Raw genomic sequence first — 49,977 nt, forward strand, 5'->3', positions numbered from 1 at the left:
TATTGCATTTATACAACCAGATTTGAATATTGGGATTGTTGAGAACAGATTATGAGTATGATTGATTGTTATGAACCTGACTTTGTCCGGTTGTTTTTATCCCACCACCCGGATTCCGCATTACTGGCCAACATACGCTGGAAAACGGAAGTACGTCAGAGTCTGGTATTAACCGATCCGGCCTGCTGCCAGGCGGCATTAGGCAATCCCAACGCCTTTGTGCTGCATACCTCGCAATGTGCAGCCGATGCGAATAGCCCGGCGTTATCCCCACGCGATCAGGTACTTAATCAATCTGCTCTGCATACCATCACGCTCCCCGGTTTGTCGCCGGAGCTGCGCCTGTATGCGCTGGGCATCATGCTCTCTTTTTCCGAGAAATGCCCGGGCGACAGCGATTCTACGCTTGAGAAGCTGGCCTCGCTGCCACAAGTGCTGGCTGACCATGCACAAAGCGGAAAACTGCAGGAGCAGTTCGCGCTGCTGCCCAGCCTGCCCCAGCTGCAGCGGGAACTGATCACCCAAATGGGCAACTGCGAGTTCAATTGGGATCTGTTGCCGGAAAGTACGCGCAAGCTGACCTTACCTCTGCAGGTCAGCCTGCTGATGCTCCAGGATGCAAACAGTGAGGCTATGCTTCAGCAGCAGTTGCAGGCTCAGTGGTTAAATACCTTTGAGCGCTACTTTGCCCAGGACGCATGGATATTCAGTAACTATCTGATTTATCGTCTGTATCATGACACATTCCCACAGCACGAGAGTGAAAGCGTGCTGCAGCGCTTCTTCTGGCTGGTGGCTGACGTCTTTATGCTGCGCACACTGTTTTGCCTGTGGACGATGGATGATTCTCCGCTGAATCATGACGAAATCTACGCTCTTTTCGCGCTGTTTGAAGCATGGCGCAACAGCGAGAATGCCCGCTCGCTGCGCCAGCATATTCTGGACATGTTGCCGGGCGATCCTCTGCTCTCGGCGTTCTCCCTGATAACACGTTAGTGCCTGTTGGCCGGGTGAATGCCCGGTCCTTTTTCGAATCGCGAATACACATCACCATGTCTGAATCCTCCAAAGCACGTTCCGCCCTGACCGGCATCGTTAAAACGCTCGACACTGGCCGCGAAAAACCGTTTGTCAGCGTCATTACACCCACGTGGAACCGCGCCGCTTTTTTACCCTATTTGCTGTATATGTTCCGTTATCAGGACTACCCTGCCGACCGCCGGGAGCTGGTTATCCTGGATGATTCCCCGCAAAGCCATCAGTCGATCATTGACAGATTGACGCAGAATCACCCGGAGAAATTTAATATTCGTTATATCTACCATGCGGAAAAACTGACACTGGGCAAAAAGCGCAATATGCTCAATGCGCTGGCGTTAGGTGAATATATTCTCTGTATGGACGACGATGATTATTATCCGGCGGATAAGATCTCTTACACCATCGATATGATGCAGCGCCATCGGGCGTTGATTTCAGGTTCCGATCAGATCCCTATCTGGTACAGCCATATCAACCGCCTGTTCAAAAGCCGCAGCTTTGGCCCGCAGAACATTCTCAACGGTACCTTTTGCTACCACCGCAATTATTTAAAAAAGCACCGTTACGATGATGACTGCAACTTAGCCGAAGAAGAAGGATTCACCAACCAATTCACCGCGAACCCACTGCAATTGCCGGGTGAGCGCACCATTATTTGTATCTCGCACAGCCAAAATACGTTCGACAAAGACTTTGTACTGGGAAGCAGCGAGCCGCTCAACACCTCGCTGGCCCAGGCGATTACCGACCCGATGCTAAAAAACTGGTATCAGAGTCTGCATAACGCCACCCATCATCAGCCGATCCAGTGGGATTACATCGATCAGGTGGTGATCGTGAATCTGGATTCACGTCCGGATCGTTTAGCGCACGTCCAGCAAGAGCTGGCGTTTCTCAATTTCCCTGCGCAAAAGGTTACCCGCCTTGCGGCGTCAGTTGCCACTAACGGCCAGACGGGTCGCCGCCAGTCTCATATGCAGGCGCTGCAACTGGCACAGCGTAACGGCTGGAAAAACTACCTGCTACTTGAAGACGACAGCGTGATCCTGAAGCAGGAAAAGCATATCCGGGTACTCAATTCACTTCTGAACGCGCTGCCTGGCTTTCCGTGGGAGGTGGTTATCCTCGGCGGGGAAATTAAACAAGGCCGCGAACTCAAAAACCTCAATGGCATGATCCATGCCCGCGACTGCAATAAGGTTTGCGCCTATCTGGTCAACAGCAGCTATTACCCGGCGCTGGCTCAGCAGATGGAACATGACCTCTCCGATACGCTCGAAGGGCAATGGCAGCCGCTGCTACGTGAAGGAAAATGGCTCTCTTGTTATCCAAGCATCTGCTATCAGCGTGCGGGATACAGCGATATCGAGAAAAAAGAAACCGATAACATCGGGTACTACTTCAATAAAATCAATAAGAAACCCGAGACCGTCAATACGTTGGTAAGCCACTCGCCTGCTACGACATCCACGCCGATAGATGCCATTGGCTTCTATATGGAAACCTCGCTGCATTACGCGGTCTATCGCCCCATCATTACCGAACTGCAGGCGATGGGCCATACCTGCTCGCTGCTGGTCAGTGACAAAATATCCAAATCGTTTCTGGATGAGATGACCGCGACGATTAAAACCATTAACGATCCTGCTCTCGGCGGAACGCGTCTTTCTGCGGTCATTGAACAGCGTCAGCGCTTCCGGTGCCTGGTCAGCCCTTACTACACACCGTTGCTGAATGGGCTGGCGGATACCCATGTTCGTACCCTGTATGGGCTGGCGAAAGAAGAGTGGAATCATGCCTGGTGGAACGCCTTTTATCATCGCATCCTGTGCTACAGCCACTATAGCCAGCGTGCGCTTGACATCGGCGGTAGCGCTAAAGTGGTGGGTAATCCCCGTTTCGATGAATGGCATAACCGCACTTACGATACCGCGCTGCCCAACAGCCTGAAGCTGAATGCGAAAAAGCAGACCATCCTGTATGCACCAACCTACGGCGCGCTAAGCTCGCTCCCCCATTGGGCGGAGCAGCTCAGCCGGTTAAGCCATGAATATAATGTCGTTACCAAACTGCATCATGGCACCCAGCACAGGCCGGAAGAAGCCGCCTCGCTGGCACTCGCGCAACGTTACTTAAAAAACAGACTGGACGATCCGCAGCATCTGCTGGCGCTTATTGCGCAGGCGGATTATGTGCTGACGGACAGCAGCGGCTTTATTTTTGACGCCATCCACATGAATAAACGCGTCATTTTACTGAGCTGGCCGGAGATGAGTTCTCTGCTGGATGGCCAGCAAAGTTTCTCGACCCCCGATAGCGCAGATCAGCGTATCCGTAACTTCCTTCCGGTGGCCCAGGATATACAGAGCTTACGCCACGCACTCTCTTGCGAGTTTGACTGGGCTGCGCTGGAAGCGCCATTGGCTGAGATTCGCCACCACTATTGCGATGCGTTTATGGATGGTCAGGCGGGGAAACGGGCGGCGTTGGAGATCGAGAGGCTGGTAAAAGCGCCACTGCCGCTAATAACAAATACGTTGCTACACAGTTTGCAAAAAAAAATGTTTAGTTGAGCATCAATTCAAAGTTATTAAAGAGAATATCAACATGACTATGAATAATTACCCTGTTGTAGATCATCGTCTGTGCCAGGTACTGGCACAGACTTCGCTAAAAAAAACCAAAAATAAAAATAGAATCTTGTTCTTTGATCGTGATGCCTTTGCAGATAATACTAAATATCTATATCTGCATATGGTAAAGAACCCGCACTTAGAATGTATATGGTGTACATGGAATGAAGCCGTTTATGACATGTTGAAAAAACATCAACTTCCTGTGCATCTGTTAGGTAAAAACAATGATGAAACTATAAATTTATTACTGGAAGCCCAGGTAGCTATTTTCTGCGTAAACCCTCATCATAGTTTACATAGAAACTGGTCATACTTTGCATGTCTGGAGGGCGCAAAACATATTCAACTATGGCATGGCATCTCGGTTAAAAATCTATTACTGCAGTTAACATCCTATTTCAGTATGACAGACCTTGGTTTTAGCACATCTTTAGCCTGGGCATCCCGTGCGGATTATGTATTAAGCACCACAGAGATTTTAAACAATTACTGGAGAGAAGTATTTGGCTGCCAAAACCTTATAAATGCTGGGTACCCTCGTAATGAGGTGTTGCTTCGTAATGCGATGCCATTAGAACTATTGGGTGCAAAACTTGACGCCAGAACACTAAGAGGACTGGCCAGCAAAAGGAAGAAGATATTCATTGCCCCTACCTGGCAACGATTTGAAAGTACTGACCTCTTAAGCAGGGAAATGCTCACAAACCTTCTTCACTATACCAGCAAAAATAATATAGATGTATTTATTAAAACACATCCATACCGTGCCGTTAATTTCAACAGCAATACACTAAAAATAAATAATTTTTATTTTATTGATGCCGACACGGACGTTTATCCGTTCCTTAATAAATTTGATATTTTGATAACTGACTATTCATCTATCATGTTTGATTTCCTGTTAACACAAAAACCAATTTTAACGTTAGATATCCAGCAAGGTGAACATAGCAACTTTGAGCCTAACTATGAGCTCTTGCCAATAGAAGGAAATTATCGCTATAAATTTACGCGAGACAATATTACCAATATTTTGCATCAGGCACTATTCAAAGACGAACAAGCAAAAGACAGAGAACAGGCCGTAGCCAGATTATTCCCCAAAGATAATATCAACGCCAGCCAGAAACTGGAGTCAATAATCATCGACATACTTAAAGGCATTGTTAGTTAACATGTCATATAAACAATACAGCCTACATCAACTATGACTAAAAATTAAAAACATGGATATTTTAAAAATATACCTTTCATCCGGTTCCGTCCCCGTCATCCCGCAGATGTTGAATTTTGCGGAGTGCGCATATGATCTTAATATTCTCAAAATTATATGTTGGTACCGCAATGAAGTGACTCCATTTCAGTTAAAAGATACAAATACTTATTACATTAAGCAACCTTATGCTGTCACTCCTGACTTTATAGCTAAACTAATCAATGTCATTCAACGAACTCAACCTAAAATAGTTGAGGTTCACTCTAATATTGTATTTACCAATGTTGAACTATATCCCGTAATCGCCGCCATATCTAAATTGTTGAAAAAAGAACAAATCAAGATACATTTATATGACGATGGCATCCGCAGTATAGGTGAGAGGCTAAAACTTAGTGAAATACGCAGTACTCTTTTTCCAGAAGTAAGTGCTGTTCATATTAAATATTTACAGACTATCCTGCAAAATGAAATCAATCCCTTCTCTGGTTACCTTAGAGAATCCTGGCCATTACTAATGAATTACCTGTGGCATCATTTTTTTGATGTCACTTATCATTTAATGGTTCAGCACGAACAAAAGTGGAAATTATTATCCACTTCATCTTTCCATAAATCTATACAGAAAAACACTACCGCATTAACGACTGCGAATATTAAAACCATTTCACCCAAACAGCTTGCATTTTGCCTCTCGCTGCTGAACTTAACAAACTCATCCATCAATGAAATAAAGAAAGAAATCAAACAGGAAAATAGTTTATTGTACATGGGTTCTGGATATTACAATCGTCAAAAAGATAACGTTATCACAGAAAAACAAGTCCTAAAGATTCATAAAATGAGAACTGCTGGGATCATCAAACCAGATGACAGGATTATATTCAAAGCCCATCCTATTAACCATCCAGAGAACAGAGCAAAAATACTTTCCGCATTTTCCAGAGATAATATATACACTCTACCTAACAACATTCCTTTTGAAATTTTACCGGTGATTGATTTAGCACCAACGGCTATTATATGTAATTTCAGCACCCTGCTATTCACCATGAAACCTGAAACTTTCAGGCACGTCATAGGGGATGCTGACACCACCACCGAATCATTAAAGAACCCGATACTTAATGAACTTATAAAATCCAGAGTTATTAAACAAGGCCTTATTGGCGGATGGCTTGATTAGCAATATCACTTTATTTTTAATACGTCCCTAAAAAAACACCAATAAATCTTTCAGGGACGTCTAAAAAAGCTTTTAGTCGTTGATACTTAGCCAAGTATAGTTTTCTTCAGCCTTTTTACATAATAAATCTAATTTACTATGCCATTGTATTTTGTGTAACGAATCCAGCCGTTCATTGTACTCCTCCTGAGTAGCAACAACAGGAGGAAGTCCATTATCATAAGCAATGGCTTCAATTTTAGGCGTGTTTGAAGAAAAATAGACCATAGGTGTACCAAAACATGCACCAGCAATTGTATAGTGGTATCGTCCAGAAATCAGTGCTGCGCTGTGCTTGATAATAGACAACCAATCCTCAAGCGTTTTCGCATCAAAGACTATTATCTCAGGAAACTTTTCCAGGTAGTGATTTATAACTGTTTGCTCTTTCTTATGGATGCCTTCTTTTTTCGAGCCTGTTAAATAGACAATTCTATGCCTTGGATAATTCTTCTTTATTTTCGCAATAATAAAATCCGTTTTTAATAAATTATAATTAACCGCCCCTGAGATACAAACATACTCACCGATAATTAACTGCCCAGGAATATCATTCTGAATATTTCTGATTGTCAGCGGTAAACTATCAAATGACTCATTACAAGGAACACCTAATACCATTCTAATAATTAAACAAGACAGACTTTCTCTGGCAGCAATAAACTCGCAGGAACGATATGCCTCTTTATAATAGTTGAGAATGGTTTCATCTGTTGAATTAGGATAACAAGAGTGATTAATCAGATAAACTCTTTTATTGAAAAACTTTTTCGCTGCGATGATCAAAAAAAGTAATGCTCTGACACCGGGCTTGAAATCATGAATCGTACCTTCACCATTTACCACAATGAAGTCACTGGCATTCATAGCATTCGCGATGGGCGTAAAATGCTGAATAAAATCTTCCCGAGTACCGATATCACTCACTTTTTCTGGGATGTTGGGTAACCGTGGAATGGTATAAACGGGTAAGGTAAAAATATTTACCACGCCCATACGAGTTAACTGTTCTTTTATTTGCAGCGAGGTTCCGTTACACCCCCAGTGATATACATCTTCGGTATCATTAATAAGAAATACTTTTTGATTCATAACCATCCTCAAACCACAATTTCAAACAATCAGCATTGCTATTTAGTTTTATTCCAATAATCACTGCATTCAATTTCACTGGCATCATGAAGAACATTCAACTTTGTTTTATTGAGATTAGGTCTCTCCCAGGCGATATCTTTTCTTATTACCCTGGCGGGAACACCAACAGCAATACTGTTATTAGTAATTATTCCTGTTACTAATCCTCTAATGCCTATGATACTGCCATCTTCTACCCTGGCTCCACCCAGTACGATAACTTGATCGCCGAGCCAGACGTGATTACCAATAATAATCGATTGTGCAATATTGATTCTGGTTTGCGTAAAAACATCAAAAATAGGATGCGAATCATGGGTTCTGAATATGGTATCAGAAGCAATCATACAATCATCACCAATGATGACATCCGTTTCTTCCGCTGTATTAATGAAACAGTTTTTGGTCACTGTTGTCTTGTTACCAATATTGACCCTACACTTATCACCAACAATTACCTGTCCACGAAAAGAGGACATTGCCCCAAGAGAGAAATGTCCGAAGTCACCATAAAACTTGACACTTCCGCTTAGTTCTTTGGCCTCGTCATGAATCAACAGAGTATTATTATTGCCTACAAACTCTACATTTACACGATGCTTAACCAGGCCACGGTAGTATATGACATTACCATTTTGGTCCCGTTCCTGTACCATCATCTATATCCTCTAAAAATTAATACTTTTCACCACCTCAATAATCGAGGTGGTCGAAATCGATGGCGTTCTGGGAAAATAGACCACTTCGCACAGGTACGACAAACTATCAAAGCGCCCTGCCCAGTCATCGCCCATCACCAACGTATCGGCGTTAAACTGGCGAATATAGTCCGCTTTTTTCTCCAGCGACTCTTCGAGGAACACGCTGTCCACGCATTTAAGTCCGGCCACAATCCCCATACGATCGCTTTGGCTGTAAACCGGCATCCGGCCTTTTTTCTGCATATTTAGCGCATCTGAAGAGATACCGACGATCAGTCGTCCCCCCAACTGCCCGGCGCGTTGCAGAATACGCAGATGCCCGATATGAAAAACATCAAACGTGCCGAAAGTAATGATCGTTTTCATACCAGCCCCAGCGTCTTCTGTCTAAGCCAGCATTGTGCAGCAATCTCATCAACGGCTTTTTGCTCTTTTATCAGCGCCTCATTGCTCAACTCGTAACGCTTATCATCGAGCGTCATGGCGACGATTTTCTCTTCGCAGGCCGCGGCAACCAGATTTTTTTGAATACGCTGCTCTTTGATTTTAGCCAGCGTTTTCTCCTGCTCTTGCCAGGCAATAACCGTGCGCAGCGTGCCCTTGTATCCGGTGACGTTTTTGAGCGATTCAACGGAAGGCGCCTCAACGCCAGTGCCGGTTTTTTGGATCAGGTAGCCCAGCGCTTTAATGTTATTGTCAAAACCAGTGCAAACCTGCTGCTGTTTAGCCAGTTGTACCGTCATGTCTTTGACCGATTTATCCCGCAGGCGCTGTAACTGCGCCAGGGTATCGATAATTTGCCGCATGATTATTTACCTTCCGTTTTCTTCGCCAGCGGAAACAGGGCCTGTAAGCGGCTTTGCACCAGCTCCAGAGAGGCCGGTTCACTGACTTCCTGGCGCAGAAAACGCTCGATGGCGGGGAACACTTTGACAGCCTTATCCACGCTGGGGTCGGCCCCTGCAACATATCCGCCCAGCGGGATCAGCGGCTTAATTTCCATATAGGCGGCATAGTTTTGTTTCAGCAGACGAGCCGACTGTTGGTGAGCGTGGGGCGTAACCTGGGTCATACATCGACTGATCGACTGCCCAATATCAATGGCTGGATAGTGTCCGGCCTCCGCCAGTTTACGCGTCAGCACGATATGCCCGTCCAGCACCGCACGCGCGCAGTCGACGATCGGATCCTGCTGATCGTCCCCTTCAGCCAGCACCGTGTAAATGGCGGTCATCGACCCTTCGCTTTCACTGTTGCCGGCGCTTTCCACAAGCTTTGGGATCATGCCGAACGCTGAAGGTGGGTAGCCTTTCGTCGCCGGAGGTTCCCCCAGTGACAGCGCAATTTCACGCTGCGCCATGGCATAACGGGTTAACGAATCCACCAGCAGTAAAACGTGATGTCCGCGATCGCGAAACCAGGCGGCGATAGAATGGCAAAGCTCGGTGGCTTTCAAGCGCATTAACGGCGACTCATCCGCCGGCGCCGCCACAATAATAGATTTTGCCAACCCTTCCGCGCCCAGCGAGTGATCGATAAACTCCTTCACCTCGCGACCACGCTCGCCAATCAACCCCACCACCACGATGTCGGCCTTGGTCTGACGGGTGATCATCCCCAGCAGCACGCTTTTACCCACACCGCTACCGGCCATCAGACCCACGCGCTGGCCTTTACCGATAGTGAGCAGACCGTTGATTGCTTTTACGCCAACATCCAGCGGTTGATTCACCGACCGGCGCGTGAGGGGGTTAATGGAAGGTGCCTGGGGCGGCAGCACGTCATTGCCCGTGAGACGCCCTTTAGCATCCAGCGGTTCGCCCAGACCATTAACCACCCGCCCCAGCCAGCTTTCGCTTATCAGGATCTCCTGCGCTTTTTCTTCGGGAAAAACGCGCGCGCCCGCCATCAGCCCGACGGGGTGCTTGAAGGGCATCAGATAGGTGATATCGCGGTTAAACCCCACCGCCTGCGCATCGATCAACGTATGGTTGGCGCTTTCGACGCGGCACAGCTGGCCGGTCACCAGCGGACAGCCCACGCTCTCCAGCAAAATGCCGTTCACGCGCACCAGTCGCCCGGCAACCCGGGCTAAAGGGATCGACTCAATGGAGCGCAGCGCGTTGTCAAAGCAGGATAGGTCACTCACCCGTCGGCTCCGGCAGCAGCGACTCTTTGAGCGCCGACATGCATTGGTCGAGACGATACTCGCAGCCAATATCCAGCTCGGATTTATCGGTAATCACCCGACACTCGCCCGCCTGCAGATCGGGAGATGGGGTCAACCCCCATTCAGCGACCTTCTCCGGCGCAGCATCTTTGATACGGTTAAATTCTTCATTACTCAGCAGGACCTGTAACGACTCAGGCATCGCCGGAAAGGCCGAAATCGCCTCTTCAACCAGCGATAGCAACTGCGTCGGTTGCAGCGCCAGCTCGCAACGAATCACCTGACGCGTAACCTTTTCAACCAGTTGCAGCAGGTCTTCCCGCTGTTTACGCTGAATGTGCGCCAGGTAATCGTTCACTTTGCCCGAGATAGCTTCCAGCGGCTGCGCTGCCCGCTCAAACTGTTTACGCCCTTCCTGCTGCCCGGCCAGGCTGCCTTCAGTGTATCCCTGACGACGGCCTTCATCGTGTCCTTTCTGATGGCCTTCCTGAAAGCCCTGCTCCTGGCCTTCGGTCATCCCTTGCTCAAAGCCTTTTTGCAGACCTTCCTGGAAGCCGTCCATCAGTTGGCGCTGATAATCCGCCGGCGTGATCCCCGGCGTGAGCTGTTCAGCCTGCAAATGGCGCTGGCGAGGAGGAAAGCGGTGCAGTCGGTAACGACCACGAATGGTTTCAATCGCCATGCGTTACTCCGCCGTCTGTTCAGCAAACAGCTGAAGCTGAATTTCACCCGCTTCCTCAAGCTCGCGGGCAATCCCCATGATCTCACGGCGGATCTGCTCAATACGACTCACCGGAACCGGACCCAGGCGCGACGTTATCGCCTCCAGCTGTTGTACCTGACGCTTAGGCATCACGGCATAAATCGAGCGGCGCAACAGCGCTTCGGTACCTTTCAACGCGACCGCCCAGTCTTCCATCGGTACTTCGTCGAGCAGGCGACGGCGCACTTCGTCGCTTTGGCGGCTCAGAATGAAGAAGTCGTACATTTCGTCCTGCAACTGTTCGAGGACATCTTCATCGCGTTCGCGCAGCTGATCGAGGATCACCTGCTGATTCCCCTGGAAGCGGTTCACGATATCTGCGGCCTGCTTGATCCCTTTCACTTTCGAACCATGTTCGGACAGCACCGACAGCCCACGTTCGATCAAGCGATCCAGCTCATCCACCACGTCGCGATTCACATCGTTGAGCTTGGCAACCCGATAGAGGATCTCGTTTTGTACCGACTCACTCATGTAAGACAATACCGTGGCTGAGATCTCCGGCGTCAGGAAGGCAAGGAAGACGGCCTGCAATTGCAAATGCTCTTCTGAGATCAGTATCGCCAGCTGGCGCGGTTCGACCCATTGCAAACGCGCCATCCGTGAGCGGATCTCATCACCGTAAATACCGTTGATCACGCTGCTGGCGATTTCAGTGCCCAGCGCTTTATTGAGGATCCCTTGCAGCATGGAACGCGAGGCGCCATTGATGCCGCTCTGCTCACGGAATTCATCAAAAAAGTTATTGATCACTTTTTTCGCCATGCTGGTTTTTACGCCAGACAGACGCGCCATGTTTTCGCTGAGACGAACCACCTCTTCGCGGCTGAGCTTTTGCATCACCGTGGCTGCCGCCTCCTCGCCCAGACACAGCAATAAAATTGCGGCCTGCTCAAGGTAGCTGTTGTTACTGCCGTTATTTATTGTCAATTCGCTCATTGCTGGTAATCCATTGTCTGAGAACTTCAGCTACGCGATCGGTGTCGCTCATCGCCAGTTTTTGCAGGAACTCCAGCTTCACTTCCAGACCGGAGCTCTGCGAAGGCAGGCTGTCGTCACCAGGGAAAGAAGGCAGTTCGATATTTTTGCGTTCATCTTCTGCGGCCGCAAAATGGGGTTTGTCCGCAGGAATTGCGATTGGTACAGCGTCCAGCGCCAGTTCAGGCGAAGAGGTCCTGCGGCGCTCGGCGGTCAATCGTTTCATCACCGGGCGCACGACAAACAGCAGCAGCAGTAAAGCCAGCAGGCCGCAGCCAATTAAGCGAACCCAGGCCAGAATACTGTCATCCTTCCATAAAGGCAGTTTCGGCTCGACGGGGATCGACTGCGGCACAAAGTTGAGCAGCGACAAAGACAGGTTGTCGCCACGTCTGGCATCAATTCCGGCAGCGTTATTCAACAGCGCCGTCAACTGGGTGGTTTGTTCCGGTTTCCAGTTCTTTAATGCAGGCGCGCTCTGATTGAGCACGACGGCCACATTTAAACGTTTGATGTCGAATCCTGGATGCTGGATATGCTCAACGCTACGGTCCCAGGAGTAGTCGCGTTTGTTCTCGCTATGTTTTGACAGCGCGGCTGGCTGGCGAGATTCTTCTGGCGTTGTCCCGGCGGCGCCGTTTCCTACCTGGTTTGCCGCCAACGGAGGACGGTTACTTAGCGAGCCAGGGATCCCCATGGCGATTTGGTTGGTATCGCTATCGAGTACCGTTTCTTCACGATTTACCTTCGGCGTATCGCCGTAATGCTCCTGGGTTTCGTCGATATTGCTCAGATCGAGATCCGGCATCACGCTCACCCGGTAGTTGCCAGTGCCGACCAGCGAGTCGAGGACATTTGCAAGACTGGCACGGGTCTTATCCTGAATATCCTTGAGGATCTGGTCGCGCTTACGCGTCGCCGCAGAAACGGCCTCTCCCGCGCCAATACCGTCGGACAGTAAATTCCCCGCCTGATCGACAACGCTAACCTTCGACGCATTCAGATTGGGCACGCTGCCGGACACCAGATGCACAATGGCATTGACCTGGTCCATATCCAGCTTGCTGCCGTAATGCAGACGCACCACGACCGAGGCGCTGTTTTGCGGCTCATCGCTGACGACAAATGAGCTCTCTTCATTCAGCGCCAGATGCACGCGGGCGCTCTCGACGGCGTCCAGCGTCATAATGCTCTGCGCCAGTTCGCCTTCCAGACTCCGCTTGTAACGGACGTTTTGCACAAACTGACTGGCGCCCAGCACTTCGTCTTTATCCATCAGCTCGTAGCCGCTGGGCAGCATGGCCTGCACGCCTTTCGCCGCCAGCGTCATCCGCGTTTTCGACAGCGCGTCTTCCGGGACCAGAATTTGCCCGCTCTGCGGGTCAATACGGTATTCCAGCTTTTCGCCGTCCAGCACGGTGACTATCTGTGAAACCGGGAGGTTTTCCTGGCTACCGTACAGCGAAACATAGCCATGGTTACCGTTCCACAGCACGCTGACAATTATGGCGGTAGCCGCAAGCGCCGCAGCCGCCACCAGCATCAGGCGTTTATTACCATCCAGTCTGAAAGAGAACGAGGGTAAAAACTGAGTGAGTTTTTTTATTAATTCATTCATAGCGTTAGACTGACATGCTCATCAGGTCATTGAATCCGGAAGCGACTTTATTTCTGACCTGTACCAGCGCAGAAAACGATAACGATGCCTGCTGACTGGCAATCATGGCCCCCGCCAGATCGTCACTTTTTCCCATCTCAATGGCCGTTTGTTTTTGCTCCGCGACCTGCTGGAATTGATCAACATGATTCAACGCGCCCTGCATGACGCGGTCGAACGAAACGGGAGAAGATGCCAGTTGGGTGCCCACGGCGTTAATTTGCATCGGCGAAAGGACGGGCGCCTGCGCGACCGCTTTCATCTGCTGCATGTCCTGCATCATTTGCGTCTGCATCGTACTGGCTGGGGCTATCGTATTTATGCTCATGACCTACTCTTAAAATTAAAAAAGCGTTCTCGGTACCACAGACTGATTCAGGAAAAGATCTCAATTCCCTGTTTTCGCATTGACGCCAGACGATAACGAAGCGCACGTGGGGTAATGCCTAATAAATCAGCAATTTTGGTTTTATTGCCCTGATATTTACGCATCAGGTCAGCGATATATTGATACTGCGCGCTACGGCCATGCTGACCCAGATTATCGCTGGTCGTTATTGGCATACTGGGCTTTGGCTGCCATTGCGGCTCGCTCCAGGAATCAGACTCAATGGATGGCAGACCTAAGGTATCGGGGTAAATGACGCCATCACGATTCAGGATCATTCCCCGTTGTATAGCGTTCTCCAGTTGACGCACGTTACCCGGCCATTCGTAGCTCAGTAATGCCCGGCGCGATGATTCAGAAAGTTTGATATTTTTAACCAGCACCGTGGAGTATTTTTTGATAAAGGACTCCGCCAGCGGAATAATGTCTTCCATGCGCTCGCGCAGCGGCGGCATAGTCAACGGAATAACTGATAACCGATAATAGAGATCTTCTCTGAAGCGTCCTGCGGCCACCTCTTCTTCAAGATTCTTATTGGTACAGGCAATTAAACGGAAGTTCAGTTTGATTAAACGGTTACTACCTAAGCGCTCAACCTGTTGCTCCTGCAATACACGCAATATTTTAGCCTGTAGCGCTAAAGGCATATCGCCAATCTCATCCAGCAGTAATGTGCCGTTATTGGCTAATTCCATTTTCCCCGGCACGGTAGCCACTGCCCCGGTGAATGCACCTTTATCATAGCCAAACAACGTGGCTTCGAGCATATTTTCAGGGATAGCGGCACAGTTCACCCCGATATAAGGTGCCTGAGGCTCCTGCGCAAACGCAATTGAATGGATAAATTTGGCGACACATTCTTTACCAGTACCGGTTTCACCATGGATAAGGACTGGTACATTAAACGCAGCAATACGCCTTGCCATTGAAAACACATTGATACTGGAGGCTGCTTCGGCAATAAGTTCAAACATGATTATTTTACACTTAGAAGTAAAGTTAACATCCGTTACGAGAAATATACAAATCATTCCAAAGCACAATCATCGAATAATAGATATCGCCCGTGCCATGTCTTAATCCCATCCTTGCTCATGTTTTACCGCCCCTTCAAAGGGCAGCCCTATCGAAGACTATTTTCAAATAGGGTTTTTCCTAAAAAAATACTAACACCGGAGCCATTAACAATCTTAAATTAAAAGATAATAAAAATATTATTCATTCAAAAACAATGACTTGCATTGATTGCAGCACAAAAACTAGCCACATAAGACATACCTTAAGTGGGTGAGCGGATTAGCGGTGAGTATCACGTATACGTAATTAATTATTTTTTAATTATAGCTTGACGCCATTAATAACTTGCAGAGGAGAGAGGTAAAATATCTAATATCCAGCCCTACATCAGAGACGAGAGTAGGTACTGCATTTCATATCTAATGGACTTCAACAATATGAGAATAGCGTCAAGGATGAACCATAAATTAAATGGATTTGTTTTTTCTTTGATAACCGCGGGATTTGATATCAACTCATCCGCCCCAGAAATTACAGCTGAGAAAGCGTACCATGCTGAAATATAGTCAAACGCCCGGAATCTTTAAACTTGAAGGAAACCGGCTTGGGCGTCCTTATCATCGTCTGCCGACTATGTTTACGGGTAATTTTGATACAATTGAATCACATCTCGGAAACTATTTTCTGAAAAAACATCGCACAAATATAACACTCAGAAAAATACAATGCGAGATGGATGTTATCAATAAAAGCGCCGAGTTATTAGTCTCGCAGGTTGGGCATTTGGCTTTTGATATCGATCGCGCGCTATTGTTAATGTTGCTGGGCAACTTTTATGGTCTGACATCATCGCTTGCAGACGAAAAGTCAGAAGATGATTTACCGACCAAAACAGAAACCCGACTGCGAAGCAGGCTGGCGCTGGATATTAGCAATATTATTTTTAATAAAAATATATCGGGTATTCCGCTGACGCTAAAACCAGACAGCAGTACCGTACAAACACATTGGGCGTATCAGCTTACATTCGTTTTAGGTGATGAGGAAAATTGCAGTTTCCGCATCTTACTGGACGATTCCCATACTGATTACATTCTGAATTTAATCCGCCGCAGCGAACACGGCGAGAAGAAAAAGCAGGTTGATAAAGCCAGCATTGAGACGCGTAAAAAAACGCTGATCAAAGAAATTATTCATACGCTGCCACTGACCATGAACGTCAAAATTGCAGAAATCCCCCTTAATGTCGCCGACCTGACGACAATTAAGCCAGGGGATATTTTACCTATCGCCATGCCTGATACTTTCCCTGTTTATATCGGGAAATCCGAATTATTTAATGCCCTGATCGTAGAGGACAAAGACAAACTGTTTTTGTCCGAATTAACGAGCAAGACGGAGAAATCCTATGAGTAAGCCAGAAGATATTTTAGAGCAAGGTTTCGAGTTAGCACCCGAAACAACCACTCCGGCCGCACCGTCGGTAACAGAGACGCTGGTAGCGCGTTTAGAAGACCGTTTTTCCGAGTCGATGTCATTGCTGAAACGTATTCCGGTCACGCTAACGCTGGAAGTGTCATCCGTGGAAGTGATGCTGTCCGATCTACTGAACATTGATGACGACACCGTCATTGAGATGGACAAACTCGCCGGTGAACCGCTGGATATTAAGGTCAATAACATCCTGCTAGGCAAGGCTGAAGTGGTGGTGGTCAATGAAAAATATGGCCTGCGCGTTCTTGAATTCAACACGCATGAAATCAACGACCTGGCACCATGAAACGCGCACCAACACTCACGCTCATACTGGGTATCTCGTTACTCATCCTTTCTCCCTTTGCCTGCGCGCAAGGGGGAGATATCCCGTTGCTGAATGTGATTTCGCACGGTAATAGCCAGGAATACAGCGTAAAAATCCAGGTCCTGATCCTGATGACCCTGGTGGGCATCCTGCCTACGCTGGTGTTGATGATGACCTGCTTTACACGATTTATTATTGTGCTTTCCCTGCTGCGCCAGGCATTAGGGCTGCAGCAAACGCCGCCTAACCGCATACTGATAGGCATTGCGCTGTCGTTAACCATGCTGGTGATGCGTCCAGTCTGGATCAACATTTACGACCACGCGGTTGTGCCTTTTGAAAACGATCAGATCACGCTCCCTGACGCCCTGAGCACCGCTGCCTCGCCATTGAAGCGCTTTATGCTGGCGCAGACCAACAAAAAAGCGATTGCGCAGATAATGACTATCGCCAGCGCGAAAGGGAATGCAGCCGATCAGGATCTCTCCATTATCGTACCGGCGTACGTGCTGAGCGAACTGAAAACCGCCTTCCAGATAGGCTTCATGATTTACATCCCATTCCTGGTGATCGACCTGATCGTCGCCAGCGTGCTAATGGCGATGGGGATGATGATGCTGTCGCCGCTGATCGTTTCGCTGCCCTTTAAGCTGATGCTGTTTGTACTTATTGACGGTTGGGCGCTAACCGTCGGCACGCTGACCTCCAGCATTCGCGGTCTGGGACTGGGCTAACGGAGATCGGATATGTTAACCATTGATGTAGCCGCAGATATCGTCGCCAGCGGCATAAAAGTCGTGATCATTTTAGTCTGCGTGTTGGTCGTTCCCAGCCTGCTGGTCGGTATGTTAGTCAGCATTTTTCAGGCTGTGACGCAGATTAACGAACAAACGCTTAGTTTTTTACCCAGGCTGATCGTCACCCTCGCGGTATTAGGTATTTGCGGAAAATGGATGATCGTCCAGTTGAGCGATCTCTGCGTGCATCTGTTCACTCAGGCCGCCATTCTGGTGCACTGACATGCGCGAAACAGACGTTACACAGTTAAGTAACCTGATACTGGGCATGTGGTTTCCATTCGTGCGCATTATGGCGTTTATTCACTACGCGCCGGTGCTGGACAACGCGGCGCTCACGGTGCGGATACGCATTATTTTGTCTCTGGCGCTGGCCTTTATCATTACGCCGCTTATCCCCCATCCGGTTCCTGACAGCCTGCTGTCGATCAACAGCATTATTTTGACCGCAGAGCAGTTTTTGTGGGGCATGCTTTTCGGCCTGATGCTGCAGTTTTTATTTTTGGCGCTGCAGCTGGCGGGCCAGATCCTCTCATTCAATATGGGGATGAGCATGGCGGTGATGAACGACCCCAGCAGCGGCGCGTCAACGACGGTACTGGCGGAGATGATCAACATCTACGCGGTGATACTGTTCTTTGCGATGGATGGACACTTGTTGCTGGTAAGCATTTTATTCAAAGGCTTTACCTACTGGCCGATTGGCAATGCGCTGCATCCACAATCTCTGCGCACCATTTCCCTGGCGCTGGGCTGGGTGTTTGCCGCGGCCACGCTGCTGGCGCTGCCGACAACCTTTATCATGCTGATTGTCCAGGGCTGCTTTGGCTTGCTTAACCGCATTGCGCCTCCGCTCAACCTGTACTCGTTAGGTTTTCCGATCAACATGCTGGCAGGTCTTATCTGCTTTGCGACTCTGCTTTACAACCTGCCCGACCACTATCTGCACCTGGCGAATTTCGTCTTGCAGCAGCTTGACGCGCTCAAGGGGCACTATGGCGGATAGCAGCAGCGAAGAAAAAACAGAAAAACCCTCGGCGCAAAAACTTCGCAAAGCCAGGCAAGAGGGGCAAATTCCGCGCTCAAAAGATATGGGGCTTGCCTCCAGTCTGTTTGCCGCGTTTATGGTGATTTCCAGCAGCTTCCCCTGGTATGAGGATTTTGTCCGCGAAAGCTTCATTAGCGTGCATCAGTATGCGCAGAACATTAATGACCCGGACATCATCGGCCAGTTCCTCGAGCACCATCTGCTGATTTTAGCCAAGTTCATCCTGACGCTGTTACCCATGCCGGTCGCCGCGCTGTTTGCCTCGCTGATTCCCGGAGGCTGGTTATTCCTGCCAAAGAAAATTTTGCCGGACTTTAGCAAATTAAGCCCGCTCAAAGGAATTGGCCGTCTGTTTTCCACCGACCATCTGGTGGACACCGGCAAGATGACGCTCAAAGCGATTGTGCTGCTGGTGATGCTGTGGATTAGCGTGCGCAATAATGTTGCCGCCTTCCTGGGGCTGCAGGAGCTGTATTTCAAGCAGGCCGTCAGCGATGGCCTGGCGCTGTACAGCAGCATCATGCGCAACTTTGTCATCCTGTTTGTCTTTTTCGCGGTGATCGATGTTCCTCTGGCGAAGAAAATGTTCACCAAAGGGTTGAAGATGACCAAACAGGAAGTGAAAGAAGAGTATAAAAATCAGGAAGGTAAACCAGAAGTACGGGCCAGGATCCGTCGTCTGCAACGGCAAATGGCGATGGGGCAAATCCGCAAGGTCGTGCCAAAAGCCGATGTGGTGATCACCAACCCAACCCACTATGCCGTGGCGCTGCAGTATGACCAGTCGCGCGCCGCCGCGCCTTTTGTTGTCGCCAAAGGCACCGATGAAATTGCGCTGTATATCCGTCAGGTAGCGGCAGAAAGCAATATTGAGATTGTTGAATTTCCTAAGCTAGCACGCTCGGTTTATTACACCACCCAGGTCAATCAACAGATCCCATTTCAACTTTATCGGGCGATTGCACACGTCCTGACCTATGTACTGCAAATGAAACACTGGCGTGACGGTTCACAGGCACGCCCTTCGCTGAACAGACATATTTCCATTCCAAAAGAGGTTCTTAAACTGGATGCCGAAAACAACTAAACAACTCCTCGCATTGCTGCGCAACGGTAACATCGGCATTCCGCTGGTAATACTGTGTATTCTGGCGATGGTGATCCTGCCGTTACCACCGGCCCTGCTGGATATTCTGTTCACCTTTAACATCGTGCTGGCGGTGATGGTGCTGTTGGTGGCCGTTTCCGCGAAACGCCCGCTCGAATTCAGCCTGTTCCCGACTATTTTGCTGATCACCACCCTAATGCGCTTGACGCTGAACGTGGCGTCAACGCGCGTGGTGTTACTGCACGGTCATATGGGCGCAGGCGCTGCCGGTAAAGTGATCGAGTCCTTCGGTCAGGTGGTGATCGGCGGTAACTTTGTCGTCGGTTTTGTGGTGTTCATCATCCTGATGATCATCAACTTTATCGTGGTGACCAAGGGCGCCGAGCGTATCTCCGAAGTTTCGGCCCGCTTTACCCTCGACGCCATGCCCGGCAAGCAGATGGCGATCGACGCCGATCTGAACGCAGGGCTGATTAATCAGGCCCAGGCGCAGGCGCGACGTAAAGACGTGGCGGGCGAAGCGGATTTCTATGGCGCAATGGACGGTGCGTCGAAGTTCGTGCGCGGTGATGCCATCGCCGGGATGATGATCCTGGCCATTAACCTGATCGGCGGCGTCTGTATCGGTATTTTCAAATACGATTTAAGCGCCGAAGCTGCATTCCAGCAATACGTACTGATGACCATCGGTGACGGTCTGGTCGCCCAGATCCCGTCTCTGCTGCTGTCAACGGCGGCGGCGATTATCGTTACTCGCGTGAGCGACAGCGGCGATATTGCCACTGACGTGCGAAGCCAGCTGCTGGCCAGCCCCTCCGTGCTCTATACCGCCACCAGCATTATGTTTGTACTGGCGGTGGTGCCGGGAATGCCGCATTTCCCATTCCTGGTGTTCAGCACCCTGCTGGGGTTCACCGCCTGGCGTATGAGCAAGCGCCCGAAGGTGGCTGAGACCGAAGAGAAAAACCTTGAGACGCTGACCAAAACTATCGTTGAAACCACCGAGCAACAGGTCAGTTGGGAAACGATCCCCTTGATTGAGCCAATCAGCCTGAGCCTGGGCTACAAGCTGGTGTCGCTGGTGGACAAATCCAAAGGGAATCCGCTCACCCAACGTATTCGCGGTGTGCGGCAGGTTATCTCAGACACGAACGGCGTGTTGCTACCGGAAATTCGCATTCGCGAAAACTTCCGTCTAAAACCGACCCAGTACGCCATTTTTATCAACGGGATCAAGGCTGATGAGGCTGATATTCCCTCAGATAAGCTGATGGCGCTGCCTTCCAGTGAAACCTACGGTGAGATCGATGGTGTTTTAGGTCACGATCCGGCCTACGGTATGCCGGTCACGTGGATTGTCCCGGCGCAAAAAGCCAAAGCGCTAAATATGGGGTATCAGGTCATTGATAGCGCCAGCGTTATTGCAACGCACGTGAATAAGATCATTCGCAACTATATTCCCGACCTGTTTAACTACGACGATATTACGCAACTGCATAACCGCCTCTCTTCGATGGCACCCCGTCTGGCGGAGGATCTGAGCGCGGCGTTGAATTACAGCCAGCTCCTGAAGGTTTACCGGGCACTGCTGGTCGAAGGTGTGCCGCTGCGCGATATCGTCACTATTGCTACCGTTCTGGTCGCCAGTAGCGCCGTCACCAAAGATCATATTTTGTTAACGGCAGATGTGCGTCTGGCGCTTCGTCGCAGCATTACCCATCCGTTTGTACGCAAAGATGAGCTGGCGGTGTACACCCTGAATAATGAGCTGGAGAATCTGCTGGCAAATGTGGTGAATCAGGCGCAGCAAAGCGGCAAAGTGGTGCTCGATAGCGTACCGGTCGATCCGAATATGCTCAATCAATTCCAGACCAATATGCCGCAGATTAAAGAACAGATGAAAGCCGCGGGTAAAGAGCCGGTCCTGCTGGTCGCACCGCAGCTACGTCCTCTGCTCGCGCGCTATGCGCGCCTGTTCGCTCCGGGTTTGCAGGTGTTGTCTTATAACGAAGTTCCGGACGAGCTAGAATTAAAGATCATGGGGGCGTTGAGTTAACCCCTGACGAGGCGGTGTCATTTGCACCGCCTTGTTGATTACAGAATGGTATTTTCCGTAAGAATACGACGGGCGCCGAGGTAATGATCCTGCCAGAAGTCATCGGATAAATTACTCACCCGAATGGTTTCTCCGGTACGCGGCGATTCAATAAATTGTCCCTGCCCCAAATAGACGCCCATATGATCGGCAATATCCCGACTGTGAATATGAAAGAACAATAAATCCCCACGACGAAGGTCGCGATTGGCGACGATGGTCGCCCGCCGATAGTGATACATTTCATTCGCCGTACGCGGCAATTTTGCCGCCAGGATTTTGTTGTAGGCATAAAAAATCAGCCCGCTGCAGTCAAAGCCCTGATCCGGGCTGGTCCCGCCCCACAAATAAGGTTTACCCAGCTGCTGCTCGAGACGGTGGATTGCCACTTCGGTCATGTTATGCAGATGATCGCTACTGAGAAAATGGTCATTCTCAGCCAGCTCTTTCCAGCGATGATCGCTCGCTTTCAGCGGCCCCGGGAACCACTCCGGGTGCTGTTTAATCAGCGTCCTGTTCTGCTGTCGCAGCGCGCTTTTACTTTGCGCATTTCCTTCCACCACATAACTTGCCTGCTTTTTTACCTGCGCGTGGTACTGCTTAAGCAGCCGGGCGCGGTTACGCATGCGCATTTGCGCCGCATAGCTTAAATGGGCGTCAGATAAGAGGGGCTGAACTTTGGCGACAGACGGTGAGGACAACACAACACACAAAGACAGCAGACCCGGCAAAAAGCGTCGGGGTGCAGAGACAAAAGACATGAAAACAAAAATACCTAATTAAACACGTTCGGCGCAGTCTACCGCTGTTGCCGGGTATTCCATTTTAATATTCGATTATTAAATTATTAATTTTTTAAATTCAATACATTAGGAATTCTGCACTCATAAGACTAAATGAAGTGCGCTCACGCGCAAAATACGCCGCTGTCTGACTGCCTTTAAGTACAATTTTCCGTATAAAGAAAATCTAAAGTGTAAACGCCGCACGAGAGACTTGCGAAAAACTCTCTGGGTGATAATGTGAGCACTCCAGATCCAGATTTATCCGATTTGGGGACTCTTTTTGCCGTCCTGGCGTGTGTAATCGTTTTATCAAGGAATAAGCAGTATGCGTAAAATCGCATTTTTTCTTGCGATGCTTTTATTGCCGTGCGTTTCATTTGCCGGTTTGCTGAGCAGCAGCAGCCCGACTACGCCTGTCAGCAAAGAATATAAGCAGCAATTAATGGGCTCCCCCGTCTATATCCAGATCTTCAAAGAAGAGCGCACGCTGGATCTGTACGTCAAGATGGGCGAACAGTATCAATTGCTCGACAGCTATAAGATCTGCAATTATTCCGGCGGCTTAGGGCCGAAACAGCGTCAGGGTGATTTCAAAAGTCCGGAAGGATTTTACAGCGTACAGCGTGGACAGCTGAAACCGGATAGCCGCTTCTATAAAGCGATTAACATTGGTTTTCCTAACGCCTACGACCGCGCCCACGGTTATGAAGGTAAATACCTGATGATCCACGGCGCCTGTGTTTCCGTCGGCTGCTACGCGATGACCGACAACGGCATTGATGAGATTTTCCAGTTTGTCACCGGCGCGCTGGTGTTCGGACAGTCCAGCGTCCAGGTTAGCATTTACCCGTTCCGCATGACCGACGCCAACATGCAGCGACATAAGTTCTCATATTACAAAGAGTTCTGGTCGCAGCTAAAGCCGGGATACGATTACTTTGAACAGACGCGTAAGCCACCGACCGTTTCCGTCGTCGATGGCCGTTACGTTATCAGCAAGCCGTTGAGTCACGAAGTGGTTCAGCCGCAGCTGGCATCAAACTACACGCTCCCCGAGACAAAATAATGCCCACTCGCCTGGCATAATCTTTTGCCAGGTTTCATTGCCGGTTAGCGGCTGAGTGGCAATCACGGTGACCACATCGTTGGGTGTGGTCTCTGAGCTAAAATCGATTTCCACATCCTGATCCAACAGCGTCGCTACGCCAAACGGCGCACGGCGCGTGATCCAAAACAAATTGGTCGAGCAGAAGGCCATCACATAACGCCCGTCAGACAACAGCATGTTGAAGACGCCCTTCTCCCGCAATTCTCCTGCCAGCATCGCAATATACTTAAACACTGCCGTCATATTGCCAGGCGTGCGCGGATAACGCTCTGTCAGCTTGTGGAGCAGCCAGCAGAAGGCTTTTTCGCTGTCGGTTTCCCCAACCGGGCGGAAATTACCGGTTTCCAGCGATTTATAGCCGCTGAGCTGTCCGTTATGGGCGTACGTCCAGTTACGTCCCCACAGCTCACGCGTGAAGGGATGGGTATTTTCCAGTGCTACTTCACCGCGATTCGCCTGACGAATATGGGCAATCACGGAACAGGATTTGATGGGATAGTCTTGTACCAGTTTGGCGATAGGCGAGTTAAAGCTGGGTTGCGGATCTTTAAACGTACGGCAGCCCTTACCTTCATAAAACGTAATACCCCAGCCGTCTTTGTGCGGCCCGGTGCCTCCGCCGCGCTGGACCAGCCCGGTGAAGCTAAAGCAGATATCGGTTGGCACATTGGCGCTCATCCCGAGCAGTTCGCACATACATCACCTACCTTAAAACGGTTAATTGCCTGCCAAGACCGGCAAAGCACAGCTTGTAGGCCGGATAAGACGCTTGCGTCGCCATCCGGCACAATGCCCGATGGCGCTTCGCTTATCGGGCCTACAAGTTCCTGGCCCGATAAGACCGGTAAAAATTATCGGCTTATTTAACCATCTCTTTTTCGATCAGTTGGATCAGAATATGGATCACTTTGATATGAATTTCCTGAATACGGTCAGCGTAGCCAAAGTGCGGCACGCGAATTTCGATATCTGCGCTGCCCGCCATTTTGCCGCCATCTTTCCCGGTCAGGGTGATCACTTTCATCCCTTTCTCGCGCGCTGCGGCAATCGCTTTAATTACGTTACCGGAGTTACCCGAAGTAGAGATGCCTAACAGGACATCGCCCGCGCGGCCCACGGCTTCAACGTAGCGCGAGAACACATAATCGTAACCGAAATCGTTGCTAACGCAGGAGATATGGCTGACGTCAGAGATAGCGATCGCCGGATAGCCAGGGCGGTTTTCACGATAGCGTCCAGTCAGCTCTTCGGCGAAGTGCATCGCGTCGCAATGGGAACCGCCGTTACCGCAAGAAAGTACCTTACCACCGGCTTTAAAGCTGTCTGCCAACAGGACCGCCGCGCGCTGAATGGCGTGAATATTGGCGTCATCTTTAAGAAAATTAGCCAGCGTTTCCGCCGCTTCGCTCAGTTCGTTACGAATAAGATCCTGGTACATGAGGATATCCTTCAGCATGAATGTAAATGACAAGATGCAGTGTACCGGATAGCGCTACCAGCGAGAAGTACAAGCCACAGGAATGGCTACGGCTTTTGATTTTTTGTGCCGGTTAAAACGGCAACAATGTGAGCTTTGTTGTAATTATTTTGTAAACACATTGCTAAAAGAATTTACATCCACTACAACCATATCATCACAAGTGGTCAGACCTCCTACAAGCAAGGGAGCTTTTCGTTATGATGATTTTGAGTATTATCGCTACGGTTGTTCTGCTCAGCGTTCTGTTTTATCACCGCGTGAGCTTATTCCTCAGCAGCTTAATTTTGCTCGCCTGGACGGCTGCGCTTGGCGTGGCTGGCCTGTGGTCAGTCTGGCTGCTGGTTCCTCTGGCCATTATCCTCGTACCGTTTAACTTTACGCCGATGCGCAAATCCATGATCTCTGCGCCGGTGTTCCGCGGTTTCCGTAAAGTCATGCCGCCGATGTCGCGCACCGAGAAAGAAGCGATTGATGCCGGTACGACCTGGTGGGAAGGCGACCTGTTCCAGGGCAAGCCAGACTGGAAAAAACTGCATAACTACCCTCAGCCGCATCTGACTGCTGAAGAGCAAGCGTTTATTGACGGCCCGGTGGAAGAAGCGTGCCGCATGGCGAACGACTTCCAGATAACCCATGAACTCGCGGATCTGCCCCCGGAACTGTGGGCGTATCTGAAAGAACACCGCTTCTTCGCGATGATCATTAAGAAAGAGTACGGCGGGCTGGAATTCTCCGCCTATGCTCAGGCACGCGTTCTGCAGAAACTCTCCGGCGTATCCGGGATCCTGGCGATCACCGTTGGCGTACCTAACTCGTTAGGCCCAGGCGAACTGCTGCAGCATTACGGCACCGAAGAGCAGAAGAATCATTACCTGCCGCGTCTGGCTCGTGGTCAGGAGATCCCATGCTTTGCTCTGACCAGCCCGGAAGCAGGCTCCGACGCAGGTGCTATCCCTGATACCGGCGTAGTTTGTATGGGCGACTGGCAGGGCCAGCAGGTGCTGGGTATGCGCCTGACCTGGAACAAACGTTATATTACGCTGGCCCCTATCGCTACCGTACTGGGTCTGGCATTTAAACTTTCCGACCCGGAAAAACTGCTGGGTGGTGAAGAAGATCTCGGTATTACCTGTGCGCTGATCCCAACCTCAACGCCGGGCGTACAAATTGGGCGTCGCCACTTCCCGCTGAACGTACCGTTCCAGAACGGTCCGACCCTCGGTAAAGATGTGTTCGTACCGATTGATTACATCATCGGTGGTCCGAAAATGGCCGGTCAGGGCTGGCGCATGCTGGTGGAATGTCTGTCCGTGGGACGCGGTATTACCCTGCCGTCTAACTCGACGGGCGGCGTGAAATCCGTCGCGATGGCAACCGGCGCGTATGCGCACATTCGTCGCCAGTTCAAAATCTCTATCGGCAAGATGGAAGGTATTGAAGAGCCGTTGGCGCGTATTGCGGGTAACGCCTACGTGATGGATGCTGCGGCGTCGCTGATTACCTACGGTATTATGCTGGGTGAAAAACCGGCGGTGCTGTCGGCTATCGTGAAGTATCACTGTACCCACCGTGGGCAGCAGTCAATCATCGATGCCATGGATATCACTGGCGGTAAAGGCATTATGCTTGGCGAAAGCAACTTCCTCGCCCGTGCTTATCAGGGCGCGCCTATCGCCATTACCGTTGAAGGCGCTAACATCCTGACCCGTAGCATGATGATCTTCGGTCAGGGTGCAATTCGCTGCCATCCATATGTACTGGAAGAGATGGCTGCGGCACAGAGTAACGATGTGAATGCGTTCGATAAGCTGCTGTTCAAACACATCGGTCACGTCGGCAGTAACAAAGTACGCAGCTTCTGGCTTGGCCTGACGCGCGGCTTAACCAGCAGCACGCCAACCGGCGATGCGACCAAACGTTACTACCAGCACCTGAACCGTCTGAGCGCCAACCTGGCACTGCTTTCAGATGTATCCATGGCCGTACTGGGCGGTAGCCTGAAGCGCCGTGAACGTATCTCCGCGCGTCTGGGCGATGTGTTAAGTCAGCTGTATCTGGCCTCCGCGGTACTGAAACGTTATGACGATGAAGGCCGTAATGAAGCCGACCTGCCGTTGGTTCACTGGGGCGTTCAGGATGCGTTGTACAAAGCGGAACAGGCGATGGACGACCTGCTGATAAACTTCCCGAACCGTCTGGTCGCTGGCTTGCTGAATGTGGTTATCTTCCCTACCGGTCGCCACTACCATGCACCGTCAGACAAATTGGATCATAAAGTCGCGAAGATTTTGCAGGTTCCAAGCGCCACCCGTTCTCGTCTTGGTCGTGGTCAATACCTGACGCCAAGCGAGCATAACCCGGTTGGTTTGCTGGAAGAGGCTCTGCTGGATGTGATTGCAGCTGACCCTATCCACCAGCGGATCTGCAAAGAGCTGGGTAAGAACCTGCCGTTTACCCGCCTGGATGAACTGGCGCACAATGCGCTGGCTAAAGGACTGATTGATAAAGACGAAGCCGCGATTCTGGTGAAAGCCGAGGCGAGCCGTCTGCGCAGCATCAACGTGGATGACTTTGAACCCGAGGAGCTGGCAACTCAGCCGGTAAAGTTGCCAGAGAAGGTGCGTAAAGTCGAAGCCGCATAACGACATACGCACAATGCCGGGCCCCGCTTAATGCGGGGCTTTTTATTGCCACATTTTCGTTAAAGCTCATGTTACAGTGTCAAAATGTTGTTCAACGAGGAGCCTCGATCGTGCCTGGTTTGAAAATTACTCTGCTGCAACAACCGCTGATCTGGATGGATGGCCCGGCCAACCTGCGCCATTTCGACCGTCAACTGGAAACCGTCACAGGACGTGATGTCATTGTGTTGCCCGAGATGTTTACCAGTGGATTTGCCATGGAAGCGGCAAGTAAATCGCTGGCGCAGGAAGAGGTTGTAAGCTGGATGCGCGCTAAGGCGCAGCAGACCAACGCCCTCATTGCAGGCAGCGCCGCTCTCCAGTCTGAACGCGGCCCGGTCAACCGCTTTTTACTGGTCGAACCCGAAGGTCATGTCCATTTCTATGATAAGCGCCATCTGTTCCGCATGGCGGATGAGCATCAGTATTACCAGGCAGGTGACGCGCGGGTTATTTTTGAATGGCGCGGCTGGCGTATTCTGCCGTTGGTCTGTTATGACCTGCGTTTTCCAGTGTGGTCGCGCAACCGCAACGATTACGACCTGGCATTGTATGTCGCCAACTGGCCGGCGCCGCGTTCGCTGCACTGGCAGGTTCTGCTCACAGCACGGGCGATTGAGAACCAGGCTTATGTAGCAGGATGTAACCGCGTGGGCACTGACGGGAACGGCCATCATTATCGCGGTGACAGCCGGGTGATTAATCCGCAGGGTGAGATTATTGCCACCGCCGAGCCGCATCAGGCCACACGCATTGACGCAGAACTGTCACTCTCGGCGCTGCGCGAGTATCGCGAGAAGTTTCCCGCCTGGCAAGACGCCGACCCGTTCACGCTATAACTCTCGCCTTCACTCCCGCTGCACAACATTTTCCGTGGCGGGATTGTTTCACTCCGTAACCAACCGCAAAACAAATTCGCGTGGCGACATGCGGCGGGCATCGTATTCTGCAAAGGATAATCACTCGTAACCAGCGAGTGGCAGACAATGTCGATAATTCCCTTATCAGGATTTCAATAATGAAGAACTTCATACGCATGACTTTGCTGGCAGTTACCGTGGCTGGCGCTTCTTTTAGCACGCTTGCAGCAACGACATCTAATGTTCCGGCTCCCGCCCAGGATCCGATAGTTCAGCACCTTAAGTTAAGCACCGACCAGGTTGCGCAGATTAAAAAACTGCACCAGCAGCTTGAAACCAACGTTAGCCAGATTTCGGTGAAAGATGTTAAAGACGGCGCGTTGATTGACGTCATCAAGTCCGGGAAATGGGATGAAGCTGCCGTCAAGAAACAGCTTTCTGCGTTCAGCAACATCGAACAACAGGCACGTTATTATCGCGTGAAATACTATTTTGATCTGAACAAAGTGCTGACCCCAGCACAGCGCCAGCAGGTGCAAAAAGATATCGCACAGACGCTGAGCGAGTAATGACCAGGGCCTGAATCAGCAATGGTTCAGGCTTTTCGGTAAGACTTCCTGCTCAAACAGAAATCCCTGCACCGCGTCTGCGCCGCTCATGCGGCAAATGGCATAATCCTGCGGCGTTTCCACTCCCTCGACAACAACCCGGTCTCCCAGCCCGCGAAATTGATTGACCAGTACCCTCAACTGCCACTCCGATGTCCTGAACTGATGAAACATTTCGCTTTCAATTTTGATGGCATCGAAACGGATGCCAGACAGCCGCCAGACAAAAAATAGCTCGGGTGAAACGTCATCCAGCCACACGCGAAAACCATGGCGTATCAGGGTTTTTACGGCCATGCATACGGTCTGCTGTTCTGCCTTTTCCAGGCGCATCATGGTGCCTGGATCCTGAATCTCGATAACAATCCGCCCCTGATGCGCCTGCCGGGCGAGCTGCGCAATCCATGGCAGGCAGGTCAACATCCTGACGGATAAATTCAGCGAAAAGCTTCCTGAGAGTGCCAGCACCCGCCGCATTTGCCACAGGAATAGCTGCTGCTTTGCCGTGATGGAAAGATGCTTGAAAAAAAGATCCAGTGGTAGCGGCGTACGTACCTGGCTTAACACCTCGCAGACATCCAGCGATGGATCATCAAAAAAATGAATGCGTTGCAAACGGATCCCGGTGATCCGCAGCAGTTCGGCGTTGCGGGGAAGCTCTGGTACATAGCGGGCCTGTTCGCTGAGTCTGTTCATATCATTCCATTTTTTGATTAAAAGGACGTCGTGCATCCTGCAGCCACGGGATACGGCGATCGTTCGGATACGTCAGGTAAAAGCGCCTCGCCAGACGATGCGCCTCGACCAGGTCGCGTTGCTGCAACGCCAGTAAGATTTGCGTGAAAGAGACGTTCGGATCGGGGTGAACACGCACATAGTCAGGCGCCCAGCGGCGGACCGCTTCCAGCCAGCGAGCATCCCGGGAGCGCTGATAGCGCTGCAGATATCCCATCTGGACATCAAACCGGTAGCGAGTGGCAAGGAGCCAGCCTCCCACAGGGAGCGGCTCAGCCAGACGCCACTGCGCTGACTGCCGCTCCGCCAGCGTCAATTGCTGTTGCGTGCGCAGCGAGAGAAGCAACAATGGTGTGAAGGCCAAAAACGAGATCAGTGCCAGTCCGCGCAACAACGACGTTGACGTAAGCGTCAGGCGAGCCCCTTTTAACGGGAGGTCTGCGCAACGAAGCAGCAGGATCAGCAGTAACCAGTGTGGCGTTGACTGCCTGACGGGGTATTCCGTCAGCATATGAATCACCACCGGCAGCGCCGCCACCAGACAGGCGCGACGCCAACGATTCCCATGCTTCCAGAGCCAGAAACCACTCGCAATAAAACACAGCGCGCCCGCCAGCCCAACCAGACCGCCCTCCACCAGCCATAACACCAGTTCGTTGTGCGGATGCGAGATACTGCTCAGCCCCAATGGCCCCGCGCGTTCGAGAAACACAGAAGCAAAGCTGCCCACGCCCCACCCCGTCCACGGGCGTTCGGCAAATAATGCCAGCGACGTTTTGAGCACCGTCCAGCGCACCTGGGAAGTGGTGAAGTGATCGACCGTAGCGACGGACAAAAAATGGCGGGCGAGCGACCCCGCCGCCATGCCTGACGCCAGCGGCAACAGGAGTAGCAACAACGGACGGCGCTGCGTCGGGAAAACCATCAGCAGCAGCGCTTCACCGATCGCCACAGAGAGGTAACCGGTTTGCGACTGGGATTCATGCAGCACAAATCCCATCATCACCAGGCCAACCCCGATGACAATTCGATACCCGTCGCGCAGGCGTAAAAAGAGCGTGGCTGACAGCAGTACGCCACAGGCCGTGAAGCTGGCCATCAGATTAACCTGCTGAAAAATACCGTAGGGCCGCGTGCTGCGCCGCCAGGCAAACTCCCAGTAATCAACGCCCGGCCAATGCCAGTACTGATAGATAAACGCCAGACATTCGATGACGCACGCCCCCCAGAGCAAGGCCAGCAGTGTCGTCAGGGATCGTGCCGCAAGCGGAATTTGCACCGTCACCAAATAGACGAGAACGCCTCCCAGTAAGGCTCCCGCGACCAGCAGGGCCTCGGACTGCCAGACATCAGGCGTCAGCAGGCATAGCAGCGTCAGAATGAGCGCCCCCATCGTAAACCCCGTGGCAGGTATAGTGATGCGCCAGCGTTGATAAGGCACCAGCACTGATGCGCATGCAACCAGCACAACGGCGTAGATCCAGCTCGTGATATTAAGCGGTAACGACAGACCGCTGCCGCCGTTATTCGGCCAGTAGAGATGCATTGCCCCGCACCAGAAAAACAGACTAATACCGAGCAATAATTTTTGCGCAGGCAGCGGCGCAATACGATTCAGTGCGTTCATCATGCTACTGGTAGTTCAGTATCCAGGTCCCGCTGGCGCTGAACGGACCGTATTCGAGAGACTGATTTTTTATCGCCGATGGCTCCGCCGCGACCCACGCCAAAAAATTCAGCGTCATCGAGCCTTCCGTTATCTCTTTGACTGACGTGCTCTCATCAAGGCGGATTGCCGTGCCGTCCTCTTCGCTCATCCCAATACCGATCCCTGACGCGCCGCCTTGTTCACTGCGATCCAGCGCCAGATGATCGGCCAGCTCCGCATCCTCACGACCGCTGAAGGTAACCGAGATCCCGCGAAAAACCTCAGGGTTGCAGTCGCGTAACTGGATACTGAATTTTTCTGGCTTACTGCGCCCCGAGAGATAGAGATCCTGCGTCGCGATTTGCTTGAAATCGACCTCGATTTTGTCGCCACCGGGGACCAGGCTGCAGGCCAGCGCTCTGATGGTGCCGTGAAAATACATATCGCCGCCGACCAGTTTGGTATCGGCCTGCGCCGTGCCGCCAAGCAGTAGCACTCCGGTCGCGATTAACGCCGTAAATCTCATGGCATCCCCCTACTGAAACTGCGCAACAACGGTGGCTGAGGCTTCAAACTCACCTTCCTTAACGCTTCCCACGCCCGGCTTAGCCACCGGTGCGGCGGTGAGATTCCAGTCGCCCTGATTCTGGTAAAACCCCTTCACGTTGTAGAATTGATTGGGCACGACGGCGCCGCCGCTCTCGTCTTTAAGCATAATGCCGAGATCGTCGCGTTTTTGTCCGCCGCTTAACGTGCCGAGGAGATTACCGTTAAATCCCGCCGTGCCTGAGGCCGTGGTCGTTTGCACGCCAAGATTGATATTCAGCGCGCCCTGATCGAAGCTGCCGCCTTCACACACCACATGTATAGGGATTGGCTTGCTGTAGTTGGTGCCGTTGAGCTTTGTAGCGGATCCAGGCAGATCGCCAAACTCAATGCTGATTTTGTCTCCCCGATTGAAGGTGCATTTGTCCGGTACGGTAATCAGCCCGGATTTAATCACCACGCGGGAAATAGGCGTTGTCGGCGTAGGGCCAGCATCCCCCAGACGCCCGGCAACCTCCACCAGCGACTGGGAGGTAATATTGATGCCATTAATAATGGGTTTAGTGACAATAAACGTCACTTTCCCTTTTGAACCACTTTCTATGTTGGTAGCCCGTTCGTAGCCTTTGCGCTTTTTGCAGCTATGATCGTTGTAACGATTTGAAAAATTGGTAAAAGGCGCCTGAACGTAGTTGTTATAACGCCCGGCGACCCACACCTGTACTTCCACATCCAGATACTCGTTTAAACGAAAACGGTTCGCCCCCTGATTGGAAGGCGGCATCGTGGTCGTGGTGGTGTAGTAAATCGGTTGTCGGGAGATGTCAGCCTGTTCGCAGTGAAAATCCACTACATACCAACTGCCCAGATTCCACGGGAACGGCTCCGTTCTGCCGCCCACGTGGTTTTTGCTGACATCCAGCGAGTTCAGTTCAATATCGTACTGATGCGGCGATCCTCCCTGCGGCTCACCTTCCCCCTGTGTGAATGCCTGCCCGGCCAGCGGACAACCAGCCAGGGCCGTCCACAGTAGCGTGTTGCGCAATATGCTCATAGATACTCCAGCTTAAGTCTGACCAGGCCGTTAAATTCTCCGGCGGTCACCTCTGGACCAAAAGATTCCAGCGCGGCCAGAAAGTGGATCGCGTTATCGCCCGGTTTGAGGATCCACATGCGTTGCGGTTGGTTCAGGTGAAGCAACTGGTTGCGTTCGGTCAGTAACCGAATGCCCGCGCCGCGCACATCACCGCGAATACGACCCAGATCGCTGTTTTCCGGTGCGCCTTCAGCCATCAGCGTCATCGAAACGCCGCGTTCCACCGTGCTGTGCGCCAGCTCAGGCATTTCGCTGGTCTGTCCGGGGAAATCCCTTAAGGTGTGGCCGGAACCTTTTAAGCAGCCGTTCAGATACAGCGTAACCAGCACCGGCTCGCTGCGATCGCCGCCCTGGCGAAACCGACTGGCGGAAATATCACCAAGATTGATGGTCTGATCGCGTGAAGCCATATCCAGCACGCACGGCGAAACGTAGACCCGGCCATGAAAGCGGACGTTGCCATACTCGCCGGACACGTTGCTCATATCCTGGCGACCACTGGTAGCCTGAGCCTGGCAGGCCATACCCGCCATCAGTAGGGCGCAAAGCATCTTTTTCATTTACGATTCCTGTTACCGGGGCTGCTGCTCCATCGGCAATGCTTTACACACATTGCCTGTGCAGCTGAATTTCAGTTCGGGATGGCCGCCAAAATCGTTCACGTACATCATGCTGAACTGACTGACGCTGCCGTCGTTCACGCTGAAATCGAGAGAGGATTTTGGTGAAACCATAACGCCTGGGAAGTCGGTCAATCTGCCGCCGCCCTGCGTTTCTGGCTTGCGGCTTAAGCCGATTAAGGTGACAAAATAAGGCGTTGGGTTGTCCACACTCCAGCGCTGGCCCTGTTTGTGAAAGACCAGTTGGTTTTGCCACACGGCGCCAGGTGTTTCCGGCACGATAGCAGTCGGACGGTAGAACAATTTGATGCGCGACTGCATCGCCAGTTGCAGCACATTCGGCTTATCCGGCTTTGGCGGAATTTCACGAACGTTCAGGTAGAACAGGCTCTCGCGATCCTGGGGCAGAGCGTTAATCCCGCTGGTTTTCGTCACCCGGGCAATCCCCTTTTGCCCGCCGTTAATTCGTTGCAGCGGCGGTAAGACCATCAGCGGCGAGGTAATTTTTGTTCCGGTGGCGTCTTCCACCCACGACTGGGCCAGGAATGGAATGCTCGGACTGGTATTGGTTAAGTTCGCACTGACAGATCGCGCATCACCGGTGATGATCATGCGGGTACGGTCGAGCGCGATACCTGCCCATGAGGCGTTGATCTCTGCAATAAAAAGCAGGCCGCAGGCCACGGGTTTCAGCCAACGCTGCACGGAGTAAAAAGCTTGATTATTCATGACAAAATTCATTCAGGTTATTGAAATTATTCACAAGGCAACAGCACGTTACCTTCCGGGTTGATTTGTTGCGGCACCTGTAAGTGACACTGCGCACGGCCAGCCCAGGCAACAGAAAGACGCTCGGCCGGATTCACACCCGCAATCCAGGCCATGCCGTTTTCCATCACCATGGCGACGCTGACGCCGTTGGCGTTAAACACTTCGGCGCCAAACGGCGGTACCGAACCATCCTTCAGGCGCAGCAGCGCCATCATTTTTTGCCCCTTCGCCACGGCAAAACGCTGGTAGCCAATCGCCCCCTCCGTCAGGGTGTTGGTGATGATGGCTTTGGTCGCGGAAATGTCCTCGTCCATTGCGTCCACATCGATACGGGTATCAAAGCTGTGATAACTGACAACGTCCGGTACCACGGCAATACCGAAGCGGTTTGAGTGCGCCTGTTCGCCGTTCAGCGGCACATTCGCCACACCATCGGTATCAACCATCACCCTGGCAGTGTTCATTGACGCCTGGCTGTTGTGCAGCGCCGCGCCATGACGCGTCGCGGTAAAGCCGCCGCGCATCGTGCCGCCAACGGAGAAATAGCGTGATTGCTGCCAGCTGACGTTAGATTCCAGTTCCGCCATCATGCTGCGGTGCTTGTAATAACCATCAAACGCCGTGTGTCCTTCACCGGAAACCCCTGCGCGCAAACGCCATGGATTGTTACGGTCGCGGTTATCTGAATACGAAACCATCTGGCTGGTCTGGTTGCCGCTGTTCTGCAATTCATAATCCATAGAGCGGCCATCGCTCCATGGCACCGAAATTGAAAGCGAGAGGCTGTCGTCCCGTTTGCCCTGATACTCAGAGCGGTAAGCCGCAAGGTTGGCGCTGACGCCCTGAATGCCAGCGAACGAAAAACTGTGTCCCATCGATAACCCATAACGATCCTGCGAACCGCGATCCCAATAGTTCTGGTGGGTATAGGTCAGGTACAGCGTGGTCGCTAAGTGCGTATCGTCGGCAAAGAAGGTTTTGTTGCCGGTGATGGTGTACATCTCTTTTTCGCTGCCAGCGCTATTGTTATTTTCATACTGCTCGTCGAGGAACTGCGAAAAAGTGCGGAAGTTACGCTGTGAGAAGCGGTAACCGGCAAAGGTGATGGCGCTGTTGTACTCATCAAAGGTTTTGGCATAGCTTAGCTTAAAGGACATCCCTTTTTGTTCATCCTGATGCTTCACACGACTCACGGATTGCGTCGCATCAGCCGACAGCGCACCCAGCCAGCTCAAATCCCGACCAATTCCCATCGACCAGGCGTTATAACGATCGCCAGTGAGCAACGCACCGCCGTACAGCGACCACGCATTGCTGACCCCCCAGGAGAAATCACCGCTATAAAACGCAGGTCCCTGAACATCATGGTTATAGCGCGATGGCTTACCGACCGCGGCGTTGTAGCGAACATAGCCCGGGCGCGTCAGGTAAGGTATATCAGCCGTATTAACCTGAAAGGTTTGTACGCTGCCATCCTGCTCTTCGACGCGAACATCCAGTGTGCCGCGTACCGAACCATGCAGATCCTGAATGTTGAATGGCCCCGCAGGAACGGTAGTTTGATAGATAACACGGCCCTGCTGGCTGACGGTGACCTTCGCATTACTGCGGGCGATGCCGTGCACTTCGGGCGCGTAGCCCTGCAAATTCGGTGGCAGCATACGCTCGTCGCTGGCGAGGTTCGCCCCGGTGAAACGCACCGAATCAAAAACCTGAGAATTCAGATAGATTTCGCCGACCGTTAGTTTTGCAGCCTGCATCGGTAACGGGCGATAGGCATAAATCTGATCCCAGTCGATACGGCCACGATTATCATCCGAAGCGTAATTGGCCTGATACTGGCCGCGAAAACGCCACGCGCCGAGGTTAAAGCCTGTCTGCCCATAGCCGGACAGAGAGCGATAGCGATCCCCGCCCTGCTCGTAATGTGTGGCCTGGCCCGAGACGCTGTAGTCAAAAATCAGCCCCGCGACGCCGTTATCCCAGCGTTCTGGCGGCGTCCAGTCAGGATCGGTATATTTCATCCATGCCTGAGGCACGGTAATATCCAGCACACCTGCGCTATTATTCAGCACCACACCCGGCAGACGGGAAATGTCATAGCAGGTCGCGCTAATCGGATGAATATAGGTTAGCGCCTCTTCCTTGAGCGCCAGTAATTCGAGTTGTTGCGGCGTCAGACACGCCATGGATTTATGCGGGTTGGCAGGATCAACGATATAACGGATCGACTGCTGAGGAATCTCCTGGCTGTTAATACGAACATCCAGCAGATATTCTCCGGGAGTCACAAAGTTGCCTTCGGAAAAACGCTGCAAATCGACATTGTGCCTGTCGCTGGCATCCAGCACGTCGGTATTAAATTCAATGGCCTCATCCGCTTCAACCAATGAAGAGGCACAGACCAGAGCAATAAAAAGCGCCAAACGTTTTTTATCTGTTTTCAGCGTGATCATTTTCGTTCGCAAACCTTCAGATACCCGAATTGCAGTGCAGTTCAGAGATAATTCACAACAAAATGCGTGACCGCAGTAAATTCGCCGGATGTCATTCTTCCGTCGCGCGAGATCAAATAAGCCGTAAAGTTGAGCGTGTTTTTTCCTGGGTTAAGCAGATAGTCCGGTGATGGCTTGCCCAGATGAATTTGCTGTCCTTTGCCGTCATATATTTCTATTGCTAAATTTTCAGTTTCCGATTGCACGCTCAGATAATCAGGATTGTCATTATCCGCTGCGCCGGAAAAGGTAATATTGGCGCGCTGGAACAGATTCCCGGGGTGTTGAGAATCCCCTAATGAACATCCCAGCAAATGAATGCTGAAATCATGCGCAGATACTTTTTCAGGTTTTCCGGAAATATCTCTGGCAGAGAGGTCATCAAATTCAACCAGTAGCGACCGGTCGCGTGGATCGACATAACAGGCTGCCTCAATAATATTTCCCCGCATGCGCATTTTGCCGGGCGTACTGACAAGACGATGGGTGTCAGCCAAAACCCATGCAGGCGATATGAAGATAAAAAGCAGTAAAATACGCCATCCAGGCATCACCGCATTTCCTTTCAGTTATTCGCAGGAAGGGTTAAGCAGGCGCATAATTGCGCCCGCAGCAGATCGTTACTGGTAGTCGATCTGGAAATTAACGGTGGATTCGAAATCACCCGGCGTTACCGCTGCAGATGCGTTGTTTGCCTGCAGGTAAGCGACGAAATCAATGTCGGTTTCGCCATCGGTAATGTTGACCTGAGAGGCCGCTTTGCCCCATTCCACGTCCTGGTTGCCACTGTCAACCATACCAATGCCCGCGCCCTTTGCAGTACCCGAGGTGAACGCAGCCAGCGCGTTGTTATCGGAATCAATTGTTGCCGGGGTATAGGTCACGGTAGCCGTTTTTGCAACGGTCGTATCACAGCCCTGCAGAACGATTTTGGCATGCTTAACGCCAGCACGTTGGTTGTCTTTTAACTGAGAAGTTGGGATTTCGCCAAAATTTACCTGCACCGGGCTGGATTCTGGGGCCAGACCGCACGCGGAATTAACCAGAGAACCAGTGAAGTGAATTTTACCGTTAGTCGGTTCAACATTTTTTGCAGCGAAAGCAGAAGATGCAGTAAAAGTCATTCCCGCCATCAGCGCACAGGCCACAGCCACGTTTTTCATTTTCATATTACTACTTAACCTTATATCTGTTTTTTGGTTATTCCGACGATCTATTTCCGCAAACAATTTATGCAAGGGAAACCCTGATCTGCAGGCGGCGGTAGTGCATATCCTTGCAAACAATCCATCTCAAGCCACCCCGTATTTTGAACTTCATTGGTATTCCATCCGAAATACCGTCCACAGGTGTTTACGCTGTTTCGGGGCTTATATTAAGTCGACGAAAAAATGACACAATGCAAAAATCCGGTATTAATCAAACTCAGGGAATCGTGTTGTAACACTGTCTGAGGACCGATCGTTTACCTAAAAAATCGCCATAAAACACGCAAAAGTCAGTGTTAATATCTATTATTAATAGTTTTTATAGAGTTTTTATCTATCAAATATTTTTTTATTTATGCCAAATAATGGGCAAAATGTATTTATGAAAGTTTTGTAAAAATGAAATTGGATATCAAAAGCGAGTAATGACAATAAGATAGTGAATGAGGGGAAGGAGATTGGCGGTGTCTATAAGAGATATTAAAGGATTGTTATATAAATATTAATAAAGCGATCTATGGTACAACCATTTTTTATAAATGAATTATGTTATGCTATTGCTTCCCCCACTCGAATGCGAGATATCCTGCTTTAAAGGAGACATCAGTGATTTCTCATATACCAATAAACAAAATTAAATCCGTAATTATTGGTGATGGCTTAGTTTTCAGACCACATAAAAATACCCTAAAAGACCTGGCATCTGGTGAAATGGCCACATTGAACAATGCGGCAACACAATTACTGCTCTATCTGTTGCAAAATGGTAAAGAGATATCCTCACGCGATGAAATTCTGCTGAATGTTTTCCAGCATAATGGCGCCAGAGCGACGGATGCGAATCTCAACCAGCACATTTCATTTCTGCGCAAAGCAATAACGTCTACGGGCCATCCTGCAGAACTCATCGTCACCATTCCGCGTATGGGATTTCGGATGGGCGACGCCAATATCAATATTCAGCTACTGGAAGAAGCACAAGCGCCTACCAGAATTGCCCATGTTGCATCGACGCCCAGCAAAAAGAAACGAAACCGGTGGCCTGTCGCGATAACAGCGTTAATTACCGGCATCGCCGTAGTAGCGACAGCGTGGTTAACATGGATACCCAATGAAATTGCCATGACGGACGCGGCGATCCTGCGAACAATTGACTACGAGCAATGCCGTGTACATATATTAGGAAACGCTCTCACTGACACCATAACCGAAAAAAAAGCGCTGGATATTTTCAAGTCCGTAGGTATCAACCCCGACTGTTCGCACCCAAAAGATCTGTACCTTAATACCTGGGCGAGCAACCATAATCTGGTTGAGTGGTCGTTTGCCGCTGAATGCGGGCTAAACCTCGGCTATTACCATTGCATCAGCCAGTATCGCCACCATGAGGAATGATATGAAGCAGGAAAGCGATCACTCTCCTTTACTATGGTCAGTCGTAATTGCCATTCTTGGGCTGGCGGCTATCGCTTTTTTTATTATTATCGGGAATGCGAAAAAACAAGAAATCAGTTTTTCCTGTTCTTCGGAATTCACGTCGATACTCGACATCCAAAATACCAAAAAGGAACTCCACGGAATAATGCTGATTACCAGCTACAACTCCGGGCACCTCTCATTGTCAGTACAAGGGAAACTCAAAAGTGATGACGGCGAGTTTGCTGTTAACCGTAAACTATTCTTTCGCTATGCCCGTCCGCTCGGCCATACCGCCGGCGTTTTTATGCTCACCCCCGACGGACGCGAAAAATCCCCGGATGATGAAGCAACGGATGCCATCGATTATCTTTTCTTCGACGCTTACGAACGTGCTGACAAGCTGTATATGCTAAAACACCTGAATGAGGAAACGGTTCTTATCGGCGATAACTTTTCACCCCGCTTCGCCTGCGTGATGAATCACTTCGCGGGTTGATCGCCTTCTGGATATGCGTCGGGTTAAGGATGACCTGATGTGTTGCCCGCCCGAAAGCACAAGCGCGGTCGATATAAGGCGTGATAATGGAATTTTTTTGCGGGCTAAAACGACGAAAGCCTGAATCATTTCTGATTCAGGCTTTCTGAATAGTGGCGGAATGGACGGGACTCGAACCCGCGACCCCCTGCGTGACAGGCAGGTATTCTAACCAACTGAACTACCACTCCGCGTTGTGTTCCGCTTGGGAACGAAGCGAATATTACGGATTGCCTCGCACCTCGTCAACGCTTTTTCTCACGTTTTTAATCGTTTGCTGCAAAAATCGCCCGAATGGCCATTTTCCTACGGTAAACGTACAAACTATGCCCGCCAGAGGCAACTTCCGCCTTTCTTCTGCACCAGATCAAGACGTGACTCATGGGCCGCTAACTCTTCATCAGTGGCAAAAACAACGCGTAGTTTGCTGGACTGTCTGACAATGCGCTGGATCCCCGTGTCATTCTGCTGCTGGCTATCACCTTCCATTGAAAATGCCATCGTGGTTTGCCCACCGGTCATCATCAGATAAACGTCGGCCAGAATCTGGGCATCGAGCAATGCGCCGTGCAGGGTTCGTTTACTGTTGTCTATCTCATAGCGCGAGCACAACGCATCAAGGCTGTTTCGCTTGCCAGGAAACATTTTCCTCGCCAGCGCCAGGCTATCGGTTATTTTGCAGAATTCGTTCGTCTTCGGAATATCCCGCCTGAGCTTAGCGAATTCGTAATCCATAAAGCCGATATCGAACGATGCGTTATGGATGACCAGTTCCGCGCCGCGAATGTAGTCGAGAAACTCATCGGCTACATCGGCAAACGTAGGTTTATCAAGCAGGAATTCGTCTGCGATTCCGTGTACGCCAAACGCTTCCGGATCCACCAGCCGATCCGGCTTCAGATAAACGTGGAAGTTATTTCCGGTCAGGCGGCGGTTGACCACTTCAACCGCACCGATCTCAATGATCTTGTGGCCTTCGTAGTGGGCGCCAATCTGGTTCATACCGGTGGTTTCGGTATCGAGGACGATCTGTCGTGTAATTCCAGTGCTCATAACGGTCATTTATGTCAGACTTATCGTTTGATTTCGATTTGCTAAAACAGGAAGTCTACCAGAGATGCTTAAACAGGTAGAAATTTTCACCGATGGTTCTTGCCTGGGAAATCCAGGGCCAGGTGGTTATGGGGCGATTTTACGTTATCGCGGGCGCGAAAAAACCTTTAGCGAAGGCTACAACCTCACCACCAATAATCGCATGGAGCTGATGGCGGCAATCGTTGCGCTGGAAGCGCTGAAAGAACAGTGTGAAGTGATACTCAGCACGGACAGCCAGTATGTGCGCCAGGGCATAACGCAGTGGATCCACAACTGGAAGAAGCGTGGCTGGAAAACAGCAGATAAAAAACCGGTGAAGAACGTCGATCTGTGGAAACGTCTTGATGCCGCATTGGGGCCGCATCAAATCAAATGGGAATGGGTTAAAGGCCATGCGGGCCATCCGGAAAACGAACGCTGCGATGAGCTTGCGCGCGCCGCAGCCATGCGTCCCTCTCAGGATGATATTGGATATCAGGCTGAGGCTTAAGCGTCCGGTTTACGGTATTGCCGGGTAGCGCCAACGGCCTGGCGGATAGGCGCTTTGCTTTTATTTTGTTTCATCGGATTGAGCGTAAGCGGAATGGTTCGCTTACGCGCAACCACCAGTTGCAAACAGCCCAGTGCAGGAATATGGGCGCTTAACATTTTCCCACCCTTCTTGTTCCAGGGCAGGACATGAAAACGGCTGTAATGCAGCACTTCAAAGTTCAGCAATGAGAGCCAGTCCAACTGGCGCATGAGGGTAAACATCCGGCTGTTATAGGGTGATGTCTTGCGCAATATGGGTACCAGCTTACGCAGTCCCATCAGGCTTAACGGGTTAAAGCCGCTCAAAATCAACCAACCGTCATCAATCAGCACGCGATCGGCTTCACGCAGTAGGCGATGCGGATCGGAACACCACGGTAGCGTATGCGCTAACAAACAGACATCTACGGACTTATCGGCAAAGGGAAGATGTAAAGGATCGGCCGTTACCTGTATGGGAGAGCCTTGCAAAGAAACATTTACCTGATGAGAAACCGCGCACGCTTCAGAATCGATTTCTGCGCTTAAATTACCAATCTTAAGCAGATGAAATCCGTACATTTTTGCAAACCACGGGTTAAGCTGATGCTCCAGCGCCTGACGATAGTGTTCGCCCCAGGGTAAATCACCCCAGCTAACGGGCGCTACGACAGTTTGAGGGATCCTTGCCGGTTTCATCACAACCTTCCGTTACGCATTGAGAGGTAATCTATGAATCTTAACAGTATTCCTGCATTTCAGGACAATTACATCTGGGTCCTGTCGAATAATGACAAACATTGTCTGATTGTGGACCCGGGTGAAGCAGCTCCCGTGCTGAAAGCCATTGCAGAACATAACTGGGTTCCCGAAGCCATTCTGCTGACCCACCATCATCAGGATCACGTGGGCGGCGTAAAAGAGCTACTGCAACATTTCCCACACATAGTGGTATACGGACCGGCTGAAACGCAAGATAAGGGAACGACGCATATAGTCGAAGATGGCGATATTGCACTCGTTTTGGGGCATGAATTTACGGTAATTGCCACTCCGGGTCACACTTTAGGACATATCTGTTACTTTAGTCAGCCTTATCTGTTTTGTGGCGACACGCTCTTTTCCGGAGGCTGCGGTCGGCTTTTTGAAGGTACCCCATCCCAAATGTATCAATCACTTAAAAAACTAAACTCACTTCCTGACGACACATTGATTTGTTGCGCACATGAATACACATTAGCAAATATGAAGTTTGCTTTAAGCATTCTGCCGCACGATTCGTTCATAAATGAATATTATCGTAAAGTTAATGAGTTACGCGTAAAAAAACAAATGACACTACCCGTAATTCTGAAAAATGAGCGACGAATTAATCTTTTTTTGAGAACGGAAGATGTTGATTTAATTAATGAAATTAACAAAGAAACAATATTGCAACAACCTGAAGAGCGTTTTGCCTGGTTAAGGTCAAAGAAAGATACGTTCTGACAATTCCGGGTTGCCTTTTGAAAACTTCGCCGTTATGATCGGTCGTCTTTTAAGCAACTATTGACACACACATGAAGGCAAAAGCGATATTACTCGCCTCTGTCCTGCTTGTTGGGTGCCAGAATACTGGTAACGTCCAACAACACGCACAGAGCCTTTCTGCAGCTGGTCAAGGGGAAGCAGGAAAGTTTACAAGTCAGGCGCGATGGATGGACGACGGAACATCTATCGCTGCTGATCAAGATTTGTGGGCTTTCATTGGTGACGAGCTAAAGATGGGAATTCCGGAAAACAACCGGATTCGCGAACAGAAACAGAAGTATTTACGCAATAAGAGCTATCTCCACGATGTAACTTTACGGGCAGAGCCGTATATGTACTGGATAGCCGGGCAGGTTAAGAAACGTAACATGCCAATGGAACTGGTACTACTACCCATAGTGGAGAGCGCTTTTGATCCTCACGCAACGTCTGGCGCCAATGCCGCAGGTATTTGGCAGATCATTCCGAGCACGGGGCGCAATTATGGTTTAAAACAGACCCGCAATTATGATGCACGTCGCGACGTTGTGGCTTCCACCACCGCCGCACTGGACATGATGCAGCGTCTGAACAAGATGTTTGATGGCGACTGGCTGCTGACCGTTGCTGCTTATAATAGCGGTGAAGGTCGTGTCATGAAGGCAATTAAAACGAACAAAGCCCGTGGAAAACCCACTGACTTCTGGTCGTTGCCATTGCCTCAGGAAACGAAGCTATACGTGCCCAAAATGCTGGCATTGAGCGATATACTCAAAAACAGCAAACGCTATGGCGTGCGTCTGCCAACAACAGACGAAAGCCGCGCGTTGGCGCGTGTTCGCCTGAGTAGTCCGGTTGAAATGGCTCAGGTTGCGGATATGGCGGGTATTTCCGTCAGCAAGCTGAAGACCTTTAATGCAGGCGTGAAAGGCTCCACGTTGGGTGCCAGCGGTCCGCAATATGTGATGGTGCCAAAGAAGCATGCAGAGAAGCTGCGTGAATCTCTGGCTTCAGGCGAAATTGCAGCCGTGCAGTCAACGCTGGTTGCGGATAACACGCCGCTGAACAGCCGTAGCTACAAAGTTCGCTCTGGCGATACGCTTTCTGGCGTCGCTTCACGTCTTGGCGTGAGCACCAATGACCTTAAGCAGTGGAATAATCTGCGCGGGTCGTCGCTGAAAGTCGGCCAGAATCTGACCGTGGGCGCAGGTACCAGCGCACAGCGTCTGGCGAACAACAGCGATAGCATCACCTATCGTGTGCGTAAAGGCGACTCGCTCTCGAGCATTGCCAAACGCCACGGGGTTAACATCAAGGATGTGATGCGCTGGAACAGCGATACGAATAATCTACAGCCTGGCGATCAGCTAACGTTGTTTGTGAAAAACAACGACATGCCAGACTCCTGATAGCATTGTAGAAATGAAGGCACTGGTTTCCCCCCAGTGCCTTTTTTATTTATCCCGCTTTATGTGCCTCGACCATTATCGTGTCGCTGGTAAATGAACCATCCTCCTGTAACGCAAAGTAGGCTTTCACTTGTGCAGAAGCACTTTGTTGATATACGCGAATCGCGTCGCTCAACGCTGCAGGCGTGCGCATCCGCGCCACCCACGAACTGTACTCCAGCGCCAGACGATCGGTTAACACAGTATCGGCAATCAGGTTAGCGTCGTTGATTAACGACAGCCACTCTCCGCTGGAATAGTTGCGTACGTGTGAGGTATCGCGTAACGCTTCTACAGTTTGCAACCAGATATCACGCACAGGATGGCCCGGCGACATCACATCCATCACAATCAGCACACCGCCGGGCTTCAGAATGCGGTTCACTTCCCGCAGGGCGCGACCGACATCATGCCAGTGATGCGCAGAATAACGGCTAATCACCACGTCAAATTCGTTATCTTCAAATGGCAGACTTTCGGCATATCCCTGCCGCGTGGCGATATTCTCCAGACCTCTGCCTTTTGCCGCCTCAGCGACCACCTCAAGCATTTGCGAGGATAAATCATAAGCCACTACCTGCTTTACGTGTTGCGCAGCTACAAAGCTGGCATGCCCCGCTCCGCATCCCATATCCAAAACGTGGGCTCGCGGAAATGCCGACAACCTTTCCCCCAGACGTTGCAAGTCACGGCCAGAGGCGTGCACCGCACTGGTTAAGTAGGCATTCGCCTGAGAGCCAAACTGTTTTTCGACATTGTCATGGTGAGAGCGTGTTGTCATTGTGTTGTCCTTCGGTTGTTGTGAAATAGGAAGGGCAACCATCACAGGCCTGCCCTACGGCAGACCTGACACACCGTTATTGTTCAGGTTTGCCGGGACTGAATTCAACGAGTAGCGGGTTGTGGTCAGAGGCGCGGGTGACCAGCACAGAGGCTTCACTCACGTTCAGACCGCGATAGAACACAAAGTCGAGAGGACGACCAAACGCGCGGCGGCGCTGATCGTCGGTAAAGCGCACCTGGCGCAGCGACATTTCACGCGCAAAGCGGTACAGCGCATTCATCCGTCGGCGGCTCCAGGCATTAAAATCACCGGCCATGATCACCGGACCGCTGTGATGAGCAATCTGATCGCCAATGGGAAGTAACTGCTTACTATAAACATCAACGCCAAGGCTAAAGTTAACCGCGTGGATATTCACCACCATTAATAACCGAGAGTCAGGCAGCGGATACACCGTTACCAGAGCCGATTTCGCCAGCCGTAAAATAGGCTCACGCTCGCGCAATGGACAACAGTAAACAGGATGGGCAGCAGAGAGCGTCATGACGCCAGAGGGATGCTGAGGCAACACAAAGGCGGGAACCTGGTCGGCAGCAAGATAGTTAGCGGTCGCAAACTGCACCAGTTCAGGCGTGGTTTGTGCTTCCTGCAATAACACCAGATGCGCGTCTTTGCCAAAATTCTTCAGCACCGACTGCCATTCTGCGCGCTGCTGTTTAAAAATATTCCATACCAGCACGCGAATGCGATCTTCACTGCTTAACGGTACGCCTGCAGGTAATGCCTGGCCAATATGCGCAAACGACCCCGGCGGTAAAATCCGCTCGGCGGGTTGTCCGGCAACATAACGCATGGCATAGGTGTTTTTTCGCACTTTAGACTTTCAAACCTCTGTAACGTCAACCAGTCCGCAGCCGGACTGGTTCTTCTGTTATAGGGATTTTAGCACTCACTTTCAACGAACAATTGCAGTTTGTTTTGTAAGTGGGCGCTTACATCAGTGATTTACCCCAGAGCAACGCGCGTGGGCTTATCAAGACGACCACTGAGCCCCATCAGCAGGAAAGCCACCAGAACAATGAGTGCACCAATCCACGGTGTCTGCGCCAAACCATAATGCTCGACCGTTTGTCCGCCAATCACTGAACCCAGTGCAATACTGATGTTAAACGCCGCAATGTTCAGCCCTGAGGCCACATCAACAGCATTAGGCGTAAATTGTTCCGCTTTCTGTACCACGTAGACCTGTAGTCCCGGTACGTTACCAAAGGCAAAGATCCCCATAACCAGAATGGTAGCCAGCGCGGCGTACTGCGTGGAGGCTGTCACCTGGAAGACCATCAGCAGAACAAACAGCGCGGCGAAAATGAATTTCAACGCCGGAACCGCACCATGCTTATCCGCCAGCTTACCGCCCCAGATATTGCCGATAGCGACTGATACACCGTAACCCAGTAAGATCCAGCTTACTGCTGCCGGGGAGAATCCGGCCAGATCCTGCATCATCGGTGCCAGAAAGGTAAATGCAGTAAACACGCCGCCGTAGCCCAGCGCCGTAACGGCGTAAATCAGCAACAGACGAGGATGAGTCAGCACCTTCACCTGGTCGCGAATGCTGGCGGCAGCCCGACCGGGAATGTTAGCCGGGATCAGTAGCTGGCTACTAATCAGCGCAATCACGCCTAACATTGATACTGCCAGGAAAGTCTCACGCCAGCCAAAGTGCTGACCGATAAACGTACCCAGCGGTACACCGGTTACCAGCGCCACCGTTAAGCCGCCGAACATAATGGCGATGGCGGAAGCCGCTTTCTCTTTTGGCACCAGACTTGTCGCGATAGTAGAGCCAATCGAGAAGAATACGCCGTGTGCCAGCCCAGTCAGCAGACGAGCGACAATGAGTGTCATATACCCGGGTGCCTGCCATGCCAGCAAATTCCCCACCGTAAACAGAACCATCAGCGCAACCAGCAACTGTTTACGTGGCAGGCTGCCAGTCAGAGCGGTCAGTACCGGTGCACCAATCGCCACACCCAGCGCATAGATTGAAACCAGCATCCCGGCGGAAGGTAACGAGATCGCCAGTTGTTGAGCGATGGTCGGCACCAGGCCAACAATCACAAACTCAGTCGTGCCTATAGCGAAGGCACTTATTGTTAGTGCAAATAAAGCGAGAGGCATAAATAACTCCGTAACATCAGTAATCAGATGACACGCAGTATGCCGGGATGCTTTAATAACAAAAATATTCAAAATCTCAATATAATTTTGCGTCAGGTGCAAAAATGAAGGCAACCTCAGAAGAACTTGCGATTTTTGTGGCCGTTGTGGAAAGCGGCAGCTTCAGTCGGGCGGCAGAACAGCTCGGTCAGGCTAATTCCGCGGTCAGTCGGGCGGTAAAAAAGCTGGAGATGAAGCTGGGCGTAAGTCTGCTTAATCGCACGACCCGACAACTGAGCCTCACTGAAGAAGGAGAGCGTTACTTCAGGCGTGTGCAGCAGATACTGCAAGAGATGGCAGCAGCAGAAACGGAAATCATGGAGTCGCGCAACACCCCGCGCGGTCTGCTGCGTATTGATGCGGCAACGCCGGTAATGCTGCATTTCCTGATGCCGTTGATCAAACCGTTCCGTGAGCGGTATCCCGAGATGACATTGTCTCTTGTCTCCTCAGAAACGTTCATCAATCTTATTGAACGAAAAGTGGATGTCGCGATACGAGCAGGTACGCTGACTGACTCGAGTCTGCGTGCACGTCCGTTATTTACCAGCTATCGTAAGATTATCGCTTCACCGGACTATATTGCCCGTTTTGGCAAGCCAGAGACCGTCGAACAGTTAAAACAGCATCTGTGTCTGGGATTTTCCGAACCCGTTTCACTCAATACCTGGCCGATTGCCTGTAGTGACGGACAGCTCCATGAGGTCGAGTGTGGGATTTCTTCCAACAGTGGGGAAACGTTAAAACAGCTTTGTCTGAGTGGTAACGGTATCACATGTCTTTCAGATTATATGATTGATAAAGAGATCGCGCAGGGAGAACTGGTGGAACTGCTGGCGGATAAACGTCTTCCAGTAGAAATGCCTTTCAGCGCCGTTTACTACAGCGATCGTGCGGTCAGTACACGTATTAGGGCATTTATAGATTTTTTAAGTGAATATATAAGAACAGCTCCCGAAGGAGCTGTGAAAGAGGGTTAAAGAGTACAAAGGATTGGGCAATTAATCCCAGGCAGGAGCGAGGCCTTCCGGGCTAACCAGGCGATCGTTGCAATCCAGTGCCGCGATCGCTTTTTTATCTTCGGCATCCAGATGCAGGTCCTGCGCCAGCAGGTTGCTTGCCAGATTTTCACGCCTGGTAGATGAAGGGATAACGGAGTAACCTTCATCCATTGCCCATGCCAGAATAACCTGCGCCGGGGTTGCGTTATGGTTAGCGGCAATGCGCGCAATCACTTCATCTTTCAGTGCTTTACCGTAAGCCAGCGTCATGTAAGAGGTGATGTGGATACCGTGCGCCTTCGCCCAGCCGACCACATTAAGGCTCTGCAGATACGGAGACAGCTCAATCTGGTTGGTCGCGATATTGTCTGCGCCTACTGCGGCAATGGCTTTTTCCATCAACGGAATGGTGAAGTTTGAGATACCAATTTCACGAGTCAACCCCTGGTGTTTGGCTCCAAGCAGCGCCTGCATGAACTCCTCAACAGATACCGCATCGCCCGGAGATGGCCAGTGGATCAGCGTCAGATCGACATAATCTGTACGCAGTTTCTTCAGGCTTTCTTTCAGGCTTGGGATCAATTTGTCTTGGCTAAGATTTTCAATCCAGATCTTGGTGGTGATATACAGCTCGTTACGCGGTACGCCGCTTTCAGCAATCGCCTGACCAACAGCCGCTTCATTATCATAGATTTGCGCAGTGTCGACAGCACGGTAGCCCAGCTCTAGCGCCGTTTTAACGGAAGCGATAACTACGTCGTCTTTCAGGCGGAAAGTACCTAAACCGAATGCAGGGATAGTCATAGAATTCCTCTTTTTAATCACTATGTTCGTTAACTAAGAGGATTATGACCCTCAGTTCTTTATAGAAAAAGAGTGATGAATGCAGAGGATTTTTGCGGATTCAGCAATAATTAAATGCAGGAAAAGAAAAAGCCCTGAGCTAATGCTCAGGGCTCTTAATAAGTGGCGGAACGGACGGGACTCGAACCCGCGACCCCCTGCGTGACAGGCAGGTATTCTAACCAACTGAACTACCG

General features: G+C 50.8%; 49 protein-coding genes and 1 tRNA gene. 21 read left to right on the forward strand and 29 right to left on the reverse strand.

Translation table 11 applies throughout. The features are described from left to right. Positions 1-51: 51 nt before the first annotated feature. The 4 genes from OGV80_RS03325 to OGV80_RS03340 are packed head-to-tail and all read left to right on the forward strand — an operon-like array spanning position 52 to position 6,079. Positions 52-996, forward strand: coding sequence for a lysine-N-methylase (locus tag OGV80_RS03325; RefSeq protein WP_286513685.1), 945 nt, complete (start codon positions 52-54; stop codon positions 994-996). Positions 997-1,052: 56 nt separating this feature from the next. Next, positions 1,053-3,614: a glycosyltransferase gene (locus tag OGV80_RS03330; RefSeq protein WP_286513690.1), complete on the forward strand. Its 2,562-nt coding sequence runs from the start codon at positions 1,053-1,055 to the stop codon at positions 3,612-3,614. 34 nt (positions 3,615-3,648) lie between these two features. After that, positions 3,649-4,851, forward strand: a complete 1,203-nt coding sequence (locus tag OGV80_RS03335) for a CDP-glycerol glycerophosphotransferase family protein (protein ID WP_075145158.1) — start codon at positions 3,649-3,651, stop codon at positions 4,849-4,851. 52 nt (positions 4,852-4,903) lie between these two features. Continuing rightward, entirely contained in the window at positions 4,904-6,079 is a 1,176-nt protein-coding gene (locus tag OGV80_RS03340; RefSeq protein WP_087053135.1) for a hypothetical protein, read from the forward strand. A gap of 72 nt (positions 6,080-6,151) precedes the next feature. Here OGV80_RS03340 and OGV80_RS03345 read toward each other — a convergent pair whose 3' ends face one another. The 10 genes from OGV80_RS03345 to OGV80_RS03390 are packed head-to-tail and all read right to left on the reverse strand — an operon-like array spanning position 6,152 to position 14,883. Next, positions 6,152-7,210 carry a polysaccharide pyruvyl transferase family protein gene (locus OGV80_RS03345; protein WP_075145160.1) on the reverse strand — a complete coding sequence of 353 codons (1,059 nt, stop codon included), beginning with the start codon at positions 7,208-7,210 and terminating at the stop codon, positions 6,152-6,154. Between the two features lie 38 nt (positions 7,211-7,248). Further along, a complete protein-coding gene (locus OGV80_RS03350) occupies positions 7,249-7,911 on the reverse strand; it encodes an acyltransferase (RefSeq protein ID WP_286513695.1) in 663 nt (220 codons plus the stop codon). Positions 7,912-7,920: 9 nt separating this feature from the next. Further along, positions 7,921-8,319, reverse strand: a complete 399-nt coding sequence (locus OGV80_RS03355; RefSeq protein ID WP_047406016.1) for an FAD synthase family protein — start codon at positions 8,317-8,319, stop codon at positions 7,921-7,923. Continuing rightward, complete coding sequence (gene fliJ, locus OGV80_RS03360; RefSeq protein ID WP_043015255.1) at positions 8,316-8,759, reverse strand: flagellar export protein FliJ; 444 nt, start codon at positions 8,757-8,759, stop codon at positions 8,316-8,318. The genes OGV80_RS03355 and fliJ overlap by 4 nt, the downstream gene beginning before the upstream one ends. Positions 8,760-8,761: 2 nt before the next feature. Continuing rightward, positions 8,762-10,102 carry a flagellar protein export ATPase FliI gene (fliI, locus tag OGV80_RS03365; protein ID WP_043015254.1) on the reverse strand — a complete coding sequence of 447 codons (1,341 nt, stop codon included), beginning with the start codon at positions 10,100-10,102 and terminating at the stop codon, positions 8,762-8,764. After that, positions 10,095-10,805 (reverse strand): flagellar assembly protein FliH, encoded by a 711-nt coding sequence (fliH, locus tag OGV80_RS03370; protein ID WP_286513697.1) that lies wholly within the window; start codon positions 10,803-10,805, stop codon positions 10,095-10,097. Before fliH ends, fliI begins: the two co-directional genes overlap by 8 nt. A 3-nt stretch (positions 10,806-10,808) precedes the next feature. Further along, positions 10,809-11,825: a flagellar motor switch protein FliG gene (locus OGV80_RS03375; RefSeq protein WP_043015252.1), complete on the reverse strand. Its 1,017-nt coding sequence runs from the start codon at positions 11,823-11,825 to the stop codon at positions 10,809-10,811. Then, a complete protein-coding gene (gene fliF / locus OGV80_RS03380) occupies positions 11,803-13,482 on the reverse strand; it encodes a flagellar basal-body MS-ring/collar protein FliF (protein ID WP_286513698.1) in 1,680 nt (559 codons plus the stop codon). Before fliF ends, OGV80_RS03375 begins: the two co-directional genes overlap by 23 nt. 4 nt (positions 13,483-13,486) lie before the next feature. Then, positions 13,487-13,849: a flagellar hook-basal body complex protein FliE gene (gene fliE / locus OGV80_RS03385; protein WP_047406025.1), complete on the reverse strand. Its 363-nt coding sequence runs from the start codon at positions 13,847-13,849 to the stop codon at positions 13,487-13,489. 47 nt (positions 13,850-13,896) lie between these two features. Next, on the reverse strand, positions 13,897-14,883 hold the full coding sequence (locus tag OGV80_RS03390; protein WP_043015249.1) for a sigma-54 interaction domain-containing protein: 987 nt from the start codon (positions 14,881-14,883) through the stop codon (positions 13,897-13,899). Positions 14,884-15,478: 595 nt separating this feature from the next. Between OGV80_RS03390 and OGV80_RS03395 the strand changes: the two genes are divergently transcribed. From OGV80_RS03395 to OGV80_RS03425, 7 genes are read left to right on the forward strand one after another with little or no spacing between them, the layout of a single operon-like run. Next, the gene (locus OGV80_RS03395) at positions 15,479-16,342 is read left to right on the forward strand and encodes a FliM/FliN family flagellar motor switch protein (RefSeq protein WP_043015248.1); all 864 of its coding nucleotides are present in this window, start codon (positions 15,479-15,481) and stop codon (positions 16,340-16,342) included. After that, entirely contained in the window at positions 16,335-16,706 is a 372-nt protein-coding gene (locus tag OGV80_RS03400) for a FliM/FliN family flagellar motor switch protein (protein WP_043015247.1), read from the forward strand. The genes OGV80_RS03395 and OGV80_RS03400 overlap by 8 nt, the downstream gene beginning before the upstream one ends. Further along, positions 16,703-17,461, forward strand: a complete 759-nt coding sequence (gene fliP / locus OGV80_RS03405) for a flagellar type III secretion system pore protein FliP (RefSeq protein ID WP_043015246.1) — start codon at positions 16,703-16,705, stop codon at positions 17,459-17,461. The genes OGV80_RS03400 and fliP overlap by 4 nt, the downstream gene beginning before the upstream one ends. A gap of 12 nt (positions 17,462-17,473) precedes the next feature. After that, positions 17,474-17,746: a flagellar biosynthetic protein FliQ gene (locus OGV80_RS03410; RefSeq protein ID WP_003838859.1), complete on the forward strand. Its 273-nt coding sequence runs from the start codon at positions 17,474-17,476 to the stop codon at positions 17,744-17,746. A gap of 1 nt (position 17,747) precedes the next feature. After that, complete coding sequence (fliR, locus tag OGV80_RS03415) at positions 17,748-18,530, forward strand: flagellar biosynthetic protein FliR (protein WP_043015245.1); 783 nt, start codon at positions 17,748-17,750, stop codon at positions 18,528-18,530. Then, positions 18,520-19,659 carry a flagellar biosynthesis protein FlhB gene (gene flhB / locus OGV80_RS03420; RefSeq protein WP_286513701.1) on the forward strand — a complete coding sequence of 380 codons (1,140 nt, stop codon included), beginning with the start codon at positions 18,520-18,522 and terminating at the stop codon, positions 19,657-19,659. Before fliR ends, flhB begins: the two co-directional genes overlap by 11 nt. Beyond that, complete coding sequence (locus OGV80_RS03425; RefSeq protein WP_286513703.1) at positions 19,643-21,736, forward strand: flagellar biosynthesis protein FlhA; 2,094 nt, start codon at positions 19,643-19,645, stop codon at positions 21,734-21,736. The genes flhB and OGV80_RS03425 overlap by 17 nt, the downstream gene beginning before the upstream one ends. Positions 21,737-21,774: 38 nt before the next feature. On the opposite strand, the gene OGV80_RS03430 is transcribed toward OGV80_RS03425, so the two are convergent. Next, positions 21,775-22,536: a C40 family peptidase gene (locus OGV80_RS03430; RefSeq protein WP_043015242.1), complete on the reverse strand. Its 762-nt coding sequence runs from the start codon at positions 22,534-22,536 to the stop codon at positions 21,775-21,777. Positions 22,537-22,885: 349 nt separating this feature from the next. Here OGV80_RS03430 and dpaA point away from each other — a divergent pair, with 349 nt between their 5' ends. Next, positions 22,886-23,626, forward strand: coding sequence for a peptidoglycan meso-diaminopimelic acid protein amidase (dpaA, locus tag OGV80_RS03435; RefSeq protein ID WP_043015241.1), 741 nt, complete (start codon positions 22,886-22,888; stop codon positions 23,624-23,626). On the opposite strand, the gene OGV80_RS03440 is transcribed toward dpaA, so the two are convergent. After that, on the reverse strand, positions 23,597-24,364 hold the full coding sequence (locus tag OGV80_RS03440) for a class II glutamine amidotransferase (RefSeq protein WP_003031388.1): 768 nt from the start codon (positions 24,362-24,364) through the stop codon (positions 23,597-23,599). The genes dpaA and OGV80_RS03440 overlap by 30 nt on opposite strands. Before the next feature lie 163 nt (positions 24,365-24,527). Further along, positions 24,528-25,106 (reverse strand): D-sedoheptulose 7-phosphate isomerase, encoded by a 579-nt coding sequence (gene lpcA / locus OGV80_RS03445; protein WP_043015239.1) that lies wholly within the window; start codon positions 25,104-25,106, stop codon positions 24,528-24,530. A 239-nt stretch (positions 25,107-25,345) separates the two neighbouring features. Between lpcA and fadE the strand changes: the two genes are divergently transcribed. From fadE to OGV80_RS03460, 3 genes are all read left to right on the forward strand, one after another. Further along, complete coding sequence (fadE, locus tag OGV80_RS03450; protein WP_043015238.1) at positions 25,346-27,790, forward strand: acyl-CoA dehydrogenase FadE; 2,445 nt, start codon at positions 25,346-25,348, stop codon at positions 27,788-27,790. 110 nt (positions 27,791-27,900) lie between these two features. Then, positions 27,901-28,668, forward strand: coding sequence for an amidohydrolase (locus OGV80_RS03455; protein WP_043015237.1), 768 nt, complete (start codon positions 27,901-27,903; stop codon positions 28,666-28,668). Positions 28,669-28,847: 179 nt separating this feature from the next. Beyond that, positions 28,848-29,258 (forward strand): Spy/CpxP family protein refolding chaperone, encoded by a 411-nt coding sequence (locus tag OGV80_RS03460; RefSeq protein WP_075145166.1) that lies wholly within the window; start codon positions 28,848-28,850, stop codon positions 29,256-29,258. 15 nt (positions 29,259-29,273) lie between these two features. Here the strand turns inward: OGV80_RS03460 and OGV80_RS03465 are convergent, their stop codons facing one another. The 9 genes from OGV80_RS03465 to OGV80_RS03505 form a co-directional block, all read right to left on the reverse strand. Further along, positions 29,274-29,993: an EAL domain-containing protein gene (locus OGV80_RS03465; RefSeq protein WP_043015235.1), complete on the reverse strand. Its 720-nt coding sequence runs from the start codon at positions 29,991-29,993 to the stop codon at positions 29,274-29,276. 1 nt (position 29,994) lies between these two features. Continuing rightward, positions 29,995-31,662 (reverse strand): PglL family O-oligosaccharyltransferase, encoded by a 1,668-nt coding sequence (locus OGV80_RS03470; RefSeq protein WP_286513707.1) that lies wholly within the window; start codon positions 31,660-31,662, stop codon positions 29,995-29,997. A 1-nt stretch (position 31,663) separates the two neighbouring features. Then, positions 31,664-32,206 (reverse strand): fimbrial protein, encoded by a 543-nt coding sequence (locus OGV80_RS03475; RefSeq protein ID WP_043015233.1) that lies wholly within the window; start codon positions 32,204-32,206, stop codon positions 31,664-31,666. A 9-nt stretch (positions 32,207-32,215) separates the two neighbouring features. Then, on the reverse strand, positions 32,216-33,280 hold the full coding sequence (locus tag OGV80_RS03480) for a fimbrial protein (RefSeq protein WP_043015232.1): 1,065 nt from the start codon (positions 33,278-33,280) through the stop codon (positions 32,216-32,218). After that, entirely contained in the window at positions 33,277-33,882 is a 606-nt protein-coding gene (locus OGV80_RS03485; RefSeq protein WP_043015231.1) for a fimbrial protein, read from the reverse strand. Before OGV80_RS03485 ends, OGV80_RS03480 begins: the two co-directional genes overlap by 4 nt. A 12-nt stretch (positions 33,883-33,894) precedes the next feature. Continuing rightward, the gene (locus OGV80_RS03490; RefSeq protein ID WP_043015230.1) at positions 33,895-34,671 is read right to left on the reverse strand and encodes a fimbrial biogenesis chaperone; all 777 of its coding nucleotides are present in this window, start codon (positions 34,669-34,671) and stop codon (positions 33,895-33,897) included. Between the two features lie 26 nt (positions 34,672-34,697). Next, entirely contained in the window at positions 34,698-37,169 is a 2,472-nt protein-coding gene (locus OGV80_RS03495; RefSeq protein ID WP_080625700.1) for a fimbria/pilus outer membrane usher protein, read from the reverse strand. Between the two features lie 41 nt (positions 37,170-37,210). After that, positions 37,211-37,759: a fimbrial protein gene (locus tag OGV80_RS03500; RefSeq protein ID WP_043015228.1), complete on the reverse strand. Its 549-nt coding sequence runs from the start codon at positions 37,757-37,759 to the stop codon at positions 37,211-37,213. A gap of 69 nt (positions 37,760-37,828) precedes the next feature. Beyond that, positions 37,829-38,377 (reverse strand): fimbrial protein, encoded by a 549-nt coding sequence (locus OGV80_RS03505; protein WP_006685982.1) that lies wholly within the window; start codon positions 38,375-38,377, stop codon positions 37,829-37,831. Between the two features lie 750 nt (positions 38,378-39,127). Between OGV80_RS03505 and OGV80_RS03510 the strand changes: the two genes are divergently transcribed. Together OGV80_RS03510 and OGV80_RS03515 are read left to right on the forward strand one after the other, a co-directional pair. Further along, positions 39,128-39,811 carry a winged helix-turn-helix domain-containing protein gene (locus OGV80_RS03510; RefSeq protein ID WP_223306669.1) on the forward strand — a complete coding sequence of 228 codons (684 nt, stop codon included), beginning with the start codon at positions 39,128-39,130 and terminating at the stop codon, positions 39,809-39,811. 1 nt (position 39,812) lies between these two features. Next, positions 39,813-40,331, forward strand: a complete 519-nt coding sequence (locus OGV80_RS03515; RefSeq protein WP_043015226.1) for a FidL-like protein — start codon at positions 39,813-39,815, stop codon at positions 40,329-40,331. A 153-nt stretch (positions 40,332-40,484) separates the two neighbouring features. Here the strand turns inward: OGV80_RS03515 and OGV80_RS03520 are convergent. Both OGV80_RS03520 and dnaQ read right to left on the reverse strand, forming a co-directional pair. Next, positions 40,485-40,561, reverse strand: a tRNA-Asp gene (locus OGV80_RS03520). Positions 40,562-40,694: 133 nt separating this feature from the next. Next, positions 40,695-41,423 carry a DNA polymerase III subunit epsilon gene (dnaQ, locus tag OGV80_RS03525; RefSeq protein ID WP_029139417.1) on the reverse strand — a complete coding sequence of 243 codons (729 nt, stop codon included), beginning with the start codon at positions 41,421-41,423 and terminating at the stop codon, positions 40,695-40,697. A 64-nt stretch (positions 41,424-41,487) separates the two neighbouring features. Here dnaQ and rnhA point away from each other — a divergent pair, with 64 nt between their 5' ends. After that, positions 41,488-41,955, forward strand: a complete 468-nt coding sequence (gene rnhA, locus OGV80_RS03530) for a ribonuclease HI (RefSeq protein WP_043015224.1) — start codon at positions 41,488-41,490, stop codon at positions 41,953-41,955. Here rnhA and OGV80_RS03535 read toward each other — a convergent pair. Then, complete coding sequence (locus tag OGV80_RS03535) at positions 41,952-42,674, reverse strand: class I SAM-dependent methyltransferase (protein ID WP_043015223.1); 723 nt, start codon at positions 42,672-42,674, stop codon at positions 41,952-41,954. The genes rnhA and OGV80_RS03535 overlap by 4 nt on opposite strands. Before the next feature lie 33 nt (positions 42,675-42,707). On the opposite strand from OGV80_RS03535, the gene gloB reads away from it, so the two are divergent. Next, entirely contained in the window at positions 42,708-43,463 is a 756-nt protein-coding gene (gene gloB / locus OGV80_RS03540) for a hydroxyacylglutathione hydrolase (protein WP_100193982.1), read from the forward strand. Between the two features lie 71 nt (positions 43,464-43,534). Beyond that, entirely contained in the window at positions 43,535-44,893 is a 1,359-nt protein-coding gene (gene mltD / locus OGV80_RS03545) for a murein transglycosylase D (protein WP_043015221.1), read from the forward strand. Positions 44,894-44,942: 49 nt separating this feature from the next. Here mltD and OGV80_RS03550 read toward each other — a convergent pair whose 3' ends face one another. The 3 genes from OGV80_RS03550 to OGV80_RS03560 all read right to left on the reverse strand — a co-directional run bounded on the left by OGV80_RS03550 (position 44,943) and on the right by OGV80_RS03560 (position 47,897). Continuing rightward, positions 44,943-45,713 (reverse strand): class I SAM-dependent methyltransferase, encoded by a 771-nt coding sequence (locus tag OGV80_RS03550; RefSeq protein ID WP_043015220.1) that lies wholly within the window; start codon positions 45,711-45,713, stop codon positions 44,943-44,945. Positions 45,714-45,789: 76 nt separating this feature from the next. After that, entirely contained in the window at positions 45,790-46,590 is an 801-nt protein-coding gene (locus OGV80_RS03555) for an endonuclease/exonuclease/phosphatase family protein (RefSeq protein WP_008783770.1), read from the reverse strand. A 131-nt stretch (positions 46,591-46,721) separates the two neighbouring features. After that, a complete protein-coding gene (locus tag OGV80_RS03560; protein ID WP_286513711.1) occupies positions 46,722-47,897 on the reverse strand; it encodes an MFS transporter in 1,176 nt (391 codons plus the stop codon). Positions 47,898-48,001: 104 nt separating this feature from the next. Between OGV80_RS03560 and yafC the strand changes: the two genes are divergently transcribed. After that, a complete protein-coding gene (gene yafC, locus OGV80_RS03565) occupies positions 48,002-48,916 on the forward strand; it encodes a DNA-binding transcriptional regulator YafC (RefSeq protein WP_286513713.1) in 915 nt (304 codons plus the stop codon). Between the two features lie 21 nt (positions 48,917-48,937). On the opposite strand, the gene dkgB is transcribed toward yafC, so the two are convergent. Continuing rightward, on the reverse strand, positions 48,938-49,741 hold the full coding sequence (gene dkgB / locus OGV80_RS03570; RefSeq protein WP_286513716.1) for a 2,5-didehydrogluconate reductase DkgB: 804 nt from the start codon (positions 49,739-49,741) through the stop codon (positions 48,938-48,940). Between the last annotated feature and the right edge of the window lie 236 nt (positions 49,742-49,977).

The organism is Citrobacter sp. Ce119, from assembly GCF_030334525.1.
Lineage (GTDB): Bacteria > Pseudomonadota > Gammaproteobacteria > Enterobacterales > Enterobacteriaceae > Citrobacter > Citrobacter europaeus.

What these genes read in the sequence shown, in the direction of transcription:
- OGV80_RS03325 (WP_286513685.1), top strand. Translation starts at nt 52, where the DNA reads ATGAGTATGATTGATTGTTATGAACCTGACTTTGTCCGGTTGTTTTTA.
- OGV80_RS03330 (WP_286513690.1), top strand. Translation starts at nt 1,053, where the DNA reads ATGTCTGAATCCTCCAAAGCACGTTCCGCCCTGACCGGCATCGTTAAA.
- OGV80_RS03335 (WP_075145158.1), top strand. Translation starts at nt 3,649, where the DNA reads ATGACTATGAATAATTACCCTGTTGTAGATCATCGTCTGTGCCAGGTA.
- OGV80_RS03340 (WP_087053135.1), top strand. Translation starts at nt 4,904, where the DNA reads ATGGATATTTTAAAAATATACCTTTCATCCGGTTCCGTCCCCGTCATC.
- OGV80_RS03345 (WP_075145160.1), bottom strand. Translation starts at nt 7,210, where the DNA reads ATGAATCAAAAAGTATTTCTTATTAATGATACCGAAGATGTATATCAC.
- OGV80_RS03350 (WP_286513695.1), bottom strand. Translation starts at nt 7,911, where the DNA reads ATGATGGTACAGGAACGGGACCAAAATGGTAATGTCATATACTACCGT.
- OGV80_RS03355 (WP_047406016.1), bottom strand. Translation starts at nt 8,319, where the DNA reads ATGAAAACGATCATTACTTTCGGCACGTTTGATGTTTTTCATATCGGG.
- fliJ (WP_043015255.1), bottom strand. Translation starts at nt 8,759, where the DNA reads ATGCGGCAAATTATCGATACCCTGGCGCAGTTACAGCGCCTGCGGGAT.
- fliH (WP_286513697.1), bottom strand. Translation starts at nt 10,805, where the DNA reads ATGGCGATTGAAACCATTCGTGGTCGTTACCGACTGCACCGCTTTCCT.
- OGV80_RS03375 (WP_043015252.1), bottom strand. Translation starts at nt 11,825, where the DNA reads ATGAGCGAATTGACAATAAATAACGGCAGTAACAACAGCTACCTTGAG.
- fliF (WP_286513698.1), bottom strand. Translation starts at nt 13,482, where the DNA reads ATGAATGAATTAATAAAAAAACTCACTCAGTTTTTACCCTCGTTCTCT.
- fliE (WP_047406025.1), bottom strand. Translation starts at nt 13,849, where the DNA reads ATGAGCATAAATACGATAGCCCCAGCCAGTACGATGCAGACGCAAATG.
- OGV80_RS03390 (WP_043015249.1), bottom strand. Translation starts at nt 14,883, where the DNA reads ATGTTTGAACTTATTGCCGAAGCAGCCTCCAGTATCAATGTGTTTTCA.
- OGV80_RS03395 (WP_043015248.1), top strand. Translation starts at nt 15,479, where the DNA reads ATGCTGAAATATAGTCAAACGCCCGGAATCTTTAAACTTGAAGGAAAC.
- OGV80_RS03400 (WP_043015247.1), top strand. Translation starts at nt 16,335, where the DNA reads ATGAGTAAGCCAGAAGATATTTTAGAGCAAGGTTTCGAGTTAGCACCC.
- fliP (WP_043015246.1), top strand. Translation starts at nt 16,703, where the DNA reads ATGAAACGCGCACCAACACTCACGCTCATACTGGGTATCTCGTTACTC.
- OGV80_RS03410 (WP_003838859.1), top strand. Translation starts at nt 17,474, where the DNA reads ATGTTAACCATTGATGTAGCCGCAGATATCGTCGCCAGCGGCATAAAA.
- fliR (WP_043015245.1), top strand. Translation starts at nt 17,748, where the DNA reads ATGCGCGAAACAGACGTTACACAGTTAAGTAACCTGATACTGGGCATG.
- flhB (WP_286513701.1), top strand. Translation starts at nt 18,520, where the DNA reads ATGGCGGATAGCAGCAGCGAAGAAAAAACAGAAAAACCCTCGGCGCAA.
- OGV80_RS03425 (WP_286513703.1), top strand. Translation starts at nt 19,643, where the DNA reads ATGCCGAAAACAACTAAACAACTCCTCGCATTGCTGCGCAACGGTAAC.
- OGV80_RS03430 (WP_043015242.1), bottom strand. Translation starts at nt 22,536, where the DNA reads ATGTCTTTTGTCTCTGCACCCCGACGCTTTTTGCCGGGTCTGCTGTCT.
- dpaA (WP_043015241.1), top strand. Translation starts at nt 22,886, where the DNA reads ATGCGTAAAATCGCATTTTTTCTTGCGATGCTTTTATTGCCGTGCGTT.
- OGV80_RS03440 (WP_003031388.1), bottom strand. Translation starts at nt 24,364, where the DNA reads ATGTGCGAACTGCTCGGGATGAGCGCCAATGTGCCAACCGATATCTGC.
- lpcA (WP_043015239.1), bottom strand. Translation starts at nt 25,106, where the DNA reads ATGTACCAGGATCTTATTCGTAACGAACTGAGCGAAGCGGCGGAAACG.
- fadE (WP_043015238.1), top strand. Translation starts at nt 25,346, where the DNA reads ATGATGATTTTGAGTATTATCGCTACGGTTGTTCTGCTCAGCGTTCTG.
- OGV80_RS03460 (WP_075145166.1), top strand. Translation starts at nt 28,848, where the DNA reads ATGAAGAACTTCATACGCATGACTTTGCTGGCAGTTACCGTGGCTGGC.
- OGV80_RS03465 (WP_043015235.1), bottom strand. Translation starts at nt 29,993, where the DNA reads ATGAACAGACTCAGCGAACAGGCCCGCTATGTACCAGAGCTTCCCCGC.
- OGV80_RS03470 (WP_286513707.1), bottom strand. Translation starts at nt 31,662, where the DNA reads ATGATGAACGCACTGAATCGTATTGCGCCGCTGCCTGCGCAAAAATTA.
- OGV80_RS03475 (WP_043015233.1), bottom strand. Translation starts at nt 32,206, where the DNA reads ATGAGATTTACGGCGTTAATCGCGACCGGAGTGCTACTGCTTGGCGGC.
- OGV80_RS03480 (WP_043015232.1), bottom strand. Translation starts at nt 33,280, where the DNA reads ATGAGCATATTGCGCAACACGCTACTGTGGACGGCCCTGGCTGGTTGT.
- OGV80_RS03485 (WP_043015231.1), bottom strand. Translation starts at nt 33,882, where the DNA reads ATGAAAAAGATGCTTTGCGCCCTACTGATGGCGGGTATGGCCTGCCAG.
- OGV80_RS03490 (WP_043015230.1), bottom strand. Translation starts at nt 34,671, where the DNA reads ATGAATAATCAAGCTTTTTACTCCGTGCAGCGTTGGCTGAAACCCGTG.
- OGV80_RS03495 (WP_080625700.1), bottom strand. Translation starts at nt 37,169, where the DNA reads ATGATCACGCTGAAAACAGATAAAAAACGTTTGGCGCTTTTTATTGCT.
- OGV80_RS03500 (WP_043015228.1), bottom strand. Translation starts at nt 37,759, where the DNA reads ATGCCTGGATGGCGTATTTTACTGCTTTTTATCTTCATATCGCCTGCA.
- OGV80_RS03505 (WP_006685982.1), bottom strand. Translation starts at nt 38,377, where the DNA reads ATGAAAATGAAAAACGTGGCTGTGGCCTGTGCGCTGATGGCGGGAATG.
- OGV80_RS03510 (WP_223306669.1), top strand. Translation starts at nt 39,128, where the DNA reads ATGGCCACATTGAACAATGCGGCAACACAATTACTGCTCTATCTGTTG.
- OGV80_RS03515 (WP_043015226.1), top strand. Translation starts at nt 39,813, where the DNA reads ATGAAGCAGGAAAGCGATCACTCTCCTTTACTATGGTCAGTCGTAATT.
- dnaQ (WP_029139417.1), bottom strand. Translation starts at nt 41,423, where the DNA reads ATGAGCACTGGAATTACACGACAGATCGTCCTCGATACCGAAACCACC.
- rnhA (WP_043015224.1), top strand. Translation starts at nt 41,488, where the DNA reads ATGCTTAAACAGGTAGAAATTTTCACCGATGGTTCTTGCCTGGGAAAT.
- OGV80_RS03535 (WP_043015223.1), bottom strand. Translation starts at nt 42,674, where the DNA reads ATGAAACCGGCAAGGATCCCTCAAACTGTCGTAGCGCCCGTTAGCTGG.
- gloB (WP_100193982.1), top strand. Translation starts at nt 42,708, where the DNA reads ATGAATCTTAACAGTATTCCTGCATTTCAGGACAATTACATCTGGGTC.
- mltD (WP_043015221.1), top strand. Translation starts at nt 43,535, where the DNA reads ATGAAGGCAAAAGCGATATTACTCGCCTCTGTCCTGCTTGTTGGGTGC.
- OGV80_RS03550 (WP_043015220.1), bottom strand. Translation starts at nt 45,713, where the DNA reads ATGACAACACGCTCTCACCATGACAATGTCGAAAAACAGTTTGGCTCT.
- OGV80_RS03560 (WP_286513711.1), bottom strand. Translation starts at nt 47,897, where the DNA reads ATGCCTCTCGCTTTATTTGCACTAACAATAAGTGCCTTCGCTATAGGC.
- yafC (WP_286513713.1), top strand. Translation starts at nt 48,002, where the DNA reads ATGAAGGCAACCTCAGAAGAACTTGCGATTTTTGTGGCCGTTGTGGAA.
- dkgB (WP_286513716.1), bottom strand. Translation starts at nt 49,741, where the DNA reads ATGACTATCCCTGCATTCGGTTTAGGTACTTTCCGCCTGAAAGACGAC.